The organism is Caulobacter ginsengisoli, assembly GCF_030814835.1.
Classification (GTDB): domain Bacteria; phylum Pseudomonadota; class Alphaproteobacteria; order Caulobacterales; family Caulobacteraceae; genus Caulobacter; species Caulobacter ginsengisoli.
In genome coordinates, this window is sequence record NZ_JAUSVS010000001.1 from 921,806 (window position 1) to 975,882 (window position 54,077).

The following is a 54,077-nucleotide window of genomic DNA, read 5'->3' on the forward strand; positions in this document are numbered from 1 at the left end:
GACCGGCACCTTCATCGTCACCATCGAGTCGCACCAGAAGCCGCGCGGCGCCCAGCCCTGGAAGATCCGCACTTTCGACGAGACCGGCTTCCTCTCCCTGATCTGGTTCAAGGGCCATGGCGAGCATCTGGAGCGCAGCAACCCGGTCGGCGCGCGGCGGGCGGTCAGCGGCAAGGTCGAGCGGTTCAACCATATCGAATGGCAGATGGCCCATCCCGACTACATCCTGGATGCGGCCCGGGTCGGTGAAATCCCTCGCATCGAGACCGTCTATCCGGCCACGGCGGGCCTGGCCTCGCGCACCATCCGCAAGCTGGCCCTGGAGGCCCTCAGCCGTGCCCCCGACCTGCCCGAATGGCAGGACCCCGCCTGGCTGGCCCGCGAGCAGTGGCCGTCCTGGCGCCAGGCCATGGAGGCGCTGCACAACCCGGTCTCCGACGCCGACCTGTCGCCCCTGGCCCGGCCAAGGCGGCGGCTGGCCTATGACGAACTGCTGGCCCACCAGCTGGCCCTGGCCCAGCGCAAGGCGGCGCGGCGCTCGACGCCCGGGCCGATCATCCCGGCGGGCGTGCTGGCCGACAAGGTCCAGGCCGCCCTGCCCTACAGGCTCACCGGCGCCCAGATCCGCAGCCTGGCGGAGGTGCGCGGCGATCTGCTCAGCGGCGAGCGGATGAGCCGGCTGCTGCAGGGGGACGTGGGCGCCGGCAAGACGGTGGTGGCCATGCTGGCCATGGCCGATGTCGCCGAGGCCGGCTTCCAGAGCGTGCTGATGGCCCCGACCGAGATCCTGGCCCGCCAGCACTACGAGACCATCGCCCAACCCCTGGCCGACCAGGGCATCCGGGTGATCATGCTCACGGGCCGCGACAAGGGCGGCCCCCGGGCCGAGAAGCTGGTCGCCCTGGCCGATGGCAGCGCGGCCGTGGCGGTCGGCACCCATGCGCTGTTCCAGGATGACGTCGAGTTCCACCGCCTGGCCCTGGCGGTGGTCGACGAGCAACACCGCTTCGGGGTCTCCGAGCGCAAGCGGCTGCAGGACAAGGGCGAGGGTGTGCACCTGATGGCCATGTCGGCCACCCCGATCCCCCGCACCCTGGAACTGACGGTGTTCGGCGATCTCGACGTCTCCCGCATCGACGAAAAGCCGCCGGGCCGCACGCCGGTCGCCACCCGGGCGGTCCCGATGCCGCGCCTGCCCGAGATCGTCGAGCGGCTGCGCCAGGCGGTGAAGGCCGGGGCGCAGGCCTTCTGGATCTGCCCGATGATCACCGACAATGAGATGGCCGACCTCGCCGCCGCCGAGAAACGGCTGGGCGAGCTGCGCCGGGCCCTCGGCCCCGCCGCCGTCGGCATGGTGCACGGCAAGCTGGGCGCCTCGGAAAAGGACGCGGTGATGGCCGAGTTCGCCGAGGGCCGCCTGCCGGTGCTGGTCGCCACCACCGTGGTCGAGGTCGGGGTCAATGTGCCCAACGCCACCATCATGGTCATCGAGCAGGCCGAGCGGTTCGGCCTGGCCCAGCTGCACCAGCTGCGCGGCCGGGTCGGCCGGGGGCGGCGGGAGAGCGCCTGCGTGCTGCTCTACGACCCGCCGCTCAGCAAGATCGCCGAGCAGCGGCTGGACATCCTGCGCCGCACCGACGACGGCTTCGTCATCGCCGAGAAGGACCTGGAACTGCGCGGCGGCGGCGATCCGCTGGGCCTGCGCCAGAGCGGCTTTCCAGACTATCGGCTGGTCGATCCGGCGGCGCACCGCGACCTGATCGCCGTGGCCGCCGACGACGCGCGGCTAGTCCTGGCCAGGGACCCCCATCTGAAGAGCCCGCGCGGCAAGGCGCTGACCGTCCTGCAGGAATTGTTCGACTGGCGGCCGGCGGGTTTGACTGACGCGGGGTGAGGGTCCTCAATCCCGTCCCATGAGCGATGAACTGCAGTCCGCCCTCACCGCCCTCGCCCCGCGACTCGCCGAAGGCGGGACCACGGTCAGCGATCTGCGCCGCCTCTCCGGCGGGGCCAGTCAGGAGTTGTGGTCCTTCGAGGTCGACGGCGCGGCGGGCCAGCGCCGGCTGATCCTGCGCCGCAAGCCGCCAGGCAATCCGGGCAGCGGCAACGCCATTGGCCTGCCCAACGAGGCCTTCCTGATCCAAAAGGCCGACCAGCAGGGCGCGCCCGTCCCGCCCATCGTTCATGTCTGCCAACCCGAAGACGGCATCGGCGAGGCCTATGTCATGGGCGCGGTCGAGGGCGAGACCCTGGGCCGGCGGATCGTCCGCGACGAGGCCTTCGCCAGCGTGCGGCCAAAGCTGGCCGGCCAGTGCGGCCGCATCCTGGCCCAGATCCACGCCATTCCGCGCGAGGGCCTGCCCGACCTGCCGGTCTCCGACGCCCTGACCGAGATCGGCAAATACGAGGAGGTCTACCGAACGGTCGGCGCCCGTCGGCCGATCTTCGAGGCGGCGTTCCGCTGGCTGAAGGACCGCGCGCCGGCGCCGGTCGAACCCGTCCTGCTGCACGGGGATTTCCGCAATGGAAACATCATGTTCCAGCCGGAAGTTGGCGTCGCCGCCGTGCTCGACTGGGAGCTGGCCCATTTCGGCGACCCGGCCGCGGACCTGGCCTGGCTCTGCGTCAACGCCTGGCGGTTCGGGGGCGCCAAGCCGGTCGGCGGGTTCGGCGACTATGCCGACCTACTGGACGGCTATCACCAGGGCGGCGGGCGCGAGGTTCCGCTCGAGCGGCTGCTCTACTGGCAGACCCTGGGCTCGATGAAATGGGGCGTCATGTGCATGACCATGTACGCCTCCTTCGCCTCGGGCGCCGACCCCTCGGTCGAGCGGGCGATGATCGGCCGGCGGACCAGCGAGAACGAGATCGACCTGGTCAAACTCCTGGAAGAGGCCAACGCATGATCACCCATCCGACCGCCCTGGAGCTGATCGACGCGGTGATCGGCTTCATCGAGCAGCGCGCCGCCCCACAGCTCAAGGACCGCGACGCCTTCCACGCCCGGGTGGCGGTCAACGCGCTCGCCGCCGTGCGCCGCGAGATCGAGTTCGGCCCGGCCGCCGAGGCGGCCGCGGTCGAGCGGCTGAAGGCCATCCTCGGCCGCGACGGTGACTTCATCGAACTGAATGAGGCGCTGGCCGCCGGCATACAGGACGGCAGCATCGACGCGGCCGATCCGGCGGTGGCGGCCCACCTCAAGGCCTCGATCATCGACCAGGTGCGGATCGACCAGCCCAACTATTCGGGCCTGAAGGCGCTGACGGGCTGATGCTGGAGCCGTTTGGGCCGGAAATCTGGATTTCGGCCGGCCCCGAGGCCGACGTCGCCGGCTTCCGTTACCCGACCCGCATGGCCGTCATCCGGCTTTCCGGCGGCAGCCTGATGATCTGGTCGCCCGTCGCCCTGACCGAACCGCTGAAAGCCGCCGTGGAGGCCCTGGGAACGGTGCGCCACATCGTGCCGCCCAATTCGCTGCACCACCTGCATGTCGCCGATTGGCAGGCGGTCTACCCCAAGGCCACAACCTACGCCCCGCCAGGCCTCCGGAAGAAGCGGCCCGACCTCGCCTTCCAGGCCGATCTCGCCGAGGGCCTGCACCCCTGGGCCGGAGAGGTCGATCAGGTCGTCTTCGAGGGCAACGCCATCACGGCGGAAGTCGTGTTCTTCCACCGCGCGAGCCAGACAGCGATCTTCACCGACCTGCTGCAGCAGTTCCCGCGCGGCTGGTTCACCGGCTGGCGCGCCCTGGTCGCGAAGCTGGACCACATGACTGACCCTGAACCCGCCGTGCCGCAGAAGTTCCGACTGGCCTTCATCGGTCGGCGCCAAGCTCGAGCGGCCCTGCAGGCCATATTGACCTGGCCGGCCGAGAAGGTCCTGATGGCGCATGGCCAACCGATCCAGCACGACGGACAGGACTTCATCAGGCGGGCGTTTCGCTGGCTTTAGCCTGCTGCTCCTGGGCGCCTGCGCCACCACGGCCGCCGCCATCCCGCTGGAGCGCTTCACCGCCAAGCCCGACTTCCCCTGCGCGGTGAGCGTGGAATTCACCAGCGCCTGCTGCGGCATCAACCGCGCCGCCTATGACGCCATCACCGTCCAGGCCCCCAAGCTGCGCGGCGTGATCCGGGCTGGCATCTGGACCTGGGGCCGTGAGGGCGAACAGACCCTGTGCCTGGTCACCAGCCACGGCGACGACGCCTTCGCGGCGCTGACGGCGCGGAAATATCCGACGACCAACGGCGCCAGCACCTGGGTGGTCCGGGGCGAAAAGCGGGTGAAGCTCGAGCCCTAAGCGACTGGCTATTCTGGCATTTTCCGAAGTTTCCTGAGCGGCGAGAAGATCAGGATCATCTGTCCGGCAATGATCCCCAGGGCGCCGACCCACATGGTCGGACGGATGCCGAAATGCTCGGCCGCCACCCCGCCGACGATAGCGCCCACGACCGCCATGGCTCCGGTCGCCACGTGGAAGACGGCGCCCGTGCGGCCCAGCGCCTCCCGCGGAAAGACGGTCTGCCTTAGCGTGCTGGCCGGGACCATGGCCGCTACGGCGAAGGCGTCGCCGAACCACTGGCCGATCATCAGCACGATCGTGCCGCCCAGCACACTGGCCGGGGCCAGCGGGATGAGCACGGCCGAGACCGCCGAGATCGTGCCCATGACCAGGATGGCCGGCCCCGGCCCCAGCCGCGCCACCGACATCCGGGCCAGCAGCGCGCCGGAGAGGGCCCCTACCCCGCCGACCGCGATGGTCACGCCCATCAGGCTGGTGGAGAGGCCCAGGGTCTTGATGCCGAACAGCATGTAGAGGCTGGCGAAGAACGAACCGAAGAAGGTCTGCACGACGGTCATGATCAGCATGGGACGGATCAGCGGCTGGGCCATGACCGCCTCGAAGCCGAACTTAAGGTCGGCCAGCCAGTGCTGATCGCGCTGGCGCGGAATCGGCGGCGGCTCGACCTGGCGGATCGTCCCCAGCGACAGGGCCGAGACCACATAGGTGGCGGCGTCGACCAGGATGGCGATGGGCGGGGTGAAGATCTGGAACAGCACCCCGGCCAGGGCCGGCCCGCCGATCTCGGCCGTCGATTCGGTGACGGCCAGCTTGGCGTTGCCTTCCAGCAGGTCGGGCTTGCCGATCAGGCTGGGCAGATAGGCGTGGTCGGCGATGTCGAAGAGCACGCTGGCGGCGCCGATCAGGGCGGCCACGCCATAGAGCTGCGGCATGGTCAGCCAGTGCGTCCAGGCCGCCAGCGGCACGGTCATCAGCAGGGCGGCCCGGAACAGGTCCGCGCCGATCAGGATCGGCCGGCGGCGGGCGCTGTCGACCCAGCCCCCGCCGAAGATGCCGACGATCAGGCCGGGACCACGGCTGAGGGCCGCCAGCAGGCCCAGCTGAGCCGGCGTGGCGTCGAGCGTGAGGATGGCGGCGAGCGGAATACCCTCGCGGGTGATACGCGCACCAAAGGATGAGATGGCCTGGGCCGCCCATAGTTTCAGAAAGTCGGCATGACGCCAAAGGTTGGGCATCGAGTGTCCATAAGCATGAGGAATCGCGCGGGCGCGCGTCTGGCGCGCTCCGATGAGGTCGAAGGTCGATCAGCGAACTGAGACCCTAAGCGGTTGTGGTGACCTGCATGGCGTGACTCCCCCGAACTCTACTGCCGAGGCGCGGGCAGCATGGCCTTTGAACCCCGGCCTTGCAAGACCGCGATCCGGGCCAGGGCGTCGGCCTCGATGTCCGCATAGAAGAGGTTGTAGGGCGCGACCTTCAGCCGGTCGGCCCAGCCGCCGCTGCGCTTGAACACCGTCGACTTGGGCCGGGTCACGCGCAGGATGCCGTCCTTGCACCAGGCCGTGACCTCGCGCTTGAGCAGCGGCGGGCGCACGCCCCATTCCAGGCCGGTGGCGTTGACCGCCCCCAGCGCCTCGCGCGGCTGGCTGTGCTCACCACCCTGGCCGCCGGTCAGCGGGTTGACGCAGAGGGCGGGACTGTCGTCGAGGGTCTCCAGCTCGTTGGTCGGGGTCCAGACCAGGGACCGCGACAGGCGGTCGGGCGCATCGATGTCGCCGTCGCGCAGGCTGTTCCAGGCCAGCACGCAGCCGGTCTGCTGGCGGCTCAGGCAGGCCGGGATGGCGACGCCCGGGGCATAGGAGGCGGCGGGGACCACGGTCTCGATCAGATAGGCGCCGGCGAAACGGGCCCGCAGCCTGGGATCGGTGGCCACCTCGTCGCGCAACAGGCGTGCGGCCAGCAGCCCGCCCTGCTCGACCCCGACGATGACGAACGGCCGCTCGCCCCCGTCATGGGCCAGCCAGTAGCGGAAGGCGGCCAGCACGTCGCCATAGGCGAAGGCGCGGGCCTGGCGGGCGTCCTCGCGCAGGGTCAGCTGGCTGTAGAGGCTGGCCTGGCGATAGCGCGGCGCGAAAATGCGCCCGACCCGCACGAAGGGCCCGGCATAGTTGGGCAGCATGACCCGCTCCAGCAGCCGGCTGGACTTGCCGTCCCGGAACGGCGCGTTCCAGTGCTCGCCGCCGTCATAGGTGGTGGGGTGGATGAAGAAGACGTCGGCCGGCGGGTCCTCGGCGCTCGGCTGGGCGGGTCTGGCCGGCAGCAGGGCCCAGGCCTTGGCCTCGGCATAGTTGGGCGCGCGCGGCGGCCGGTAGGCCTGGAACGGAACCTTGGGATCCAGCGAGGTGCGCAGGATGTCGACCCGGAACACGATGGCCGCCACCACCAGCATCAGCAGGGTCACCGTCCCGGCGATGTAGAACCACAGCCGCGCGCCTCGGAGAGGGCCGGTGTCGGGCGTCGTGGTGTCAGGCGGCGTGTTGGCCATGAGCGATGGGTAGCAGACCCGCCCCCAACCCTTAAAGCCCCTCCGCCTAAGCCCCCTCGCGCCCGACGATGGCCACCGAGCAGACGTTGGTGCTGGGCGAGCCGCCGAGGTTGTGGGTCATGCCGAACACCGGGTCCTTGAGCTGCCGCTCGCCAGCCCGGCCCTGCAGCTGCAGATACATCTCGTAGAGCATGCGCAGGCCCGAGGCGCCGATCGGGTGGCCAAAGCATTTCAGCCCGCCGTCGATCTGGCAGGGCACCCCGCCGTCGGCGTCGTAGAAGCCGTCCATAACGTCGCGCCAGCCCTGGCCCTCGGGGCTGATGAACAGGTCCTCCATGGTCACCAGCTCGGTGATCGAGAAGCAGTCATGCACCTCCATCATGCTGATCTGCTCGCGCGGCCGCTCGATCCCGGCCTCGCGATAGGCCTTGCCGGCGGCGATGCGGGCGGTGTGGAAGTAGCTGCCATCCCACTGATTATACTGGCTTTCATAGCCGTTGGAGACCGACAGCTGCAGGGCCTTGACCGTCACCAGGTCGCGCTTGCCCAGGGCCCGGGCGATCTCGGGCGTGGTGACGATGGCCGCCGCCGCCCCGTCCGACACGCCGCAGCAGTCGAACAGACCCAGCGGGTCGGCGATCATCGGGGCGTTCAGCGCCTGCTCCTCGGTGATCGGCTTGCGCAGGTGGGCCTTGGCGTTCTTGGCGCCGTTGGCGTGGCTCTTGACCGAGACATGGGCGATGGCCCGCTTCAGCTCGTCCCAGGAGACCCCGTGCTTGGCGCGGTAGGCGCTGGCCAGTTGGGCGAAGTTGCCGGGGGCCGAGCCGTTGGGCGCGACCTGTGGGGCCAGGGTGCCGGGCTGGCCGGTCGGCAGGCCGCCGTAGCCGGTGTCCTTCAGCTTCTCCATGCCGACGGCGAGCGCGATGTCGGCGGCGCCGGCGGCCACGGCGTAGACCGCGCCGCGGAAGGCTTCCGAGCCCGAGGCGCAGAAGTTCTCCACCCGCGTCACGGCGATGTTGGGCAGGCGCAGGGCCATGGCCAGGGGCGTGCCGCCCTTCCCGGCCCCGATCTCGTCGATATGGGTCGAGAACCAGGCCGCATCGAGCTGGCTCTGCTCGATGCCGGCGTCGGTCATGGCCTCTAGATAGGCCTCGACCATCAGGTCCTCGGGGCCGGCGTCCCAGCGCTCCCCGAATTTCGAGCAGCCCATGCCCAGAATGGCGACCTTGTCGCGGATGCCAGCAGCCATGTCGGTTTCTCCTGCTATTCGGCGGCCAGCGCTTGGGCGTTGGCGGTGCGGTCGGGGACGGCCTTCCAGAAGTAGCGGCGGAAACCGCGCTTCTCGTCGACCTCTTTCAGGCGGAAGGCCATGCGCACGGCCATGCCGGTCTCGACATCGCCCTGCTCGACATCGGTGATGTCCATGAATATGCGGCCGCCGCCTTCGAAAACCACGGTGCCGTAATGGTTTGGCGGCGACATCGAATAGGTCAGGAAGTCGGCCGACCAGGTCAGGATGGTCGCGGTGCGGTCGGCGAACTTGTAGGGATCCTGGGTGTCGACGGCGGGATTGTTCGGCGCCACCGAGATGCGGGTGCGGGGATACTGCACCACGCCGGTCTCGCGGCAACGGCCGCCGACCAGGCCCAGGATCTGATCGCTGTTGCGGTAGAGGGTGGTCAGGGCGGTCTTGTTGTCCTTCTCCGCCCGCATGCCCTTCTCCCATTCGACAAGGCCGTTGAAGAACAGGAATTTCAGATAGTTGGTCTCTTCTTTTCGATCGGCCAGAGAGCCGGTCACGCCCCGCGCCGGCCTGGCGGCGGCGACGCCCTCCCCGACCTTCAACAACATGGCCTCTGCGCCCTGGCCGAACTGGGCGACCAGGATCAGATCGCCCGGCTTGGCCTGTTCCAGCGTGTGGGCCAGCATGACCAGGGCGTGGGCGCAGCCGGTTTCCCCTAGCGTTGAGGCAAGGTTGTCGCGCACCGCCTCGGCCGGGATGCCGGCGCCCTTGGCCAGGGTGGCGGCCATACCGGCGAAGGTCGAGGGGAAGCAGAAGTGGGTGACGGCCGAGGCCTCGACCTTGGCGGTCGCCAGCGCCTTGGCGATGACCGGCGGGACCAGCTTGGCGATACCCTCGTCACGGATCCAGCGTTCTTCCCAAGAATAATCAAACTCTTGGTCGGCAGACCTGAAGTGGTCGACGAAATCGTCGGTGACCACGCCATAACCCAGAACCTCGGCCGCACCGCCATCCGGCGTGATCAGGAAGGCTGCTGCCCCGTCACCGAAATCGAGCTCCTGCGCCGAGGCGGCTCTCGCCCGGCGGTGGTCGGCGGCGATCACCAGCGACTGGGCTGCCCCGCCCCCGGCGACCGCGATCCAGGCCTGGGCGAGCGCGGTCAGGCCGCAGCGTTGCGAGCCGGTGACGTCGGTGGCGCTGAGCTGTTTCTCCAGGGTCAGGGCGGCGGCCACCACCCCGGCGTTCAGCCGGTCGGCGAACGGCGCGGTGGTGGAGGCGAAATACAGGGAATCGATGGCGGAGCGGTCATCGCCCGGCCCCAGCGCGTCGCGGCCCGCCTCGACCGCCATGGTCAGCGCGTCCTCGTCCCAGTTGGCCATGGACCGCTCGCCCTTGGCCTTGCCCATCAGGTTCGGCGCCACCCAGGCGTTGGCGGTGGCGGCGGCCTTGCGGCTCAGACGCAGGCGCGGGGCATAGGCGCCCCAGGCGGCGATCCCGACCATCGGTTGGCTCCGTCGTTTCCTCTTGAGCCGAGTTTGGCGCCGGGGATGAGGCCGGGCAACGCTGTCGCAACGGAAGCACTTGACGAACCGGGCCACATGAGAATAACCATTTGGTTATGGAACTACTCGGTTATGGAAATCCGGCGCGGCTCGACGCCACCTTCGCGGCCCTGGCCGACCCGACACGCCGGGCCATCCTGGCGCGGCTGGCGCAGGGCGAGGCCTCGGTAACGGAGCTGGCGCGGCCGTTCGCCATGAGCCAACCGGCCATCTCCAAGCATCTGAAGGTGCTGGAACGCGCCGGCCTGGTGTCGCGCGGCAAGGACCAGCAGCGCCGTCCGGTGCGGGTGCAGGCCCAGCCCCTGGCCGAGGCCAACGCCTGGATCGAGGACTACCGCCGCATCCTGGAGGCCAACTACCGGCGGCTGGACAGTCTGCTGGCCGAACTGCAGGCCAAGCCATGAGCGTCGAGGCCGTCATGAGCGATCTGCGCGCCCTGGCCACCGAGGCGACACGGCGGGGCATGGGCCGGTTCGGCATCGTCGAGCCGACGGCGCTGGGCGTGACCATGGCCGACCTGCAGAAACTGGCCAAGCGCCTCGGCCGCGACCACAGCCTGGCGCAGGCGCTCTGGGATACGGACATCTACGAAGCCCGCATGCTGGCCTCGCTGGTCGACGACCCCGCCCAGGTGACCCTAGCGCAGATGGACCGCTGGCGGGCCGATTTCGGAAGTTGGGCGATCTGCGACACCGTCTGTTTCAAGCTATTCGACCAGGCCCCTGACGCCTGGGGCCGGGTGGCGCCCTGGTGCGGGCTGAACGACGAGTTCGGCCGGCGCGCCGGCTTTGCCCTGATGGCCTCGATGGCCCTGCACGGACGCCCTGGCGACTACATCGAAGGCCTGGCCCTGATCGAGCGCCACGCCACCGACGACCGCAATTTCGTGAAGAAGGCCGTGAACTGGGCCCTGCGCGCCATCGGCGGCAGGCGGGATCCGGCGCTGAAGGCCGCCGCCCTGGAGTCCGCCGAACGGCTGGCGGCCTCCAGCGACAAGACCGCGCGCTGGGTCGGCAAGGACGCCCTGCGGCAATTCACCAAACCCAAGAGGAAAATCGCATGAAGCCCTCCGACGGCCTGACCATCACCACCCCCAGCGACCGCGAAATCGTCACGGTCCGGGCCCTGGCGGCCCCGCGCGCCCTGGTCTTCGACTGCATGATCCGGCCGGAATTCCTGACGCGCTGGATGCTGGGACCGGACGGCTGGACCATGCCGGTCTGCGAGTTCGAGCCGCGGGTCGGCGGGCGGTTCCGCTATGTCTGGCGCAACGCCGACGGCGGCGAGATGGGCATGGGCGGCGTCATTCGCGAGTTCGAGCCGCCGAAGCGCATCGTCAACACCCAGCTGTTCGATGGCGATGAGACCGGGGGCGAGAGCATCGTCACCCTGACGCTGACCGAGGCGGGCGGCGTCACCCTGTTGACGACCAGCGTGCTCTATCCCTCCCGCGAAACCCGCGACGCCATGCTGCAGTCAGGCATGGCCGACGGCATGGAGGCCGGCTACCGGCGGATGGACGCCTTGCTGGCGGAGATGGGCCGATGATCGTGCGCATCCTCCGGAGCACCGGCGCTGTCCTGGCGGGCTTCGTCGCGGTGGTGGTGCTGTCGATGGCCACCGACGCCGTCCTGCACGCCGTCAAATACTATCCGCCGGAGAGCGAGGGGATGTGGGACCCGGTGCAGAACGCCGTCGCCCTCGCCTATCGCAGCCTGTTCACCGTCGTCGGCGGCTGGCTCACCGCCCGCCTCGCGCCGACCGCGCCGATGATCCACGCCGGTGTTCTCTCGGTGCTGGGTCTGGCCGGCGGGTTGGCGGGGGTGATCGTCACCTGGAACATGAACCTGGGCCCGCACTGGTATCCGATCGGCCTGGCGGTCGGCGCCGTCCCGCTGACCCTGCTGGGCGGCTGGCTGCGGATGCGCGGCAAGGCTTGAATTCCTGAGCGACCCGCGTCACGGACAGGCCTTTCCCAGGGGAGGCCTGTCCGATGACCTTGAAACTCTACGGTGTCTTGAAGTCGCGGGCCTCGCGCGTGGTCTGGATGCTGAACGAGCTGGGCCAGTCTTTCGAGCACGTCCCGGTCATCCAGGCCTATCGCCTGGCCGACCCCGCCGCGCCGGACGCGCGCTTCAACACCGCCTCCCGCGCCTTCCGCGCCATCAACCCCAACGGCCTGATCCCTTCGCTGGAGGACGATGGCCTGGTGCTGCACGAGTCGCTGGCCATCACCCTGTATCTCGCCCGCAAGTTCGGCGGCCCGATCACAGCCCAGAGCCTCGCCGAGGACGGCCAGATCCTGCAGTGGACCCTGTGGGCGGCGGCGACCTGCGAGCTGCACTGCACGCCCATCGTCATGCATTTGCAGAAATCGTCCGACCTTGAGCCGGTACGTCCCTCGATCGAGGCCCTGCGCGGACCGTTCGACGTGCTGGAGGCGGCGCTGGCCGAGAGCGGCGGCTGGCTGGTCGGCGGGCGGTTCACGGTGGCCGACCTCAATCTGGCCGAGGTGTTGCGCTACGCCCAGCCGGCGCGGGAACTGTTCGACGACCATCCGCGCGTCGACGCCTGGATCGAGGCCTGCCAGGCCCGGCCGGCCTTCCAGGCCATGTGGGCGGCGCGGGAAACCGAGACCGTTTGACGTTGCGGGCTTTACTGCCGCTACGGCGCCCGTGTTGATACCGCCCCAACTCGACCGCCAAGACTTCTGACTGAAAGGCTTTTGCCATGACCGACGCCCTGATCATCGACGCCGTCCGCACCCCCCGCGGGATCGGCAAGCGGGGCAAAGGCGCCCTGGCCGAGATCCACCCCCAGCAGCTGGGCGCCACGGTGCTCAAGGCCCTGGCCGAGCGCAACAACCTCAACACCGCCGATGTCGACGACATCATCTGGGGCACCTCCAGCCAGCGCGGCCAGCAGGCCGGGGACCTGGGCCGGATGTCGGCTCTGGACGCCGGCTATAACGTCAAGGCCAGCGGCGTGACCCTGGACCGCTTCTGCGGCTCGGGCATCACCACGGTGAACCTGGCGGCCGCCTCGATCATGTCGGGCATGGAAGATCTGGTCATCGCCGGCGGCACCGAGATGATGTCGATGCCCAACCGTCGGACGCCCGAAGACGGCGCGCCGATCATGGACAACGGCAACCTGCGCCTGCGCGCCAACCATCCCCAGACCCACCAGGGCATCTGCGCCGACGCCATCGCCACCCTGGAAGGCATCAGCCGCGAGGACCTGGACGCCCTGGCCCTGGAAAGCCAGAAACGCGCCGCCGTCGCCATCGCCGAAGGCCGCTTCGACAAGAGCGTGGTGCCGGTCTATTTCGAGGACGGCACCCTGGCCCTCGACCACGAGGAGTTCCCCCGCCCGCAGACCACCGCCGAGGGCCTGGCCGCGCTGAAACCCAGCTTCGAGGCCCTGGCCGACGTGCCGCTGGACAATACGGGCGTGACCTTCCGCAGCCTGGTCCAGCAGAAGTATCCCGACCTGGACATCAAGTTCGTCCACCATGCCGGCAACAGCTCGGGCGTCGTCGACGGCTCGGCCGCCATCCTGTTGGCCTCGCCGAAATACGCCAAGGAGCATGGTCTGAAGGCCCGCGCCCGCATCGTGGCCATGGCCAACATGGGCGACAGCCCCACCCTGATGCTCAACGCCCCGGTCCCCGCCGCCAGGAAGGTGCTGGAAAAGGCCGGCCTGACGGTCGACGACATCGACCTGTGGGAAATCAACGAGGCCTTCGCTGTCGTCGCCGAGAAGTTCATCCGCGACCTGAAGCTGGACCGCAACAAGGTCAATGTGAACGGCGGCGCCATGGCCCTGGGCCACCCGATCGGCGCGACCGGCGCCATGCTGGTCGGCACCGCCCTGGACGAGCTGGAGCGCCGCGGCCTCAAGCGCGCCCTGATCACCATGTGCGCCGGCGGCGGCATGGCCCCGGCGATCATCATCGAGCGGGTCTGAGGACTCAAAAGGGGGGGATACGGTTATGCGAAAACTCTGGACGACACTCTGCGCTCTGATCATGGCCTTGACCGCGGGGACGGCCTTCGCCGCCCCGGCGGTCTCGGAGCCGCCGAAACCCACGCCGGATCAGCCCCTGGTCTGCATCTATCGGGTCGTCGGCATGGGCCTGCCGTTCTACCCCCTGACGCTCGACGTGGATAACACCGTCGTCGCGCGGCTCATGCCCAGGCAGTACACCTGCTTCCTGGCGTCGGCGGGCGACCATGAACTGGGGCAGCGTTGGCCGGATTTCGTCGATATGAACCCTCGCCAGGCGGCGTCCACGCATTGGGAGGGGGGCCAGACCTACTACTACTGCTTCCAGGCCGGCGGCGGGGCGGTGTGCGGCAAGCCCGGCGCCAAGGTCGCCAGGCTGGTGGCCTCCGACAAGGGCGCAGCCGCCATTCAGAAGTACAAATACGTTCCGGCGGGCGGCAATCCCTAGCCGCTGATACTGCACTCCGCCCCCTCGCTGTCGAGAATGCGGGCCAGGGTCGAGCCGTGCTGTTGCATCGGCTCGGCCGTGAAGGTGAGACCCAGCTCCTCGCGGCGCGCATAGACGTCGGCGAGGTTCGAGACTCCAAAACCCAGTTGGCAGCCGCCGGCTGGGTTTTTCTCCGAGGCCGCGTGAAGGGCCAGGGTGGTGTCGCCCGTGGCGAACTCGGTCCAGAACGGCGACTGGAACTTCAGCGGCAGGCCCAGGGTGTCGCGGTGAAAGGCGACGGCCCGGTCCATGTCGGCGACGTATTTGATCACATAGGTCAGGCGGGCCTGCATGGGTCCCTCCGCTAACTTCCCGATGGCGGCATGAGATAGTCGAGCTCGGCCTGTTCGAACTGCAGGTTCGAGCGGGCGGCGACGTCGGCGTTGATCTTGCGGGCGATCAGGGCGGTGGCCGGGGCAAGGATCGAGAAGTGGCTGGCCCGGGGAACGACGTAGAAATGGGCCAGCGGATTGGTGTTGGCGCGCTTCATCTCCAGCAGATCGAAGGTGTTGCCCTGGCGGTCCCCCTCGAAGACGAAGGTGGGGCTGCGGATCGAGCCCAGCCAGCGGACCGGCGAGCGCAGCGCCACCTCCTGCGGATCGCGGAGGTCGACGCCGAGGAACTCGCCGTACTGCCGATCGAACTGGCCGATGGGTCCAAAGGCGAACACCGCCCGGAACCGGTCGCTGCATTCGGCGGTCAGCAAGGCGAACGTGCCGCCGGTCGAGTGGCCGCCCAGATAGATGCGGGCCGGATCGACATAGTCCTGCCGCGCCAGCCAGGCGGCGGCGGCCAGGATGTCGTCGACCTCGCCATAGCCGCCCTCGCGATGGCCGGGGTTCCGGTTGCCGCCCCGCAGCGAGGGAAACATCATCACGATGCCGGCCTCGCGGAAGGCCCGGGCGGTCTGGTCGTTGCGGGCCGGACGCGGCCCCCAGACATCGCCGATGCTGTTGGCGTCGCCGCCGGTGATCCAGATGATGGCGGGGTGACGACGGCCATCGCCGGGCGAGGGCGTGACGTAGGCGGCCAAATCTCCCACGGCCGAAGGATAGCTGGTCATCCTGAACAGCCTCGCCGGCGGCTTGTCGGCCGGGTCGCCGCCCGCCTCACCGACCACACTGGTCGGATGCGCCGCCCTGGCCTGCGCCAGCGTCTCCGCCGAGGCGGGCGCACAGACCCATAGAACCGCCAGAACGGCGACGAAAACCCTGATCATGGATGCCCCCATCCAGAAACTGCCGAAGCGTAGCAGCACGGCTCTCGCCCCGAAACTCAGCGTCCCTCACGACTATGGAAAATTCGGGCCACGATGACCTCGTCCGTCGTCACCCTATAGCGAATGACGTAGGCCGCGCCGCTAAACGGGACGACCAACTCACGAACGCCTGGAAGCGGAGAGGGACGCCCCCGCTCAGACAGTTCAGAAAGAGATTCAATCGCTTGTGAAATGGACAACGCCGCTCGCGCTGCGGCGTGGGGAGCCTTATCGACCAAGAAGTCCTCCAGTCGAAGAAGGTCCAGTTGAGCGGCGGTCAGGATTCTGACTCTGCGGATCAAGACCGACCGGCCAGCCGGGCTTCGATACGCGCACGAAATTCCGCCAGCACCTCATTGGCGGGTCGGGCTTCGCCGGTGCGGTCAAACTCCTCGAGTCGTTCCGCCACGATCGCCCAGCCTTCGGCGTCGGCAAGACCGTCGGCCAGGATTTCTGCCCCCTTGGTTTCCATCGAAACACCGGCCTCCGCCGCCGCTCGCTGGAGCTTGCGCACAGTTTCCGCGTCAAGTTTCAGGGTGATCTCACCGTCGGCCATGCACCGAGACTAGCTCACAACCAGAAGCATCGAAAGCGCCCTATCGATAGGGATCACTCGTCGCCAGATACCCCTTCACATAGTCGTCGATGCCGTCCTCGAGCGTCGTGAACTGGCCCGGATAGCCGGCCTCACGCAGGCGATCCATCTTCGCTTGCGTGAAATACTGGTACTTCTCCCGAAGCGCCGGGGGCATGTCCATGTAATCGATCAGCGGGTCGCGCCCGGCCGACTGGAACAGGGTCTCGGCCATTTCGCGGAAGCTGCGGGCCTGCCCCGAGCCCAGGTTGAAGATGCCGTTGACCCCCTCGTTCTGGTGCAGCCACTGCACCACCTCGGCGACATCGCGGACATAGACGAAGTCGCGCAGCTGGCCGCCGTCGGCGTAGTCGGCGTTGTGCGACTTGAAGAGCTGGACGGCGTGGCCGGTGCGGACCTTGGGCCAGATCTGGGCGGCCACCGACTTCATCGACGCCTTGTGGTGCTCGTTGGGGCCGTAGACGTTGAAGAACTTCAGGCCCACCCACTGCGGCGGGGCGTAGTCGCGGGCGGCCTGGCGGGCGGCGAAGATGTCGAACAGGGCCTTGGACCAGCCGTAGGTGTTCAGCGGTCGCAGCGCGGTCAGGTGTTCCAGGCTGTTGTCGTCATCGAAGCCCAGGGCGCCGTCGCCATAGGTGGCCGCCGAGCTGGCATAGACCAAGCGGCGCTGGCGGTCAGCGCACCAGCGGAACAGGTCGCGCGACAGGCAGAAGTTGGTCTGGATGATCTTGTCGGCGTCGGGCTCGGTGGTCGAGGAGATGGCGCCCATATGGACGACCAGCTCGATCTCGCGCCAGCGCTTCTCCAGCCAGTCGAACATCTCTTCCGGCGGCACGAAGTCGCCGATCGGGTGCTTGGCGATGTTGCGCCATTTGCCCAGTTCCGCCTCGTGCAGGCGGTCGCAGACCACCAGGTCGAGCGAGGGATCCTCGGCCAGCTTTGCCACGATGTTCGAGCCGATGAAGCCGGCCCCGCCGGTGACGAAGATGATGCGGCGGGTCATGACTTCTCCTGGAACCGGGCAATGGCGGCGCTGGTCGAATAGCCCTCGACGATGGGGGCCAGGCGGACCTCGCCGCCCCAGCCCTGGACCTCTTCGTGACCCACCACGCCCTCGATGCTGTAGTCGGCGCCCTTGACCAGCACGTCCGGCCGGGCCGCCTCGATCAGGGATATGGGGGTGTCCTCGCCGAAAGGCACCACCAGATCGACATGGGCCATGCCGGCCAGGACCAGGGCGCGGGATTCCAGGTCGTTGACCGGCCGGCCCTCCCCTTTCAGCCGCCGCACCGACGGGTCGCTGTTCAGGCCCACGATCAGCCGGTCGCACCAGGCGCGGGCCTGGGCCAGATAGGCGACGTGGCCCTTGTGCAGGATGTCGAAACAGCCGTTGGTGAAGCCGACCTTCAGGCCCCTGGCCCGCCAGCCGGCGACGGTCTCGACCATCTCCTGGGGGGTGGCGATCTTGCGCTCGGCCGGGGTCAGATGGGCGGCCAGCTCGGCCTCGATCAGATCCTTGGGCGAGGCGGTGGCGGTGCCGGCCTTGCCGACCACCACGCCGCTGGCCAGCAGGGCGAATTCGATGGCCTGGTCGGCCTCCACGCCAGCGGCCAGGGCCAGGCCCAGCGCCGCCAGGGCCGTGTCGCCGGCCCCGGAGACGTCGAACACCTCGCGGGCCGCGCCGGGGAAATGCCGCACGCTCTGGCCGCGCACGGCCAGGCTCATGCCCTTGGCGGCCCGGGTGACCAGCACCGCCTTACAGCGCGAAAGGTCCAGGGCGCGGCTCAGGGCGGCCTCGACCTCGGCGTCGGTCTCGGTGGGCAGCTCGGTGGCGGCGGCCAGTTCCTTGGCGTTGGGCTTGACGATGTCGGCGGCGCCATAGCGGGCGAAGCTGCGGGCCTTGGAATCGACGATCAGGGCCGCCTTGTTGACCCGGGCCGCCTCCAGACAGGCCGCGACCACGCCTTGCGTGACGCAGCCCTTGCCGTAGTCGGAGAGCAGGATGGCGCCGGCCCCCTCGGCGGCGTAGCGGACGGAAGCGATCAGCTTGGCCTCGGCTTCCTTGGACGGCGACCGGATGTCCTCCGAATCGACCCGCAGCAGCTGCTGGCCGGAAGCGACATAGCGGGTCTTCACCGTGGTCGGCCGGCCGCGCTCGGCGATCAGGTGCCCTTCCATATTGGCCTCGGCGCCCAGCATGCCCAGGGCCTCGTTGGCGGCGGCGTCGTCGCCGATCAGCCCGGCCAGGGCCGCCAGCCCGCCCAGGGCGGCGACATTGCGGGCCACATTGCCCGCCGCGCCCAGCATGGCCTGCTCGCGGCCGCGGGCCAGGACGGGAATCGGCGCTTCTGGCGAGGTGCGCGTGACCTCGCCATAGACGAAGCGGTCGACCATCACGTCTCCCACGCAGGCCACGCGCACCCCGGCGACGGCGGTCAGAAGCGACTGGAGTTGGCTAAGGTCCATGCGGGGGTTCTAGCGGTTTGCGGGGGCGGAACAAGATTCACGCTGGGGGAAGCTTCGCCTGGCCCCTGACTGATCCAGCTGACGCCAGGCCGCGTAAGGCCTTGCGTGAACCCGCCCGACACCCTCGCCGCCCCGGTCATCGCCTGGTTTCGCCAGGATTTGCGGCTGGCGGACAATCCCGCGCTCGCGGCTGCCGTCGAAAGCGGCCGCCCCATCATTCCGCTCTACATCCTGGACGAGACGCCCGGGATCCGGCCGATGGGCGCTGCCTCGCTGTGGTGGCTGGACAAGTCGTTGCGGGCGCTTGGCGAGGACCTCGCCCGGGCCGGCGCGCCGCTGATCCTGCGCCGGGGCGCCGCCGAAACGGTGCTGGACAACCTCATCGCCGAGACGGGCGCCGGCCATATGGTCTGGAACAGGCTCTACGACGCCGGCTCCATGGCCCGCGACCGGGCGATCAAAGCCCGGCTTTCAGCGCGCGGCCTGACGGTCCAGAGCTTCAACAGCGCCCTGCTCAACGAGCCCTGGATGGTGCAGACCGAGGCCGGAGACTTCTACAAGGTCTTCACGCCCTACTGGCGGGCGGCGCGGGATCAGGTCGAGGACCGCCCCGCCCTGCCCCCGCCCAGCCGGTTGACGGGCTGCAATCCGCGGTCCGAGCGCCTCGAGGACTGGGGCCTTCACCCGCGCAACCCGGACTGGTCAGTCGGGTTTACGGCCTGGACGCCGGGAGAGGCCGGCGCCCACGCCGCCCTGAAACGCTTTCTGGGCAAGGCTCTGCGGGGCTATGCCAGCGGCCGGGACCGTCCGGGCCTGGCGAGCGTGTCGCGGCTCTCGCCCCATCTGCATTTCGGCGAGATCGGGCCGCTGCAGATCTGGCGGGCAGTGCAGGCCAGGGTCGCCGCCGGCGACAGCCTGGACGGCGCGGCCAAGTTCCTGAGCGAGATCGGCTGGCGTGAGTTCAACCACCATCTGCTGTTCCACAATCCGGACCTGGCCCGGCGGAACTTCCGTCCAGAGTTCGACGCCATAGCCTGGCGGGACCACCCCGAGGACCTGGACGCCTGGCGCCAGGGCCGGACGGGCTATCCGCTGGTCGATGCCGGCATGCGCGAGCTGCGGGCGACCGGCTACATGCACAACCGCGCCCGGATGGTCGCCGCCTCGTTCCTGGTCAAGGACCTGATGATCGACTGGCGGGTCGGCGAGGCCTGGTTCTGGGACACGCTGGTCGACGCGGACCTGGCCCAGAACGCGGCGAACTGGCAGTGGGTGGCCGGCTCGGGCGCCGACGCCTCGCCCTATTTCCGGGTGTTCAATCCCATCCGCCAGGGCGAGCGGTTCGATCCGTGCGGCAACTATATCCGTCGCTGGATTCCGGAGCTGGCGGGCCTCTCCAACGCCGTGCTGCACGCCCCCTGGACCGCCAGGCCCGACCAGCTGTCCGCCGCCGGCGTGGTCCTGGGCCAGACCTACCCCCGCCCCATCCTTGACCATGCCGCCGCCCGCGACCGGGCGCTGGCCGCCTATGCCGCCCTCGGGGCCGCGTGAAAGGACCTGCCATGAAGATCGCCGTCATCGGAGGAGGCATCGCGGGCCTGGGCGCCGCCTATGCCCTGAAGGACCAGCACCAGGTCGTCCTCTACGAGAAGGACAGCCGGCTGGGCGGCCACGCCAACACCGTCACGGTCGACTATGACGGCGCCGCCATCGACGTCGACACCGGCTTCATCGTCTACAATCACGACAACTATCCCAACCTGGTCGGCCTGTTCGACAGCCTGGGCGTGGCGACCCGCCAGACCGATATGAGCTTCGCCTGCGCCGGCGGCGGGCTGGAATGGTCGTCCAACTTCCCGGGCGGGGTGTTCGCCCAGAAGCGCAACCTGTTCAACCCGACCTTCCTGCGCATGCTCAGCGACATCGGCCGCTTCAACGCCCACGCGCAGTCCGACCTGATCAAGGCCGATTTCCAGGACCTGACCCTGGCCGGCTATCTGAAGGTGCGCGGCTTCACCAATCACTTCCGCGACCGCTACCTGCTGCCGATGGGCGCGGCCATCTGGTCGACCACCGAGGGCCGGATCGGCGACTTCCCGGCCGAGAGTTTCCTGCGCTTCTTCTCCAACCACGGCCTGCTGGCCTTCAGCCAGCCCAAATGGCGCACGGTGATCGGCGGCAGCCGGCGCTATGTGAAACGGATCGGCGACGTGCTGGGCGATCGCGCCCGCATCGGGACCGGCGTCCGCTCGGTCACGCGCCTGCGCAGCGGCAAGATCGAGGTCACAGATCGGGCCGGTCAGGCCGAGCTGTTCGACAAGGTCATCTTCGCCTCGCACCCCGACCAGACGCTGCGGATGCTGCGCGACACCGATCCCGAGGAGCGGGCCTTCCTGGGCGCCATCCGCTACAGCGCCAACCGCGCCGTCCTGCACCGCGACCCGGCCCTGATGCCCAGGCGCCGGGCGGCCTGGGGCAGCTGGAACTATGTGACCGGCGGGAGCGCGCCCTATGTCACCTACTGGATGAACCAGCTGCAGGGCCTGGACCCCGCCCGGCCGCTGTTCGTCAGCCTGAACGGCCCCGAGCCCGACCCGGCCCTGACCTTCGCCAACTTCGACTATGACCACCCGCAGTTCGACACCGCCGCCCTGGCCGCCCAGCGGCAGTTCCAGCGTATTCAGGGCCGGGGCGGGGTGTTCCATGCCGGCGCCTGGCTGGGCTACGGCTTCCACGAGGACGGCCTGACCTCCGGGGTCAAGGCGGCCCTGGCCCTGGGCGGCGACGTCCCCTGGCGGTTTGTCGACCACCGGATTGGCGGCGTGCCCAGGCCCCTGCCCCTTCCGGCGCAGATGGCGGCCGCCGGATGATCCCCGCCCTCTATGTCGGCAGCACGACCCACCACCGGTTCGAGCCCCGGCCGCACCGCTTCCGCTACGCCATCTTCCAGCTGCTGGTCGATGTCGACGACCCTGGCGCCGGCCTGCCGGGCCTGATGCGGCTGGGGCGGTTCGGCCTGTTCTCCTTCACCCCCGCCGACCACGGCGACCGCAGCGGCGCGCCCCTGCGGGCCTGGGTCGAGGCGCGACTGGCCGAGGCGGGGGTGACCGCCAGCGCCGTCCGCATCCGCCTGCTGGCCTTCCCCCGCGTGCTGGGCTTCGTCTTCAACCCGCTGTCGCTGTTCTTCGTGGAAGACACGGACGGGCGGCTGGAGGCGGTGATCTACGAGGTCAACAACACCTTCGGCCAGACCCACGCCTATGTCGTCCCGGCCGCCGGCGCCGGTCGCCAGCGGCAGGCGGCGGCCAAGCGGCTGTATGTCTCGCCCTTCTACGGGGTCGAGGGCGAGTACCGCTTCACGGTGACGCCGCCGGACGAGGGCTTCCACCTGACCATCGTCAAGGCCGTGAATGGCCGGACCGACTTCACGGCCGCGCAGACGGCCCAGAGAGTCCCGTTAAGCAACCCGGTCCTCCTGAAGCTGTTTTTCTCCATGCCGCTGATGACCCTCAAGGTCGTGGCGGCGATCCACTGGGAGGCCCTGCGCCTCCTCATCAAGGGCGCGCCTTTCGGGGCGCGGCCGCCAGGACCCGATGTGGGCGCCAGCCTTGGACAGGCTCTTGTCCGCTCTGCGGAAAATACGCATGTTTAACGTACAGACTTCTGAGCGAGCGTGGAGGACGGAGATGACCGTCACACAATCTCAGCAGACACTGACCGGCGTGGCGTGGGACGCACCCCTTGCCTCGGCCCCCGCGGCCTTCCGAGCCGCCGTCCGGCTTTGCCACGACAACTGGCTCTATGGATCCCTGACCTGGGTGCTGCCCGATGGGTCGGAGATTGTCTGCAGCGGCCGCGAGCCTGGGCCGCGGGGCCGGCTGGTCGTCCACGACTACCGCTTCATCCGGCGCGCTTTCGCTGGCGGCGACATCGGGTTCGCCGAGGGTTTCATGGCCGGGGAATGGGATACGCCCGACCTGGCCGAACTGCTGGGCTGCTTCTCGATCAATTTCGACCGCCTGCACGCCCTGGTCAGCGGCAATCCGATGGTCAAGGCCTACAACTTCATCGTCCACCTGCTGCGGCGCAACGACCGCGAGGGCTCGAGGAAGAACATCCACGCTCACTATGACCTGGGCAATGCCTTCTACAGCCGCTGGCTGGACCGCACGATGACCTACAGCGCCGCCCGCTTCGAGCGGCCGGACGAGCCGCTCGACGAAGCCCAGCGGCGCAAGTACGAGGCCCTGGCCCGGATGATGGCCCTGGCCCCCGACCAGAAGGTGCTGGAGATCGGCTGCGGCTGGGGCGGCTTCGCCGAATACGCCGCCAAGGAGGTGGGGGCCCAGGTCACCGGGATCACCATTTCCAGGGAACAGTATGATTTTGCTCGGAAACGGCTGTTCGAGCAGGGGCTGGCGGAAAAGGCCGATATCCGACTGGTCGACTATCGCGATGTCGAGGGCCAGTTCGACCGGGTCGCCTCGATCGAGATGTTCGAGGCGGTCGGCGAGCAGTACTGGCCGACCTATTTCGACAAGGTGCGGCAGGTGCTGGCGCCCGGTGGCCGGGCGGGCCTGCAGATCATCACCATCCAGGACGAGCTGTTCGCCGCCTACCGCAAGCGGGCCGACTTCATCCAGAAATACATCTTCCCGGGCGGCATGCTGCCCAGCGAGCGGCGGCTGCGCCAGGAGGTCGAGCGGGCGGGCCTCGCCTGGCAGGAGGTCGCGCGGTTCGGCCAGAACTATGCCGACACCCTGGCCGAATGGGGCCGGCGGTTCGAGGGCGCCTGGGACGATATCCGCAAGCTGGGCTTCGACGAGCGGTTCCACAGGCTGTGGCGGTTCTATCTGGGCTACTGCGAGGCAGGCTTCCGCACGAAGCGGACCGATGTCATTCAGCTGGGACTGACGCGAGTCTAGACCCCTTTGGGGTCTAGATTCAAAAGTTAGAGCGCGTTCGAGCGGCGAAACCGCAACACTTTCGCCTAACGCGCTCTTGTAGAAATTCTGCGCTTGCACGGCGGGCCCCGCGCACGATCTAGAGGGCGTTGAGAAACAGCCCCGAGGGCCGCATGGACGTCCGCCACAGTGTCATCGAGGCCATCGGCAACACGCCGCTCATCCGCCTGAAAGCGGCCAGCGAAGCGACCGGGTGTGAGATTCTCGGCAAGGCCGAGTTCATGAACCCGGGCCAGTCGGTCAAGGACCGGGCGGCCCTGGGCATCATCCGCGACGCCGAGGCCCGCGGCGCGCTCAGGCCCGGCGGGCGGATCGTCGAGGGCACGGCGGGCAATACCGGCATCGGCCTGGCCATGGTCGGCTCGGCCCTGGGCTACAAGACCACCATCGTCATTCCCCGCACCCAGAGCCAGGAGAAGAAGGACGCCATCCGCCTGGCCGGGGCCGAACTGGTCGAGGTCGACGCGGTCCCCTATTCCAACCCCGACAACTATGTCCGCGTCTCCGGTCGCTTGGCAGAGGAGCTCAATGCCAGGGAGCCGAACGGCGCGGTCTGGGCCAACCAGTTCGACAATGTCGCCAACCGCCGGGCGCACGAGACCACCACCGGCCCGGAGATCTGGGAACAGACGGGCGGCAAGGTCGACGGCTTCATCTGCGCCATCGGCTCGGGCGGCACCCTGGCCGGGGTGTCGGCGGCGCTGCGGGCCAAGAAGCCCGGTGTGAAGATCGGCCTCGCCGACCCCTACGGCGCCTCGATGTGGAACTGGTTCGTGCACGGCGAACTGAAATCGGAAGGCACATCAGTCACCGAAGGCATCGGCCAGGCCCGGATCACCGCCAATATCGAGGGCCTGGAAGTCGACCACGCCTGGCGGATCGATGACGCCGAGATGGTCCAGACCATCTTCGACCTGACCCTGCATGAGGGGCTGTGCCTGGGCGGCTCCAGCGGTATCAACGTCGCCGGCGCCGTGAAGCTGGCCAAGGAATTGGGTCCCGGCCACACCATCGTGACGGTTCTTTGCGACTACGGTTCGCGCTATCAAAGCAAGCTCTTCAATCCCGCCTTCCTGCGGGAGCACAACCTGCCGGTTCCCGACTGGCTCTAGGGACACTTTCATGACCGACGATCCGATGGTTTCCACCGCCTGGCTGAACGAGCGGCTCGGCGCCCCGGACGTCAAGATCGTCGACGCCAGCCTGTTCCTGCCGGGCGACCCGCGCGACCCCAGGGCCGAGTTCGCCCTGGTCCATATCCCCGGCGCGATGTTCTTCGACATCGACGAGATCTCCGACACCGACAGCCCCCTGCCCCACATGCTGCCCTCGCCGGCCAAGTTCGCCTCGCGGATGAAGGCCATGGGCATCGGCGATGGTTCGCGGATCGTGGTCTATGACAGCCAGGGGCTGTTCTCGGCCGCCAGGGTCTGGTGGATGTTCCGGGCCATGGGTCACCTGGACGTGGTGGTGCTGGACGGCGGCCTGCCCAAATGGATCGCCGAGGGCCGGCCGGTCGACGCCGGGACGCGGCCCCGCCAGGAACGCCACTTCACCGTCCGCTACTCCAACGACCTGGTCCGCGACATCGGCCAGGTTCGCCGCGCCCTGGAGAGCGGCCGCGAGCAGCTGGTCGACGCCCGCCCCGCCGCCCGCTTCACCGGCGAGGCGCCCGAGCCGCGTCCGGGCCTGCGCGGCGGCCATATGCCGGGCGCCAGGAGCGTGCCGGCCGGCAGCCTGCTGGCGCCCGACGGAACTCTGAAAACCTCAGCGCAGCTATCGGAAATCTTTGAGAAAGCCGGTGTCGATCTCAACCGGCCGATCGTCACCACCTGCGGCTCCGGCGTCACGGCCGCCATCGTCGCCCTGGCCCTGGCGCGGCTGGGCCAGCCTAGGGCGGCGGTCTATGACGGCTCCTGGGCCGAATGGGGCGGGCGGGACGATACGCCGGTGGTGACCGGCGCGGCTTGAAACTCAGCGCATGGGCGGGGCGTAGAGCAGTCCCGAAGGATCGGCGTTCCACAGGGCGTTCTGGCCGCGCTCCAGCTTCAGGGCCGAGCGGCCCCCGACGTTGCGCTCGAAGATCTCGCCATAGTTTCCGACCTGGCGGATGGCGTTGAACGCCCAGTCGTCGCTGAGGCCCAGCATGGCGCCGAACCCCGGCTCGGCGCCCAGCAGCCGGCGGATCTCCGGCCGCGTCGCCTCGCGGCGCTGCTGCTCGGCGGTCTTGGCGGTGACCCCCAGCTCCTCGCCCAGGATCAGGGCGTTGAGCGTCCAGCGGACGATGTCGGTCCAGCCAGGATCGCCCTGCCGCACGACCGGGCCCATCGGCTCCTTGGAAATCACATCGGACAGCAGGGCCTGGCCGCCGGGGTTGCTGAGCACCGAACGGGTCGAGGCCAGGGCCGAGATGTCGGCGCTGAGGGCGTCGCAGGCGTCCTGTTCGTAGAGGCTGCGGGCCTTGTCCTCGCTGGCGGCCAGGACGGGCGTGTAGGAAAGGCCGCGGCTGGCGAAGAAGTCGCGCAGGTTCAGTTCCGAGGTGGTGCCCGACTGCACGCAGATCCGCGCCCCGCCCAGCTCGGTGGCGCTCTGCAGGTTCAGCGAGCGCGGGGCCATGAAGCCCTGGCCGTCGTAGTAGCTGATCCCGGCGAAATCGACGCCCTGGCCGGCGTCGCGGCTGAAGGTCCAGGTGGTGTTGCGGGCCAGGACGTCGATCTGGCCGGCCTTCAGGGCGGTGATGCGCGCCGCGTTGCTGAGCGGCACGAAGGTGACCTTGCTGGCGTCGCCCAGCACCGCCGCGGCCAGGGCCCGGCAGAAGTCGACATCGAACCCGCGCCAGGCGCCGCGATTGTCCGGGAAGGCGAACCCGGCCAGGCCTGGATTGATCCCACAGCGTAGCGAGCCCCGGGCCCGGACGGCGGCCAGGGTGCGGCTGGCCGGCGCGGCCGAGCGGGCGTCGTCGGTCACCGGCTTGGCGTCGGGCTTGCCGGCCGCCGTGGTTGGCGCATTCGAGGGTCCGCAAGCCACCACCGCAAGGAGGCTGAGAAGCGTCAAAAACGTCGGCAGACGCTGCACGAGGCCAAGGCTCCTTGATCGACGGGGTGGGACCGCCCTAAGTGCGGGGACTGCAATTTCGCTCCGAACGGCGCAGGGCCGCAACCCGCATGGACGAGAAAACCCGACTGATTCACGCCCGCCGCCGGCCCGGCCCGCTGGCCCGCACGGTCGGTCCGCCGATTCAGCGTGGCTCGACCGTCCTGCTGCCCAACGCCGCGGCCCTGTATGGCGAGGCCCTGGGCTATGGCCGGGCCGGTCTGGAGGCCCAGTTCGCCCTGATGGACGCCCTGAACGAGCTGGAGGGCGGGATTGGCGCGCAGCTCTATCCGTCGGGCCTGGCCGCCGTAACCGGAGCCATGCTGGCGGTGCTGAAGGCCGGCGATCACCTGCTGGTGGCCGACAGCGTCTATCGGCCCACCCGGCAGTTCTGCGAGCGGTTCCTGGGCCGCTATGGTGTGGAGGTCGACTTCTACGACCCGCTTCTGGGCGCCGAGGCGCTGATGGCGCTGACCAGGCCCAACAGCCGGCTGGTCGTCCTGGAATCGCCCGGCTCGCTGACCTTCGACATGCAGGACGCCCCGGCCATCGCCCGGGCCGCCCGGGCCAGAGGCGTGCTGACCCTGATGGACAACACCTGGGGGGCCGGCCTGCTGTTCAAGCCGCTGGCCCACGGGATCGACATCTCGGTCCAGGCCCTGACCAAATATGTCTGCGGCCATTCCGACCTGTTCATGGGCTGCGCCATCGCCGCCGATCCGAAGATCGCCGCCCTGCTGAAGGATGGCGTCCACCAGCTGGGCTGGTCGGTCGCCGCCGAGGCCGCCTACGAGACCCTCAAGGGCCTGCGCACCCTGGCGGTGCGGCTGGATCGGCACGGCCAGTCGGGGCTGGCGGTCGCCCGCTGGCTGGCGCAGCAGCCCGAAGTCACCGAGGTGCTGCACCCCGCCCTGCCCGGCGCGCGCGGCCACGACCTGTGGGCCCGCGACTACAGCGGCGCCTGCGGCCTCTTCGGCCTGACCCTGCAGCCCGCGCCCAAGGCCGCCGTCGACGCCTTCCTGGACGCTCTGAAGCTGTTTGGCCTTGGCTTTTCCTGGGGCGGGTTCGAGAGCCTGGCGATCGGCAGCGACCACCAGATGGGCATCCGGCAGTTCGCGCCCAGCCTGGCCGGTCCGCTGATCCGTCTGCATATCGGGCTGGAAGCCGTTCCGGACCTGATCGCCGACCTGCGCGGCGGGTTGGACGCCTTCGCCGCGGCCCGCTGAAAGTTTTTCAAGAATCTTTGCAACCGATCCTGGAACCGGGCGTTACCGCGCAGATGCCACAAGCGTGCTCAGGTCCAGAGACCTCCACGATCCATCCCGTGGAAGGTTTGGCGCGCCCGCAAATCCTCGTCGTCGACGACAACGAACTGGTGGCCGAAGTCGCCGCCGCCCTGCTCGACGCCCTCGGCTACGACACCCGCATCGCCACCGGCCCGGCCGAAGCGATGGACCTCTATGAGGAAGGCCATTTCACCGCCGTCCTCAGCGACATCGTCATGCCCGGCGGCATCTCCGGCGTACAGCTGGCCAGGCGCCTGCGCATCCGCCAGCCCGACCTGCCCATCCTGCTGTCGACCGGCTACAGCGAGGCCCTGGCCTATGAGGTCATGGACTTCCCGGTCCTGCACAAGCCCTACCGCCTGGCCGACCTGGAAAGCGCGCTCGGCCGGCTGTTCGGCTCGCCGCTTAGCTAGCGCGTTTCCCCCCGGGTTTAAATCGGGGCGGTTCCCACCCCTTCCCGAGAGTCCTGGCGAAGGCCAGGACCCAAGCGGGGTCGGCCACCCTGTCCGCGCCTTTTCAGGACCCTCAGCTTGGACCCTGGCCTTCGCCAGGGAGCCCGGGGATGGGGGAGCAGGCCGTGACCCATCACGGGCGGGAAAGGCTCTAGCGGCCCAGACTAGCGAAAAGCGTCCGCCAGGGCGCGGATCCACACCGGCAGGTTCTGCTTCAGATCCATGGGCGTGGCTCCATGGCGCACAATCACCATGTCCAGGTCCGGGACCACCACGGTGAACTGGCCGTCGTAACCGTTGGCCGAGAATGAGCCGGGTCCGGCGATGCCCAGCCACCAGTGGGCGCCGTAGGGATCGTCCAGGCCGTCGGGGTTTTGCGGGGTCGGGGTGCGGGCATAGTCGACCCAGCCTTCCGGCAGCAGCCGCCTCCCCTCCCAGACCCCGTCCCTCAGATAGAGCAGGCCGAAGCGGGCGAAGTCGCGCGGGGTGGCGAAGCAGAAGGACGAGCCGATAAAGGTCCCGGCCTCGTCGAACCTGGGCAGCGGACTGGTCATGCCCAGCGGCTCGAACAGCCGAGCGCGCATGAAGGCCTCGAAATCGGCCCCCGACGCCCCCAGCGCCCGGGCGGCGCAGCGGCTGGCGATGTTGCTGGTCCCGCTGGAATAGGACCAGAAGCTGTTCGGTGCGTGCTCGAGCGGGAAGGCGGCGGCGAACCCGGCCACGTCATCCTTGCCCTTGCCGAACAGCATCTCGATGACGTCCGAGCCTTGGTCGGGCAGGTAGATCTCGGTGAATTTCAGTCCGCTGGACATGCGCAGCAGCTGGTCCAGCGTGATGGCCCCGCGCGGATCGCCCGCGCCGCGCCATTCGGGCACGTCGGCCGGAGCGTGGATGTCGAGCTTGCCGTCGCCAACCAGGAGGCCGACCAGGGCCTGGGTGATGCTCTTGGCCTTGGACCAGCTGTGGCAGGTGTCGTCGGGGCCCCTCCCCTGGCCATAGCGCTCAAAGATCAGCCTGCCGCCCTGGATGATGACCACAGCCTGGGTCTCGCCGAGATGGGCGGCCGCCTCGGGGCCGAACGCCTGGTCGAGCAGCGGCGCCAGGTCGACCCCGGCCGGCAGATCGCCAAGCGGCCAGCCTTGGGTGGGCCAGGGTGTGGCGGCGGGTTGGGCAGGCAGAGGGGCGAGGGTCATGGCGCCCAGTGTTCAACGCCGCTCGGCCCGCGTCCAGTGCTGGGCCTTTGCAGATCGCCACAACAACTCTAGCCTGCCCCTGGAAGGGGAGGCAGCCCATGAGCGAAGTTACCATGCCCGGCGTCTATGTGCAGGAACTGCCGTCGGGGATTGGGCCGGTCGTCCCGGCCCCCACCAACATCACCGCCTTTGTCGGCCGCACCCAGACTGGCGCGGCCGGGTCCGCCGCCACGGTTACCGGCATCGCCGACTATTTCAGCCAGCTCGGCCCCGTCTCGGCCGACCTGCCCCTGAGCCTGGCGGTGCGAGACTATTTCAACAACGGCGGAGGGGTTGCCATCGTCCTGTCCGTAGGCAGCCCAACCGCGCCGCTGTCCGACGCCGAATGGCTGGCGGCGGTCAACGGGCTGGGCGCCGCGCCTCAGTTCAACATCCTGGCCCTTTCGCCGGACGTTCCGGGCGAGGACGTCCCGTCCACGGTCACCATGGCGGCGGTGGCCCAGTGCGCGGCGCTCGGCGCCACGGCCATCCTGGGGCCGCTGGCGTCCTGGCAGGTGGCCTTCGAGGCCCAAACCCTGGATACCATCTCGGTGGACAACCTGGGTCCCCTGCCCCTCTCCAGCCGGCAGGCGGCCGCGGTCTATTTTCCCAACCTGCTGGTTCCCGATCCCCAGACCACCCAGCCCATCGCGGCCTCGCCGGTCGGGGCGGTGGCCGGCGTCTGGGTGTCGACCACTGTCGAGAACGGTGTCTGGGTGGCGCCGGCGGGGGTCAACCACGGCCTGATCGGCGCCGACGGCCTGACCGCCGCCCTCACCGACGCCAACGACCTGACCCTGACCGGCGCCGGCGTCAACGCCCTGCGCTCGATGGTGAACTACGGACTGGTGATCTGGGGCGCCAAGACCCTGACCGGCGTCGCCGGCAGCATGGATCCCTGGCGCTATATCCAGATCCGCCGCACCCTCATCTATATCGAGCAAAGCCTGAAGGGCAGCTTGAACTGGGTCGCCTTCCAGCCGAACAACGCCCGGCTTTGGCCCATCATTACCCAGGTGGTCAGCCAGTTCCTCACCACGATATGGCAGAGCGGCGGGATGTTCGGCGGGACCCAGGCCGAAGCCTTTTCCGTCATCTGCGACGCCTCGAACAACACCCCCGCCGACATGGCCGCCGGCGTCGTGAACGTCCAGATCCAGGTGGCGCTGCTGGCGCCGGCTGAATTCCAGGTGATCCAGCTGCAATTCGAAGCCGCGGCGACCTAACGGGCGCGAGCGCCTGGCGACCCCGGCAGGACTTGAACCTGCAACCGTCCGCTTAGAAGGCGGATGCTCTATCCGGTTGAGCTACGGGGTCTAACCTTAGTGGGTCCAGGGGATGCGGCGGCCGGTGGCGAAGTTGTCGGCATAGGCCTTGATGATCCGCTTGGGCTCCTTGGTCTCGAAGACCTGGAAGGCGATGCCGTGCTTCTGGGCGTAGGCGACGGCTTCCTCGCGGGTTTCGAAATTCAGGCGGACCTGGCCGTTCATGTCGGTGGACTGGGTCCAGCCGGTCAGCGGGTCGTTGCGTCTGGCCGAGGCCGGTTCGAATTCCAGCAGCCAGTCGTTGGTCTTGGCCTTGCCAGACTGCATGGCGGTCTTGGCGGGGCGGTAGATGCGGGCCAGCATGGCGTTCACTTCCGGGCGGCGAGTCTGTAGCGTGTCTTCAGTTGGTGCATAGCTTGGCGGCCCGGCAGGGTCCAGCCGCAAGCCGGCGGGGGTCAAAGTCATGAAGTCGCGGACGCTATTGCTGACGGTCGCCATCCTGTTGCTGGGCGCCCAGGCCCTGGCGGCCGATTCCAAGGGGCCCCTGGTCACCGACCCTGACTGGGACCGCCGCCCTTTGGGCGACGATGTCGCCAAATACTATCCAGACAAGGCCATGACCAATGGCATAAGCGGCAAGGCGATCATCGCCTGCCGTATCGCGGTCACCGGCTATCTCGAGAACTGCCGCATCATGGACGAGGCGCCGGCCGGCCAGGACTTCGGCGTCGCCAGCGTCCGGATGGCGGAAAAGCGCCTCTTCCACATGAAGCCGATGAGCCTGATGGGCAGGCCCGTGGGAGGACAGGTCGTCTTCGTGCCCGTCGTCTGGCTGGCGCCCGACTCCAGCGGCTATCCCCGCACCGACTTCAGACCGGGCGACAACGCCCTTCTGCTGACGCCCGATCCAGCCGGCTCGATCCGCTGTCCGACCGCCGCCGCGCCGGGCCAGATGTGCAAGCCGCATACGGTCAGCTGGACCGAGCAGCCGATGTTCCTGGAGATCAAGGCCCAGCAGGCGGCTGGCGGCGCTCTGGAGGGTCTCAGCCAACTCAACTGCCAGATCCAGCCGGACCTGCGGCTTAAGGACTGCAAGATCGCGGGGGTGACGACGCCAGCGGCCGTGGCGGCCGCGACGGCCATCGCCGATGGCCTGTTGGCGCCGGCAAAAGCCGAGGATGGGACCGCGACGGTCGGCGCCCGCATCGTTGTGACACTGAACTGGACCCGCCTGATCCAGAAGATGGCCGCCTATGACAAGGTGACCGACGGGCTATAGGTCCGGATGGTCGGGGCGAGAGGATTCGAACCTCCGACCCTCTGCTCCCAAAGCAGATGCGCTACCAGGCTGCGCCACACCCCGTTGATCCGGTGTATCAGGCGCGGGTGTTTGCCACGCCCGCGCTCTCGACGCTAGAGGTCGATCTTGCGGTGCATGGTCTTGAAGATGCCTGAGGCCCGCATGACCTGTTTCTCGCCCACCCGGATGCGGCCTTCGACGAAGACCATGTCCTTGGTCTTGCGGGTGACATGGGCGTCGCCGAACACCCACTCCCCGGCCCTGGCCATCGACAGATAGTCAAGCGACAGGTGGATGGTCACCGAGGCGCCGCCGGTGGCGCGGTGCACGGCCCTGGCCAGCAGGCCGTCCATGAAGGTGGCCAGCATGCCGCCATGGACGATGCCCATGCCGTTGCAGTGGCGCTTCAGCCCAAAGAAGGCGTGCTCGAAGCCGCCGTCCTCGTTGAAGCGATGGAAGAAGGGGCCGTTGTGGGTGGTGTAGGGGCCGCGCGCCGAGGATTCGAAGCCCGCCGGCGGCTCGGGAACCCGCTCGTTCTCGCTCACTTGGGAGCGCCGCCCGGCAGCGTCGAGAAATGCACCCGGTCGCCGGGCGCCAGGCCCAGGGCGGCGGCGCGGCCGGCGCCCAGCTCCAGGACGCCGCGGATCACGCCGTTCGAGGCGGTGAGTTCATCGGACATCGGGGTGACATCGTGGGCGATGGAGAGGATGCGGCCGTCCGGGGCAATGAACACCATGTCCAGCGAGATCAGGGTGTTGTGCATCCAGAAGGTCACGGCGCGGGGCGGGCTGAAGTCGAACATCATGCCCCGGTCGGCGGCGATGGACGGGCGGCACATCAGTCCCAGGTTCCGCAGAGGCTCGGTGTCGGCCAACTCGACCTTCACCGCCACCACGCCCTTGGCGGTGTCGATGGTTAGGTCATGCAGCGCCGGATTGGCCGGAACCACAAAGCCGTCGCAGTTTTGCGGGACGGGAGGCGCATCGGAATTGGCCGGGCCCGCGCAGGCGGCCAACAACACCGCCACGGTCGCCACAAGGCTCCAGCGCGAAACCATACGTCACTCCAGAAACTAGGACTCCGGCGTCAGGACGCGGAAATCTCGGCCACTACCAGACCCTTGGGTCCCTGACCGAAACGGACCATCACCGTCTCGCCGGGCTGCAGGTCATCCAGACCGCTGCGGCGCAGAGTCTCGATGTGGACGAAAATATCGCCTGGCTCGCCGTCGCGCACCACGAAACCGTAGCCCTTGGTGCGATTGAACCATTTGACCGTGCAGCGCTCCAGCGGCCCCTCGGCCCGAAGCGCGGGCGCCGGACGCCGGGGCGCTTCGCGGAAGCTGTCACGGGGCGCGCCGAAGCCGCCGCCGTCGCGGCGTTCGCGGCGGAAGCCGTCGCCGGCGCCGCCACCGTCGAACCGTCTCTGCGGCCGTTCCAGGGGGGCCAGCGCGGTGCTCTCGTCGAACTCGACCACCTCGGCCACCTGCCAGCCCTTGGGCCGGCGCACGACGTCGCAGGTGATGCTCGAGCCTTCCGGCGCCGACTCACGGCCGGCATTGCGCAAGGACGTCACGTGAAGCAGCACGTCCTTCAGTCCGGTCTGACCGGGATCGTCGGGCACGATGAAGCCGTAACCCTTGCCCGCGTCGAACCACTTAACCTTGCCGTTGATCCGCACGCTCTCGTCGTGGGACCCGGCCTCCTCGAAATCGTAACCAGACATTCCGCCCCTCAGCGCCGCCCCAAAGTCCCTATGGGCGGTCCATTCAGTATACCACTGTTCTCGCAGGAGGAGAGCCGTCAACCCGGGAATTCGCTTTAGAGAGGGGAAATCCCCGCAAACCGCGACAATTCGCCGCAGATGGAATGGCACGCCCTAGGGGAGTCGAACCCCTCTTACCAGATTGAAAATCTGGGGTCCTAACCGATAGACGAAGGGCGCACGGCAGGGAGCCGGGTCTATAGCCGCGTTGCTTTTGGCGTGCAAGCCTTGCGGGACGGGTTTTTGGCGGCTTTTAGCCCGGACCCTGACCGTTTCAGATGAAGTCATCTGAAACGGCAAGAAGGGTCCTGTTTTCAGAGTGTAGAGCACGTCGGGCGGCAGAACCGGTGTCCACTTCTGCCTGACGTGCTCTACGTGACCATACGGGGGTCGGCGCCGTCCTCGATCTCGAATTGGACGCCCTCCCGCCCCTGCCAGTCGTCGGGTTTCAGCCGGCCGACCAGATGCATGGACGCGGGGCTGGCCAGCAGCCGGCGGCCCAGGTCCGTCTCCTCCGCCCGCCAGGCCATGGCCTTGAGGCGCTGGCCGGAATTGTCGATCAGGGTGCAGCGGATATGGCCGCCCTTCACCGGCGTGGCCCGCTCGATTCGGGCCCCGGCGATGGCGAACATCGGCTCGGGATTGCCCGGTCCGAACGGGGCCAGGCGCTGGAAGTCCTGCCACAGAGCCCGGTCGGCGCCCGTGCCGATCAGGGCGTCGATCTCGACGGCGTCCGCGGCCGCCGCCTCGTCCATCTCGCCAGCCAGCCGCGCGTTGAGGAAATCGCGCAGCTCCGGGACCGCCGAGGGCCGGATGGTCAGGCCCGCCGCCATGGCGTGGCCGCCGCCGGCCAGCAGCAGGCCCTCGTCGAAGGCGGCCTGCACCGCGGCGCCCAGATTGACCCCCGGCTGCGAGCGGCCCGAGCCCTTGCCGATATCGCCGGCCCGGTCGACGCCGATCACCACCACCGGCTTGCGATAACGCTCGCGCAGCCGGCCGGCGACGATGCCGACCACGCCGGGGTGCCAGTCATCACCGGAGACGACGATGGCGGCGGCGTTGGGATCCAGATTGCTGTCCCGCTCGATGGCGACCACGGCCTCGTCGATGACCTGCCGCTCGACCTCCTTGCGGGAGGCATTGAGACTGTCGAGCTGTTGGGCCAGGTCGGCGGCCTCGTCCGGATCGTCGGTGGCCAGCAGCCGCGCGCCCAGGTCCGAGCGGCCGATCCGGCCCGCCGCATTGATTCGCGGGCCCAGCACCCAGCCGACATGGAAGACGCCCGCCGGGCCAGAGGCGCCGGCGACGTCCATCAGCGCCTTGAGGCCGGGGTTCTTCCAGCCGCTCATGACCCTTAGGCCCTGGCTGGCCAGGGCGCGGTTGAAGCCGTGCAGCGAGGTGACGTCGCAGATGGCCCCCATGGCGGCCAGGTCCAGCCACTGGCGCAGGTCCGGTTCGGGCCGCTCGGCGAACAGCCCGCGCTTGCGGGCCTCGCGGTTGAGGGCGGCCAGCAGCACGAAGGTCACCCCGGCGGCGGCCAGATGCCCCTGCCCCGAGGTGTCGTCCGGCCGGTTGGGGTTGACCAGGGCGGCGGCCGGGGGTGGCTCGCCGCGCATCAGGTGGTGGTCGATGACCACGACGTCGAGGCCGATCTTCGCCGCTTCGTGGAGTGCGTCATGGGCGGCCGCCCCGCAGTCGACAGTGACCACCAGCTCGGCCCCCGACTCGCGGATATGGCGGAAGGCGGCGGGGCTGGGCCCATAGCCTTCGGTGACACGGTCGGGGACATAGACCGGGATCTCCTGGCCCATGGCCCGGAACCAGCGGACGATCTGGGCGGCGCTGGAGGCCCCGTCGACATCGTAGTCGGCGAAAACGGTCATCGGCCGGCCAGCCTGCAGAGCGTCCACTAAAATGGACGCCGCCTTGTCCATGTCCGCGAAACTGGACGGATCGGGGAACTGGGCCTTGAGGGTCGGGGTCAGGTAGTCGGCCACCTGCTCGATGGTGACGCCCCGGCTGGCCACGGCCCGGGCCAGCGGCTCGGACAGGCCGTGTCGGGTCTGATGGTAGCGGGTCGTGTTGTCGTCGGCCGGCCGTTGCCGCCAGGCCCGGCCGGTCAGCGAGCGGGAAACGCCTAGAAACGTGTCGTCAGACATGGCCAAAAGCCCTTCCCCCGCTGGCGGGGGAAGTGGCCCGACAGCGAAGCTGGAGGGTCGTTGGGGGTCCTTGCGGCGCTGGCCTAGTCTGCGGGGGCTGCCGGAAGGCCCCCCATCGACCTTCGATGCTGCGCATCTCAGGCCACTTCCCCCGCCAGCGGGGGAAGGGCTGGAATTCGAACATCAAACCGGCCGCTTCATCCGCACTTCGCGCACCGTGCGGGTCGAGGAGTTCATCACCAGCGAATGGGTGTGGACGAAGCCGCCCTCCAGGCGCACGCCATCCAACAGGGCGCCCTTGGTCACGCCGGTGGCGGCGAAGATGGCGTCGGCCCGGACGATTTCGTTCAGAGTGTATTTCTTGTCCAGATCGGTGATGCCGATGCGGGCGGCCCGGGCGCGCTCGTCGTTGTTGCGGAACACCAGCCGGCCCTGGAACTGGCCGCCGACGCATTTCAGCGCCGCGCAGGCCAGGACGCCCTCGGGGGCGCCGCCCTGGCCGACATAGAGGTCGACGCCGGTCGAGGGATCGGCGGTGTTCATCACCCCGGCCACGTCGCCGTCGGTGATCAGATAGACCCGGGCGCCCGCGTCGCGCAGGCTGGCGATGATCTCGGCATGGCGCGGGCGATCCAGCACGCAGACGGTGATCTCGCTGACCGGCACGCCCTTGGCGGCGGCCATGGCCTTGGCGTTGTCGGCCGGCGACTTGTCGAGATCGATGATCCCGTCCTTGAAGCCAGGCCCGCAGGCGATCTTGTCCATATAGGTGTCGGGGGCGTTCAGCAGGGTCCCGGCCGGGGCCCAGGCCATCACCGCCAGGGCGTTGGCCATGGCCTTGGCGGTCAGGGTCGTGCCTTCCAGCGGGTCCAGGGCAATGTCGACCCGGGGGCCGCCCTTGCCGACCTTCTCGCCGATATAGAGCATCGGGGCTTCGTCCCGCTCGCCCTCGCCGATGACGATCTCGCCATCGATGTCGAGGTCGTTGAGGGCATTGCGCATGGCGTCGACGGCGGCCTGGTCGGCGGCCTTCTCGTCGCCGCGGCCGACCATGGCCCAGGAAGCGATGGCGGCGGCTTCCGTGACGCGGACAGCGTCCAGCACCAGGCCGCGGTCAAGAACGTCTGAACTCATGTAAGGCGTCTCCCGGTCCCACAAGTGGGGACCGTCCCCATCTATTCTTCAAGGATTCTCAGATGCGCGCGATGCGCAACAGGCGGGGACGCTCTAGCACAGCAGGAAGTTTTTCGATGCGGTTTATCGCATCGGTCAGCACCGATTCCGCCGTCGCATGGGTGGTCAGCACAATCGGCACCCCGCCGGCGTCCTCGACGGGCTTTTGCAGGAAGCTGTCGATGGAGACGCCGCACTCGGCCAGGGTCTCGGAAACCGCCGCGATGACGCCGGCCTGGTCGCGGACCAGCAGGCGCAGATAGGCCTTGCCGACCCGGCGCGTGGGGGCCACGGCCACGAAGGGCCGAAGCTTGCCGGCCGGGGCCTGGAAGACCGGGCGACTGGCCCCGGTCATCACGTCGGCGATATCGGCGGCGACGGCGGCGGCGGTCGGGCCCGAGCCCGCGCCCGGGCCCTGGATGAAGATGCGGCCGATGCGCCTGCCCTCGATGAAGAGGGCGTTCAGCGCCCCCCGCGTCTCGGCCAGCGGATGGCCCAGCGGCACCAGCGAGGGGTGAACGCGGACGGCCACGCCCTCTTCGGAGCGGTCGGCCGAGGCGATCAGGCGGATGCGATAGCCCAGGTCCTTGGCCAGCTTGATGTCGAGCAGCTCGATCTGGCTGATCCCCTCGATCTCGGCCGCCGCGAAGGTCGGGGCGCAGCCGAAGGCCAGGGCCGCCAGGATCGAGACCTTGTGGGCGGCGTCGAAGCCGCCGACATCCATGGTCGGGTCGGCCTCGGCATAGCCCATGCGCTGGGCGTCGCCGAGCACGTCGGCGAAGGAACGGCCCGAGGCCTCCATCTCCGAGAGGATGTAGTTGCAGGTGCCGTTGAGGATGCCCGCGACGCTGGCCACGTCGTCGCCGACCATGGCCTCACGCAGCATCTTCACCGCCGGGGTGCCGCCCATGACGGCCGCCTCGAACAGCAGCGGCACGCCGGCCGCTTCGGCGAGGGCCGCCAGTTCGGCGCCGTGCTCGGCGATCAGGGCCTTGTTGGCGGTGACCACCGGCTTGCCGGCCTTCAGCGCCGCCTCGACCGCGGCCTTGGCCGGGCCGTCCGAGCCGCCGACCAGCTCGACGAAGACGTCGGTCTCGGGGCTGAGCGCCAGCTGCACCGCATCGTCGAACCAGGCGTAGCCTGAGATATCGACCGGGCGCGGCCGGGATTTTGAGCGGGCCGAGACGCCGGTGATCACGGCCTTGCCGCCGGCGGGGGCGAAGTCCGGGCGTTCGCTCAGGAACTGCAGCAGCCCCGAGCCGACGGTGCCCAGGCCCGCGACGCCAAGGCGCCAGGTTTTCTGGGTCATGTCAGGCCCCTAGCTTGTTGTGGGCGCGGCCGAGGATCTCGTCCGCGTTGGTGAGGAAGCGTTTGACGTTGCGGGCCGCCTGCCGGATGCGGTGCTCGTTCTCGACCAGTCCGATACGCACATAGCCCTCGCCATATTCGCCAAAGCCCAGGCCCGGCGCCACCGCCACCCCGGCCTCTTCGACCAGCAGGCGCGAGAACAGCATCGACCCCGCTTCCCGATACGGCTCGGGGATCGGCGCCCAGGCGAACATCGAGGCCGGCGGGCTGGGAATGTCCCACCCTGCCCGCTTCATGGACGAGACCAGCACGTCCCTGCGCGATTTATAGATGGCCCGGATCTCGTCGACACAGTCCTGCGGCCCGTTCAGCGCCGCCGAGGCCGCGACCTGGATGGGCAGGAAGGCGCCGTAGTCGAGATAGGACTTCACCCGCGCCAGGGCCGCGCAGATCCGCTCGTTGCCCACCACCATGCCGCAGCGCCAGCCGGCCATGGCGTAGGTCTTGGACAGCGAATTGACCTCGACGGCGATGTCCTTGGCGCCCTCGACCTGCAGGACCGAGGGGGGCGGGTTGTCGTCGAAATAGATCTCGGAATAGGCGATGTCGGAGATGACCAGCAGCTCGTGCTTCTTCGCCAGCCGAATGGCTTCCTTGTAGAAGTCGAGGTCCACCCACTGCGCCGTCGGGTTGGACGGATAGCTGAGGATCAGCACGCTGGGCGGCGGGGCGGAATGGCGCACCGCGCGGTCGACGCCGGCCAGATATTCCTCGGGCGAGAGGGCGGGCACATGGCGGATCACCCCGCCAGCCATGATGAAGCCGAAGGCGTGGATCGGATAAGCGGGGTTGGGGCAGATGACCACGTCGCCGGGGGCGGTCAGGGCCTGGGCCAGGTTGGCGAACCCCTCCTTCGACCCCAGGGTGGCGATGACCTCGCGGTCGGGGTCCAGCTTCACGCCAAAGCGGCGGTCGTAGTAGCCGGCCATGGCCCGGCGCAGGCCGATGATGCCCTTGGAGGCGGAATAGCGGCCGGCCTTGGGGTCGCGGGCGGTCTCGACCAGTTTCTCGACGATATGCTTAGGGGTCGGCATGTCCGGGTTGCCCATGCCGAAGTCGATGATGTCGATCCCCTGGGCGCGCAGCCGCGCCTTGATCTTGTTGACCTCTTCGAAAACGTAAGGCGGCAGGCGCCGGATGCGGTGGAACTCGGGGGTCATGAAGGGCTCTTTGCGCCATCCTTGGCGCGCCTGGAGCGGAAGTCGCGCATGGATAGCCTCACGCGGAGGCCCGGCCAAGCGGGTTGCTGGAAGATTATGCCCCCGACTGACGCCTAGTGCGGCCGCGGGGGCGGGCTAGCCTTGGCGCGAAGAGCTCGGGCATAGGCTTCGGAGCTGGCCACTTCCGCGTCGGTGGGCGCGTTGACCGTGCCGACCTTGGCTTCGGTCATGGCCTGGGCGGCGAAGGCGTCGGTTTCAGACAGGGTCCAGGTCGAGGGCGCGGTGGCGGCGATCAGCGCCTCGGCGGTCTGCTGCTGGCCGGTGACGTCGGCCTTGTACTGATCGGCCGTCTTCAGGTCGGTCGGCGCCTCGGGAATGCTGGCGAAGGTCGGATAGTCGCCCGGCGCGTTCAGCACGTCGGCCACGGCGGCCGCCGCCGGCGACTTCTGGTCGATGGGCGGGGCGGCGAAGGTCTCGTCCACGGTCGGCAGGCCCGCGCAGGCGCAGAGCAGCAGGCCGGCGCCGGCGATCAGGGCCAGGCGGGAAGCGGTTTTGAAAGTTCGCGTTTCGCCGTTCATTTCAACCCTGGTCTTATGCGATGATTGCGGCGAACAAAAGAGCGCGCGCGAATGCCGCCGAAAGCAGAGGAAGCAGCCATGGCCGACTCCAAGTCCGGTAAACCGGCCAAAAAGGGCAAATCCGCCGCCAAGTCCTCTGGCAAAACCGCCAAGCCCAAAGCCGCGCCGAAGCCCGAGCCCGCCGCGGCCCCGCAGCCCAAGCCTCAGGCGCAGGCCGCCCCGCCGCCGATGCCCGACCCCGCCGCCTTCCTCAGCAGCGAGCAGCGGGCCAATCTCGAAAAGCTGTCGACCAACCTGGCCCGGGCCGCCTTCACCGCCCAGGGCGCCATAGCCGAAGCCGCCCTGCGCCAGGCCGAGAGCCCGGCGGCGCTCAACTCCGACCCCTTCCACGTCGCCCCGGCCCTGACCCAGGTGATGAGCGGCCTGGCCGCCCAGCCCGACCGGGTCATGCGGGCGCAAGCGGACCTGTTCTCCCGCTATCTGGACCTGTGGCAGTCCACCGCCCGCCGCATGGCCGGCGAGGAAACCACGCCGGTGGTCGAGCCCTCCAAGGGCGACAAGCGCTTCAACGATCCCGACTGGGGCGCCCACCCCATGTTCGACGTGATGAAGCAGTCGTACCTCTTGACCTCCAACTGGCTGAACGACCTGGTCGCCGAGGTCGAGGGCGTTGATCCCATCGAAAAGCGCCGGGTCGAGTTCTTCACCCGCATGCTGACCGACGCCATCTCACCGTCGAACTTCCTGATGTCCAACCCCGTCGCCCTCAAGCAGGCGATGGAGTCCAAGGGCGAATCCCTGCTCCAGGGCATGGAGAACTTCGCCGCCGATCTGCAGCGCGGCGGCGGCCAGCTGGCCATCAGCCAGACCGACATGGCCAAGTTCAAGGTCGGGGAAAACGTCGCCACCGCGCCCGGCAAGGTGGTCTACCAGAACGATATCCTGCAGCTCCTGCAGTTCGATCCGACGACCGATGAGGTGCACGAGATCCCGCTGCTGATCTTCACGCCGTGGATCAACAAGTTCTACATCATCGATCTTCGCCCGGACAATTCGATGGTCCGCTGGCTGACCAGCCAGGGCTTCACCGTCTTCGTGACCTCCTGGGTCAACCCGACCGAGGATCTGGCCGCCAAGACCTTCGAGGACTACCTCAAGGAGGGCATCTACGACGCCTCGGCCCAGGCGATGAAGCAGGCCGGCACGGACCGGGTGAACGCCGTCGGCTACTGCATCGGCGGCACGCTGCTCAGCTGCGCCCTGGCCCACATGGCCGCCAAGGGCGACAAGCGGATCAATTCGGCCACCTTCTTCGCCGCCCAGCAGGATTTCACCGAGGCGGGCGACCTGAAGCTGTTCGTCGACGACGCCTGGCTGGCCGATATCGAAAAGCAGATGGACAACGCCGGCGGCTTCCTGCCCAGCAAGTCGATGGCCGACACCTTCAACATGCTGCGCGGCAACGACCTGATCTGGTCGTTCTTCGTCAACAACTACCTGATGGGCAAGGAGCCCAAGCCCTTCGACCTGCTGTTCTGGAACAGCGACCAGACCCGCATGCCCAAGGCGCTGCACCTCTTCTATCTGCGCCACTTCTACAAGGACAACGAGCTGGGGCTGGGCAAGCTGGTGCTCGACGGCGAGACGCTGGATCTGGGCAAGGTGAAGACCCCGATCTACGTCCAGTCCAGCAAGGACGACCACATCGCCCCCCTGCGCAGCGTCTTCCGCGGCGCCAAGCTGTTCGGCGGCCCGACCACCTTCACCATGGCGGGCTCTGGCCACATCGCCGGGGTGATCAACCACCCGGACGCCAGGAAATACCAGCACTGGACCAATGACGCCCTGCCCGCCTCTATCGAGGAATGGCAGGCGGGCGCGGTCGAACACCCGGGGTCGTGGTGGCCACACTGGGGAGCGTGGCTGGCCGAGCGGTCGGGGAAGATGGTCCCGGCGCGAGACCCGACCAAGGGGCCGCTGAAGGCGATCGAGGATGCGCCGGGAAGTTTTGTGAAGGTGCGGTCCTAGAGCGGCGGCGCCAGAATGTCAGCCGAGGCTAGGTACCGAAGCGGGATTCATACTGGCCGGACACCCGCAACTTCAGACCAGTGTTCTGGGGGACGAAAATGAGCAAGGCCGGTTTGGTTTGCTCGGCGACCATGGGATTGGTTTTCGCCTTTGCGGCGTCGGAGGCATCAGCGGCGGTCACCCCACAGCAGGCAGCCCGCATGGACGGTGTGGCCCGCTATGCTGTGGTTCAGTCCTTCTGCGTGAAGATTGGTTTTCAGGTCGATGAGTCGGCCGCCAGTGCCGCCTACGATGCCTTGGTAAACGACCCGCGTTTCGTCGGCATGACGCGCGCCGAGCTGGATGCCACGTTCGATTCAAGTATCCAGCGGGTGGGTGCCGTCTTCAGCCGCGACAGCAAAGCAGCGGCCTCGAAGGCTGGAAGCCTCGACGCACGGCCAGTCATCGAAGCGTTTTTCAGGCGTATCGACGCTGTGTGCTTGGAAGCCAGCACCGACCCTGTGTTTTCACGGGCCTTCAAAGCAGCGTCCCCTGAGGTCCGCGGCGCGACTCGCACCGCCCTTGTGGGCGACCTAATGGCAAAAGGCGGGCAGGCGAGTTGGCAGACGCCTGTCATGCGAGCGCGAGCCGATCTGTTATACATTACCGGAGCCTGTAGCGCGCGGCTCCCTCGCCAGGACGTAGAGAGATACAGCGCACTGGTAGATAAGGCGGCAACTGAAAAAGAGCGCGCCTATTACAGCGACTCATTGCGCGATGGCCTAGACGCCGCAAGCGAACTGGGTTTCGACGACGGGCAGTGCCGCCGTCTGACTGCGACCTATTCCGCCGCCGTGACTTTTTGAAGGGCTGTACTCCGCCTCACGCACCCCACTCCTTCAGAGCGGCCGCGCCAGCGTCGGCCGTTCCCAGGTGATCTCCTGGCCCGGCGGGTCGACGCCGATATCGATGGCGCCCATGCGACGATAGAAGTCCGCCGCCTCCGGGTTCGATTTGATAATGACCGTCTCAGCGGACAGCAGGCCCGCCCGTTCCAACATGTGCTCGAACAGCCGCCGTCCCACGCCCCGGCCTTGGAAGGCGTCGGCGGTGAAGAAGAGGTCCAGTTCCTGGTCCCGACCGTGCGGGATCAGCTGGTAGAATCCGGCCGCCTCGCCGTTTTCCTCCAGCAGCCAGATTTCGTGACCCATCTCAGGCACGACCCAGCCGGCGGAGAACCGTTCGATCATCGCCCTGGCGGCGGGACGGTCATAGCCGTTGCTGGTGGCCATCATCTGGCGGAGCACAACGGTATCGGCGGGCGTTGCTGGGCGGAAAGTCATGTCCGAAGCCGTGGAAGATTGAGCACCGACCTAACCACACCCCGCATCCCCAGCGAAAGCTGGGGCCCATGAGTGAGGCTCCGCCCGCACGGGCTTTGCGGTCCATCTGCCCTCATGGGCCCCAGCTTTCGCTGGGGATGCGGAGGTTGAGAGGTGGAGGGCTACAGCCCCGCCTGCTCGTTCAGCCCCAGCATCAGGTTGAGGTTCTGCACTGCCGCCCCCGAGGCGCCCTTGCCCAGGTTGTCGAGCTGGGCGACCAGGCGGGCCTGGTTGGAGTTGTCCGAGCCGAACACGAAGAGGCGCATGCGGTTGGTGCCGTTGAGGTCTTCCGGGCCCAGGGTCTTCAGCTCGCGGCATTCGGCCAGGCTGGCGACCTCGACGAAATGTTCGTGCTGGTAGTGGTCGACCAGGACGGCGTGGAGTTCCTCCAGCGAAGTGGCCGGCAGCAGGCCCATCTGTAGCGGCACCTCGACCAGCATGCCCTGCCGGTAGCGGCCGACGGCCGGCATGAACAGTGGCCGGTTCAACAGGCCCGAATAGGCCTGCATCTCGGGCACATGCTTGTGCGAAAGACCCAGGCCGTAGAGCCGATAGGGAACCTCGGTGTAGTCGGGTGAAGCCTTGTCCTCGAACTCGGCGATCATCGGATTGCCGCCCCCGCTGTAGCCGGAGACGGCGCTGACCGCGATCGGATAGTCCTCGGACAGCAGGCCGGCGGTCACCAGCGGCCGGATCAGGGCGATGGCGCCAGTCGGGTAGCAGCCGGGGTTGCTGACCCGCTTGGAATTGGCGATCTCAACTCGCTGGCCCGGGTCCAGCTCCGGAAAGCCATAGGCCCAGCCCTCGGCCGTGCGGTGGGCGGTCGAGGCGTCGATGATCCTGGTCTCGGGGTTGGTGACCAGTTCGACCGCCTCGATGGCGGCGGCGTCGGGCAGGCAGAGGATCACCGCGTCGGCGGCGTTCATCAGCGGCGCGCGCACCGCCGGGTCCTTGCGATGGGCCGGATCGATATGCAGCAGCTCCAGATCCTGGCGGTCGGCAAGACGCTCGCGGATCTGCAGACCCGTCGTACCAGCCTCGCCGTCGATGAACACCTTGTGGGCCATGTCTGTACCCTCCCAGCCATGATTGGCAGCCAAAGAAAAAGGGCGCTTCGGTTTCCCGAAGCGCCCTCTGTAACGCGAGAAATGGCTCTCGCGACTAGCGCTTCGAGAACTGGAAGCTACGGCGGGCCTTGGCCTTGCCGTACTTCTTACGCTCGACGACGCGGCTGTCGCGGGTCAGGAAGCCGTGCGGCTTCAGCACGCCGCGCAGGCCGGGCTCGTAATAGGTCAGGGCCTTGGAGATGCCGTGACGCACCGCGCCGGCCTGGCCCGAGAGGCCCGAACCCTGCACGGAGACGACCACGTCGAACTGGCCGAGCCGGTCGGCGATTTCCAGCGGCTGGGCGATCATCATCCGCAGCACGGGGCGAGCGAAATAGACTTCCTGGTCGCGGCCGTTGACGGTGATCACGCCCTTGCCGGGCTTGATCCAGACGCGGGCGATGGCGTTCTTGCGCTTGCCGGTGGCATAGGCGCGGCCCAGGGCGTCGACCTTGCGCTCGGCGGGGGCGACTTCGGGATTGGAAGACAGGCTCTGCAGAGCCTCGAGACCTTCGGCCATGCTCAGACGCTCCGGGTGTTCTTGGCGTTCTTTTCAGCGAACGCGATGGTTTCGGGGTTCTGGGCGGCGTGCGGATGCTCGGCGCCGGCATAGATCTTCAGGTGGGTCATCTGCTTGCGCGCCAGGGGGCTTTCCTTGGGCAGCATGCGCTCGACGGCCTTTTCCAGCACCCGCTCGGGGAAACGCCCGGTCAGTTGCTTGCCAGCGGTGATCTGCTTGATGCCGCCGGGGTGGCCGGTGTGGCGGTAATAGATCTTCTGCTCGAGCTTGCGGCCCGTGAACTTCACCTTGTCGGCGTTGACGATGACGACATGGTCGCCGCAGTCGACGTGCGGGGTGTAATCAGCGCGATGCTTGCCGCGCAGGCGCATGGCGACGAACGTGGCGAGACGGCCGACAACGACGTTCTCGGCATCGATCACGATCCAGGCCTTCTCGACCTCGGCGGGCTTCAGAGAAGCCGTGGTCTTCATCATGGGAACAGATCCGGTTAGAGCGACGGCCTAACGGGGCCATCGACGTGAGGGGCGGCTGATACTGGCGCGCCGTCACATTGTCAACCGCGAGATGGGCTCAAGGCGTTATTTCACAACGGTTTTCTCGATACGGTATCATGATACCACATCGATCTAGAGTCGCCGGACCCGCCAGGCGAAGCCGGTGGCCAGGGCCAGCACGATGAGCGCCATGATCTGGTGCGGCATGGCCAGCCACAGGGGCGTGACGGCCAACAGGGTGGCGATGCCCAGCAGGGCCTGCACCGTCACCCCTGCCCCCACCGCCAGGGCCAGACTGCGCGCCTGCGGGGCGAGGTAGCGCGAGCCCCAGCCGCGCCAGGCCAGGGTCAGGCCGGCGGCCAGCAGCAGATAGGCGCCGAGGCGATGGTGCAGCTGCACCGAGGCGGCGTTGTGGGCGATGGTGGCCCAGAAGGTCTTGCCGGCGTAGTCGGCCGGCCAGAGGTCGCCGTTCATCAGCGGCCAGTCGTTGTAGACCTGTCCGGCATGGTTGCCGGCCACCAGGGCGCCCAGCAGGCACTGCAGCAACACCCCGCCCAGGAAGACCAGCGACCAGACCCGCCAGCGGGTCGGCTGGCTCTGCCGCGCCTTGCCGCTCAGGGCTTCCAGGCCGGTCCAGATCAGCAGGATGAAGAGGATGAAGGCCAGGCCCAGATGGATCGCCAGCCGCTCGGGCGCGACATAGACGCGGTGAACCAGGCCGCTGGCCACCATCCACCAGCCGACCAGCCCCTGCAGACCGCCCATGGCGAAGAGGCCCACGCACGGCAGGATCAGCCGGCGCGGGATCATCCGGCGGACCAGGAAGAAGATGAAGGGGACGGCGAAGGCGACGCCGACGAGGCGACCCAGCAGGCGATGGGTCCATTCCCACCAGTAGATGCCCTTGAAAGCCTCCAGGGTCATGGTCGGATTGACCAGGGCGAACTGCGGGATCTGGCGATAGCGCGAGAACTCGACCTGCCAGTCGTGGTCCGACATCGGCGGCAGGGCGCCGCTGATCGGCCGCCATTCGGTGATCGAGAGGCCCGAGCCGGTCAGCCGGGTCGCCCCGCCCACGACCACCATGGCCATGACCAGCAGCGCGACACCGAACAGCCACAGGGCGACGGCGTTCGAACGGTCCGAACGAAGAAACGAGGTCATTGACGCGACAAGCCGTCCCTTGGAGGCCTAAGTTGGGCGCTCGGGGTTTAGATAGACAGCAAGCCAAGGTCCAGCGCCATGCCGCTTCCCAGCCTGTTCGGGGTGGTCCTGATCGGCCTGATAGCCGGGACGCTGGCCCGCTGGCTGCTGGGCGCGCGCCTGGGCCTGTTCGTCACCCTGGCGGTGGGCGTGGCCGGCGCCATCCTGGGGGCCATGGTGACCGACTGGCTGTCCCTGCCCGTCGCGGGTTTGCTGGTCATGCTGGGCGCGGCCGTGGTCGGGGCAGTGGCGCTGCTCTCGGTGCTGACCCTGGTCAGGCGCTGAACGGAACCAACCCCGGGGCGGGGAATTCAAACGCCACGGGTTTAGGGAGCTGAAACCATGATGCAAATCCTCATCTTCATTCTGATCGGCATCTTCGTCGGCTGGGTCGCCAGCCTGGCGATGAACCGCCACCACGGCCTGATCGTCAACCTGGTCATCGGCGTGGTCGGCAGCCTGATCGGCCACTACCTGTTTTCGGCGTTGAAAATCTCGCTTCCCCTGCCAGCCCTTTGGGCGGACCTGTTGGTCTCGATCATCGGGGCCATCATCCTGCTGTTCATCCTCGGCCTTTTCCGCCGCCGGGCATAAGCCCAACCCCCTTGCCTTAGGGCGCGTCCTGGCCGAAGCACGCCTTCGGAAACCGGAGACGCGCCCATGGGCCCTCGCCTGCGCAAACTGATCGGCGGACTGGCGATGCTGGTCTTCCTGGCCGCGTACGTCGTCCTGGCCGTGACCCTGGTCGACTACCTGCCCCGCTGGGGCTGGCTGAAGGGCCTCTATTTCATCGTCGTTGGGATCGGCTGGGGCGTTCCGCTGATTCCCCTGCTGACCTGGATGGACAAGGGGAAGTGGCGGTGAAGGCAGAAGCGAGAATGGTCGGAGCGACAGGATTCGAACCTGCGACCCCTTGACCCCCAGTCAAGTGCGCTACCAGGCTGCGCCACGCTCCGACATTTCTCGCGGCAGACCGCGAACGGCCTGCTGTGGGGGAGCGCCCTTATAGGGGGCGTCCCCAGACCCGGCAATGGCGAAAACGACGCGTCCTAGGGTCGGCGCAAAAGACCGTCCAGCCGGGCCTTGATAGCCTCCAGATCGGCCAGCGTATCGCTCAGCCGCCCGCGGGCGGCCTCGTCCATCCCCGTATCGGCTGCGGTCTCGACTTCCGGCCAATCCCGCTCGTCCGTCGAGGGCGCGGCCCCGGTTCCCGCGGCGGCCAGGCGGCGGACGCCCTGTTCCTTGTGCAGCTTCTGCACGCCCTTGATGGTGTAGCCCTCGTCGTGCAGCAGGGCGCGGACCCCGCGCAGTACGGCGATGTCCTGGGGCCGGTAGAAACGCCGGCCGCCGGCCCGCTTCATCGGGCGGATGAAGGAGAATCGGGTCTCCCAGAAACGCAGGACGTGCTGGGGCACTCCCAGTTCGTCGGCCGCTTCCGAAATGGTGCGGAAGGCATTGGGGCCCTTCGCCACCGGGGGACCTCGACTAGTCGCCCAGGGCGCGGTCGATACGCGCCTTCATCACCTGCGAGGCGCGGAAACCGATCACCCGGCGCGGCTCGATCTCGGCCGGTTCGCCGGTCTTGGGATTGCGGCCCATGCGGGCGCGCTTGGCGCGGACCTGGAAGACGCCAAAGCCCGACAGCTTGACCGTCGCGCCATCCTCCAGCGCCTCGGCCACCAGGTCGAGGGTGCGCTCGACGAGGCCGGCGCAGTCCTGCCTGGTCAGTCCGACTTCCTCATGGACGGCCTCGGTCAGGTCCGCCCGGGTCAGGGTCGCGCCCTTCATGCTGTCTCCCCCAGCTTGGTCCGTTAAGCCTGCATGGCGCGATTATCGCGTCAAGTCAAAGGGTTCCGGTCGGCTCCGGAATCGTCGCCTAAAGGCGGATGACGCAGGCGCCCCAGGTCAGCCCGCCGCCCATGGCCTCGAGCAGCAGCAGGTCGCCCTTCTTGACCCGCCCGTCGCTCACCCCCTCGGCCCAGGCCAGGGGGATCGAGGCGGCCGAGGTGTTGGCGTGCTCGCCGACGGTCTGGATGACCTTGTGCTCGTCGATGCCCAGGCGGTTGGCGACCCCGGCCAGGATGCGCTGGTTGGCCTGGTGGGGAATGAACCAGTCGATGTCCGAAACCTCGACCCCCGCCGCCTTGGCCGCCGAAACGACCGCCTCGGAGATGTTGACCACCGCGTGGCGGAACACCTGGTTGCCCTGCATACGCAGCTTGCCGACCGTCCCTGTGGTCGAGGGGCCGCCATCGACATAGAGCAGGTCCTGCTTGGTCCCGTCGCAACGCAGGGCGAAGCCCAGCAGGCCGCGGTCGTGAACCGTCCCCTCCCCTTCGCCCGGCTCCAGGATCACCGCTCCGGCCCCGTCGCCGAACAGCACGCAGGTGCCCCGGTCGCTCCAGTCCATCAGCCGGGTCATGGTCTCGGCCCCGATGACCAGGCAGCATTTCGAATGGCCCCGCGCCACGAAGCCGTCGGCCACGGTCAGGGCATAGACGAAACCCGAGCAGACCGCCTGGACGTCGAAGGCGATGCCGACCGGGCAGCCCAGCTTGCGCTGCACGATGGCGGCGGTGGCCGGAAAGGTCAGGTCGGCGGTGGTGGTGGCGACAATGATCAGGTCGACGTCGGCCGGGGTCCTGCCGGCGGCGGCCAGGGCCTTCTTCGCCGCCTCGACCGCCAGGTCGGATACGGCCTGGTCCTCGGACGCGCGGTGGCGGCGGTGAATACCGGTCCGCTCCACGATCCAGTCGTGGCTGGTATCGACGATCTTGGCCAGATCCTCGTTCGTCACCACGGTTTCGGGCAGGAAGGCCCCGACGCCGGTCACCACGCTACGCAGCACTGGGCCTACTCCACTTTATCGTCCGGCGCCGCCGGCGGGGCGGTTTCGGACGTCACGGCGGTCAGCCGTTTGATGTTGCGGTCTATCTCGGCCGTGAAGTCGCTGCGCGCAAGGTCAACGGCGACGCGGATGGCGCTGGCATAGCTGCGGGCGTCGGCCCCGCCGTGACTTTTCACCACGATGCCGTTCAGGCCCAGCAGCGGTCCGCCGTTGGCGCCGCCCGGATCCAGCTTCTTGCGCATGGCCCCCAGCGACCCGGCGCTCAGCAGCGCCCCCAGCATCGACAGCGGATTGGCGGTGAAGGCGGCGCGCAGCTCGTTGGCGAAGAACCGCGCCAGTCCCTCGGCGGTCTTCAGGGCGATGTTGCCGGTGAAGCCGTCGGTGACGATGACATCGACCGTGCCCTTGGCGATGTCGGTGCCCTCGACGAAGCCGTAATAGTCGAGGTCCAGGGTGGTGGCTCGCAGCAGGGCATGGGCGCCGCGCACCTCGTCATGGCCCTTCTGGTCTTCCGAGCCGACATTGAGGATGCCGACGCTGGGCCGGGCCGACTTGTAGACGGCGTGGTGGAAGGCCGCGCCCATGATGGCGAACTCGACCAGCTGCTCGGCGTCGCTCTCGACGTTGGCGCCGACATCGAGGACGGCGGTGATTCCCTTGGCGGTCGGCCAGCCGGCGACGATGGCCGGGCGGTGGATGCCCGGGGCCATGCGCAGCACCAGCATGGCGATGGCCATCAGGGCGCCGGTATTGCCGGCCGAGACGCAGGCGCCGGCCTCGCCGGTCTTCACCGACTCCGCGGCGTTCCACAGGCTGGAGCCCTTGCCGCGGCGCATGGCCTGGGCGGGCTTCTCGTCCATGGCGATGAACTTGTCGGTGTGGCGGACCTCGCAGAGCGGGCGCAGCACGGCATGCTTGGCCAGTTCGGCCTCGATCAGCTTCTCATCGCCATGCAGCAGGAAGCGGACCTCAGTTCCGTATTGGCGCGCCGCGAGGGCCGCGCCGGCGACGGTCACGGACGGGCCGTGATCGCCGCCCATGGCGTCGATCGAAAGTGTCAGGCTTTCAGGCAAGATGGCCAGCGCTCCGTGGCGGACGGCCAGGCTCGGCCGCGCGGCCGGACGATACCGCCGGATGAGCCGGATGCAAGTAGCTCGCCGAAAGCAAGGCTGGCCTCGCAAACCTGTATTCAGTTGGAATCATCGGCCTTCAACTTCCGGAGTATGGCGAAGGGCGATGCCGGGGTTTCCTCCGGCGGCGGTTCGAACACCGCCCCGGGTTTGCGGGGGAACGGGTCCAGTTCCAAGGCCAGGTGCTCGACGACATAGCCGGCCAGGTCGATGCGGTCGCTCTCCAGCACGTCGGGCGGATCGTCGCCCTCCAGATCGACCTCGATCTCGTCGCCGATCGTCTCAGTGGGGGCGTTGGGGCTGCCGGCCGGGACCATGCGGACAAAGACCTGCCCCTCGACCCGCTCGGGGAAGTCCTCGGCGCTGACGCTGCAGGTCTGGGTCACCTCGGCGACGAAGGCGCCGGTCAGCTCGGCGCCGTCCAGCCAGGCCTTGAGGGCGAGGTCGGCGGTGAGCGATTCGATCGAGACCAGGCCAAGCTGCCGGGCGACAGCCTTGCGGGCCGCGGCGTCGGCCTCCAACCGAATCTTGGTCGGCGCGCGCTGGATCTCGCCCAGGCGAATCTCGTGCGTCCAGCTCACGGCGCGGGCGCCCAGGCGACCTGGCCGGCCAGCAGGGCGTCGTCCGGCTGGGCTTCCAGGGCCTGACGGGCGGCCAGCACGTAGTCGGCCATGACCTCGACCTGGGCGTCCTCGACGCCCTCCAGCAGGGTGCGGCTAACCAGCGCGGTCAGGGAGGTCCGGTCCGGCAGACCGTCGAAGGCCTGCTCGTAGGACCGGCCCCGGCCGTAGAAGGCCTCGCCCAGGGTCTTCATCCGCTTGGGCACCGCCAGATCGCCGACGCCCAGCTCGCGGAAGGCGTCGTCCAGGCCGCGCAGATAGGCGTTGAACAGCGCCTGGCTGGTCTCCGCCGCCGCCTCACCGCCGCCGCGCAGGCGTTCGACCAGCAGAATAACGTGCAGCGTATAGAGCTCGAAACGGCCCTCCCGGGTGTCCGGGACGCGGCCGGCGGCATAGAGGCTGGGGCTGCGCGCCTGGCTCACCGCGGCCTGGTAGAGGGCCGCGCCGGCGGCCTTGGCGGGCCTGGGCTTGAGCAGCCGGTCGAGTATCATAGGGTTCGCCTCGATTTCGCCGTGGGCGGCGCTTAGTGCTTGGGGCGTTGAACTAAGCCGCCGAGGGCGCTAGGTCAAAGCCTGCGCTCGCTCGCGCGCCCCGTTCGGAGACGTCATGTTTCGCAAGTTCGCCTTCGCCGCCGCCGCCGCCAGCCTGATGGCGACCGGCGCCTGCATGCCGATCACCACCTATTCGGGCTTCCAGGCCGTCGAGGCCAGCCCCGCCGATGTGAAGATCGGCGAGGACTCCAAGTCCTCGGTGCTGAACAAGCTGGGTTCGCCCTCGGCGACCTCGACCTTCGATCCCAACATCTGGTTCTATATGAGCCAGATCACCGACCAGGTGGCCTTCTACCAGCCGCGCGTCGCCCGCCGCGAGATCTATGCGGTGTCCTTCGACAAGGACAGCGAAGCGGTGGTGTCGGTGAACAAGTACACGCTGAAGGACGGCAAGATCATCGCCTATAACGACCGCGAAACCCCGACCCGCGGCCGCGAGATGACCATCCTCGAACAGCTGCTCGGCAACGTCGGCCAGGGCGGCCTGCTGCCCAACAGCGACGACGAGGGCGTCCCGGGCCAGCGCCCGAGCGACCGGCGCTAGAATCACCGCTCATCCCCGCGCAAGCGGGGACCCAGGCTTCCTCTGTTTCGCCCAAACAAAAACGCCCCGGAGATCGCTCTCCGGGGCGTCTTCTTTTGTCTCGATCGGATCGTTTAGCCGATGACGCCCTTGGCCAGGACGGCCAGCAGCAGCAGCGCCACGATGTTGGTGATCTTGATCATCGGGTTCACCGCCGGGCCGGCGGTGTCCTTGTAGGGGTCGCCGACGGTGTCGCCGGTGACGGCGGCCTTGTGGGCTTCGGAGCCCTTGCCGCCGTGGTGACCTTCTTCGATCAGCTTCTTGGCGTTGTCCCAGGCGCCGCCGCCCGAGGTCATCGAGATGGCGACGAAGAGGCCCGTGACGATCACGCCCATCAGCATGGCGCCCAGGGAAGCGAAGGCGTCGACCTTGCCGGCGATGGCCTTGATCACGAAGAACAGGACGATCGGCGAGACCACCGGCAGCAGCGAGGGGATGATCATCTCGCGGATGGCGGCCTTGGTCAGGATGTCCACGGCCTTGCCGTATTCCGGCTTGACCTCATAGGTCATGATGCCGGGGTTCTCCTTGAACTGGCGACGGACCTCGGCGACCACGGCCTCAGCGGCGCGGCCCACGGCGGTCATCGACATGCCGCCGAACAGGAAGGGCAGCAGCCCCCCGAACAGCAGGCCGACCACGACATAGGGGTTGGACAGGTCGAAGCTGACCGCGCCCATGCCGTCGAAGAACGAGCCCGGCTCGGCGTTGGCCGAGAAGAACTTCAGGTCTTCGGTATAGGCGGCGAACAGCACCAGGGCGCCCAGGCCCGCCGAACCGATGGCGTAGCCCTTGGTGACGGCCTTGGTGGTGTTGCCCACGGCGTCCAGGGCGTCGGTGGAGACGCGGACTTCCGGCGGCAGGCCGGCCATCTCGGCGATACCGCCGGCGTTGTCGGTGACGGGGCCGAAGGCGTCCAGGGCGACGATGAAGCCGGCCAGGGACAGCATGGTGGCGGTGGCGATGGCGATGCCGAACAGGCCCGCCAGGTTATAGGTGACGATGATGCCGACGATGATGGTCAGGGCCGGCAGGGCGGTGGATTCCAGGGACATGGCCAGGCCCTGGATGACGTTGGTGCCGTGGCCGGAGACCGAGGCCTTGGCCACCGACTTCACCGGGCGGAAGCCCGTGCCGGTGTAGTATTCGGTGATGACCACGATGGCGGCGGTGACGGCCAGGCCGACCATGCCGCACCAGAACAGGGTATCGGCGCCAAAGGTCTGGAGGCCGACCGTGACGTCGGACTTGACCAGTTCATGGGTGACCCACCAGACCGCGCCAATGGACAGCACGCCGGTGACGATCAGGCCCTGGTAGAGGGCGCCCATGATGTTCTGCTTCTTGCCCAGACGCACGGCGAAGGTGCCGA

The 54,077-nt window shown here is 68.4% G+C and carries 61 protein-coding genes and 4 tRNA genes (2 of these 65 running past the window's edge); 28 read left to right on the forward strand and 37 right to left on the reverse strand.

All coding sequences use genetic code 11. The features are described 5' to 3' along the window. The 5 genes in view from recG to QO010_RS04635 are tightly spaced (at most 19 nt apart) and all read left to right on the forward strand, a layout consistent with a single transcriptional unit that may run on beyond the window. On the forward strand, window positions 1-1,894 hold the 3' portion of the coding sequence (gene recG / locus QO010_RS04615) for an ATP-dependent DNA helicase RecG (RefSeq protein WP_307346564.1). It extends 182 nt beyond the left edge of the window; only the last 1,894 of its 2,076 coding nucleotides appear in the window; its start codon lies off the left edge, out of view; it ends in the stop codon at window positions 1,892-1,894. Window positions 1,895-1,913: 19 nt separating this feature from the next. Beyond that, window positions 1,914-2,906, forward strand: coding sequence for a phosphotransferase family protein (locus tag QO010_RS04620; protein ID WP_307346566.1), 993 nt, complete (start codon window positions 1,914-1,916; stop codon window positions 2,904-2,906). Then, complete coding sequence (locus tag QO010_RS04625) at window positions 2,903-3,271, forward strand: DUF6285 domain-containing protein (RefSeq protein WP_307346568.1); 369 nt, start codon at window positions 2,903-2,905, stop codon at window positions 3,269-3,271. Before QO010_RS04620 ends, QO010_RS04625 begins: the two co-directional genes overlap by 4 nt. Continuing rightward, window positions 3,271-3,951 (forward strand): DUF4336 domain-containing protein, encoded by a 681-nt coding sequence (locus QO010_RS04630; RefSeq protein ID WP_307346571.1) that lies wholly within the window; start codon window positions 3,271-3,273, stop codon window positions 3,949-3,951. The genes QO010_RS04625 and QO010_RS04630 overlap by 1 nt, the downstream gene beginning before the upstream one ends. Continuing rightward, a complete protein-coding gene (locus QO010_RS04635) occupies window positions 3,890-4,297 on the forward strand; it encodes a hypothetical protein (RefSeq protein WP_307346573.1) in 408 nt (135 codons plus the stop codon). Before QO010_RS04630 ends, QO010_RS04635 begins: the two co-directional genes overlap by 62 nt. Before the next feature lie 8 nt (window positions 4,298-4,305). Here the strand turns inward: QO010_RS04635 and QO010_RS04640 are convergent, their stop codons facing one another. The 4 genes from QO010_RS04640 to QO010_RS04655 all read right to left on the reverse strand — a co-directional run bounded on the left by QO010_RS04640 (window position 4,306) and on the right by QO010_RS04655 (window position 9,590). Next, window positions 4,306-5,535, reverse strand: coding sequence for an MFS transporter (locus QO010_RS04640; RefSeq protein WP_307346576.1), 1,230 nt, complete (start codon window positions 5,533-5,535; stop codon window positions 4,306-4,308). A gap of 128 nt (window positions 5,536-5,663) precedes the next feature. After that, window positions 5,664-6,845, reverse strand: a complete 1,182-nt coding sequence (locus QO010_RS04645) for a DUF3089 domain-containing protein (RefSeq protein ID WP_307346579.1) — start codon at window positions 6,843-6,845, stop codon at window positions 5,664-5,666. A 46-nt stretch (window positions 6,846-6,891) separates the two neighbouring features. Further along, window positions 6,892-8,094 carry an acetyl-CoA acetyltransferase gene (locus QO010_RS04650; protein WP_307346582.1) on the reverse strand — a complete coding sequence of 401 codons (1,203 nt, stop codon included), beginning with the start codon at window positions 8,092-8,094 and terminating at the stop codon, window positions 6,892-6,894. A 14-nt stretch (window positions 8,095-8,108) separates the two neighbouring features. Continuing rightward, on the reverse strand, window positions 8,109-9,590 hold the full coding sequence (locus QO010_RS04655) for a 3-oxoacyl-[acyl-carrier-protein] synthase III C-terminal domain-containing protein (protein WP_307346584.1): 1,482 nt from the start codon (window positions 9,588-9,590) through the stop codon (window positions 8,109-8,111). Between the two features lie 116 nt (window positions 9,591-9,706). Here QO010_RS04655 and QO010_RS04660 point away from each other — a divergent pair, with 116 nt between their 5' ends. The 7 genes from QO010_RS04660 (at window position 9,707) to QO010_RS04690 (ending at window position 14,106) form a co-directional block, all read left to right on the forward strand. After that, window positions 9,707-10,054, forward strand: coding sequence for an ArsR/SmtB family transcription factor (locus QO010_RS04660; RefSeq protein ID WP_307346588.1), 348 nt, complete (start codon window positions 9,707-9,709; stop codon window positions 10,052-10,054). Continuing rightward, window positions 10,051-10,713, forward strand: a complete 663-nt coding sequence (locus QO010_RS04665; protein WP_307346591.1) for a DNA alkylation repair protein — start codon at window positions 10,051-10,053, stop codon at window positions 10,711-10,713. The genes QO010_RS04660 and QO010_RS04665 overlap by 4 nt, the downstream gene beginning before the upstream one ends. After that, window positions 10,710-11,198, forward strand: a complete 489-nt coding sequence (locus tag QO010_RS04670) for an SRPBCC family protein (protein ID WP_307346594.1) — start codon at window positions 10,710-10,712, stop codon at window positions 11,196-11,198. The genes QO010_RS04665 and QO010_RS04670 overlap by 4 nt, the downstream gene beginning before the upstream one ends. Beyond that, window positions 11,195-11,590, forward strand: coding sequence for a hypothetical protein (locus tag QO010_RS04675; RefSeq protein ID WP_307346596.1), 396 nt, complete (start codon window positions 11,195-11,197; stop codon window positions 11,588-11,590). Before QO010_RS04670 ends, QO010_RS04675 begins: the two co-directional genes overlap by 4 nt. A 53-nt stretch (window positions 11,591-11,643) precedes the next feature. Continuing rightward, window positions 11,644-12,294, forward strand: a complete 651-nt coding sequence (locus tag QO010_RS04680) for a glutathione S-transferase family protein (RefSeq protein ID WP_307346599.1) — start codon at window positions 11,644-11,646, stop codon at window positions 12,292-12,294. 86 nt (window positions 12,295-12,380) lie between these two features. Continuing rightward, a complete protein-coding gene (locus QO010_RS04685; RefSeq protein ID WP_307346601.1) occupies window positions 12,381-13,619 on the forward strand; it encodes an acetyl-CoA C-acetyltransferase in 1,239 nt (412 codons plus the stop codon). A gap of 61 nt (window positions 13,620-13,680) precedes the next feature. Continuing rightward, window positions 13,681-14,106 carry a hypothetical protein gene (locus QO010_RS04690; protein ID WP_307346603.1) on the forward strand — a complete coding sequence of 142 codons (426 nt, stop codon included), beginning with the start codon at window positions 13,681-13,683 and terminating at the stop codon, window positions 14,104-14,106. On the opposite strand, the gene QO010_RS04695 is transcribed toward QO010_RS04690, so the two are convergent. The 6 genes from QO010_RS04695 to rfaE2 are packed head-to-tail and all read right to left on the reverse strand — an operon-like array spanning window position 14,103 to window position 18,464. Beyond that, entirely contained in the window at window positions 14,103-14,438 is a 336-nt protein-coding gene (locus tag QO010_RS04695) for a VOC family protein (RefSeq protein WP_307346605.1), read from the reverse strand. The two genes, QO010_RS04690 and QO010_RS04695, sit on opposite strands and share 4 nt — an antisense overlap. Before the next feature lie 11 nt (window positions 14,439-14,449). Then, window positions 14,450-15,364, reverse strand: coding sequence for an alpha/beta hydrolase family protein (locus tag QO010_RS04700; RefSeq protein WP_307346608.1), 915 nt, complete (start codon window positions 15,362-15,364; stop codon window positions 14,450-14,452). Between the two features lie 56 nt (window positions 15,365-15,420). Beyond that, complete coding sequence (locus QO010_RS23975) at window positions 15,421-15,705, reverse strand: type II toxin-antitoxin system RelE/ParE family toxin (protein WP_370873709.1); 285 nt, start codon at window positions 15,703-15,705, stop codon at window positions 15,421-15,423. Beyond that, window positions 15,702-15,959 carry a hypothetical protein gene (locus tag QO010_RS04705; RefSeq protein WP_307346610.1) on the reverse strand — a complete coding sequence of 86 codons (258 nt, stop codon included), beginning with the start codon at window positions 15,957-15,959 and terminating at the stop codon, window positions 15,702-15,704. Before QO010_RS04705 ends, QO010_RS23975 begins: the two co-directional genes overlap by 4 nt. 40 nt (window positions 15,960-15,999) lie before the next feature. Further along, entirely contained in the window at window positions 16,000-17,001 is a 1,002-nt protein-coding gene (gene rfaD / locus QO010_RS04710; RefSeq protein WP_307346612.1) for an ADP-glyceromanno-heptose 6-epimerase, read from the reverse strand. Next, on the reverse strand, window positions 16,998-18,464 hold the full coding sequence (gene rfaE2, locus QO010_RS04715) for a D-glycero-beta-D-manno-heptose 1-phosphate adenylyltransferase (protein WP_307346615.1): 1,467 nt from the start codon (window positions 18,462-18,464) through the stop codon (window positions 16,998-17,000). Before rfaE2 ends, rfaD begins: the two co-directional genes overlap by 4 nt. A 105-nt stretch (window positions 18,465-18,569) precedes the next feature. On the opposite strand from rfaE2, the gene QO010_RS04720 reads away from it, so the two are divergent. The 6 genes from QO010_RS04720 (at window position 18,570) to sseA (ending at window position 25,399) form a co-directional block, all read left to right on the forward strand. Next, complete coding sequence (locus tag QO010_RS04720; protein WP_307346617.1) at window positions 18,570-20,015, forward strand: cryptochrome/photolyase family protein; 1,446 nt, start codon at window positions 18,570-18,572, stop codon at window positions 20,013-20,015. 11 nt (window positions 20,016-20,026) lie between these two features. Further along, complete coding sequence (locus tag QO010_RS04725; protein ID WP_307346619.1) at window positions 20,027-21,334, forward strand: NAD(P)/FAD-dependent oxidoreductase; 1,308 nt, start codon at window positions 20,027-20,029, stop codon at window positions 21,332-21,334. Next, window positions 21,331-22,116: a DUF1365 domain-containing protein gene (locus QO010_RS04730; RefSeq protein WP_307346622.1), complete on the forward strand. Its 786-nt coding sequence runs from the start codon at window positions 21,331-21,333 to the stop codon at window positions 22,114-22,116. Before QO010_RS04725 ends, QO010_RS04730 begins: the two co-directional genes overlap by 4 nt. A gap of 34 nt (window positions 22,117-22,150) precedes the next feature. Continuing rightward, the gene (locus QO010_RS04735) at window positions 22,151-23,389 is read left to right on the forward strand and encodes a class I SAM-dependent methyltransferase (RefSeq protein WP_307346624.1); all 1,239 of its coding nucleotides are present in this window, start codon (window positions 22,151-22,153) and stop codon (window positions 23,387-23,389) included. A gap of 152 nt (window positions 23,390-23,541) precedes the next feature. Continuing rightward, complete coding sequence (locus QO010_RS04740; protein ID WP_307347071.1) at window positions 23,542-24,540, forward strand: cysteine synthase A; 999 nt, start codon at window positions 23,542-23,544, stop codon at window positions 24,538-24,540. A 10-nt stretch (window positions 24,541-24,550) separates the two neighbouring features. Beyond that, a complete protein-coding gene (gene sseA / locus QO010_RS04745) occupies window positions 24,551-25,399 on the forward strand; it encodes a 3-mercaptopyruvate sulfurtransferase (protein WP_307346626.1) in 849 nt (282 codons plus the stop codon). A gap of 3 nt (window positions 25,400-25,402) precedes the next feature. On the opposite strand, the gene QO010_RS04750 is transcribed toward sseA, so the two are convergent. Then, entirely contained in the window at window positions 25,403-26,503 is a 1,101-nt protein-coding gene (locus QO010_RS04750) for an amino acid ABC transporter substrate-binding protein (RefSeq protein WP_307346629.1), read from the reverse strand. Between the two features lie 89 nt (window positions 26,504-26,592). Here QO010_RS04750 and metC point away from each other — a divergent pair, with 89 nt between their 5' ends. After that, the gene (gene metC / locus QO010_RS04755; protein WP_307346631.1) at window positions 26,593-27,747 is read left to right on the forward strand and encodes a cystathionine beta-lyase; all 1,155 of its coding nucleotides are present in this window, start codon (window positions 26,593-26,595) and stop codon (window positions 27,745-27,747) included. Window positions 27,748-27,854: 107 nt separating this feature from the next. Then, a complete protein-coding gene (locus QO010_RS04760) occupies window positions 27,855-28,220 on the forward strand; it encodes a response regulator (RefSeq protein ID WP_307346634.1) in 366 nt (121 codons plus the stop codon). Window positions 28,221-28,423: 203 nt separating this feature from the next. On the opposite strand, the gene QO010_RS04765 is transcribed toward QO010_RS04760, so the two are convergent. Beyond that, complete coding sequence (locus QO010_RS04765; protein WP_307346636.1) at window positions 28,424-29,452, reverse strand: serine hydrolase domain-containing protein; 1,029 nt, start codon at window positions 29,450-29,452, stop codon at window positions 28,424-28,426. Between the two features lie 98 nt (window positions 29,453-29,550). On the opposite strand from QO010_RS04765, the gene QO010_RS04770 reads away from it, so the two are divergent. Then, window positions 29,551-30,717 (forward strand): phage tail sheath family protein, encoded by a 1,167-nt coding sequence (locus tag QO010_RS04770; protein ID WP_307346639.1) that lies wholly within the window; start codon window positions 29,551-29,553, stop codon window positions 30,715-30,717. A gap of 14 nt (window positions 30,718-30,731) precedes the next feature. Here QO010_RS04770 and QO010_RS04775 read toward each other — a convergent pair. After that, window positions 30,732-30,808, reverse strand: a tRNA-Arg gene (locus tag QO010_RS04775). Between the two features lie 5 nt (window positions 30,809-30,813). Next, a complete protein-coding gene (locus tag QO010_RS04780; protein WP_307347073.1) occupies window positions 30,814-31,119 on the reverse strand; it encodes an ETC complex I subunit in 306 nt (101 codons plus the stop codon). Window positions 31,120-31,219: 100 nt separating this feature from the next. Here QO010_RS04780 and QO010_RS04785 point away from each other — a divergent pair, with 100 nt between their 5' ends. Then, window positions 31,220-32,035 carry an energy transducer TonB gene (locus QO010_RS04785; protein WP_307346641.1) on the forward strand — a complete coding sequence of 272 codons (816 nt, stop codon included), beginning with the start codon at window positions 31,220-31,222 and terminating at the stop codon, window positions 32,033-32,035. 7 nt (window positions 32,036-32,042) lie between these two features. On the opposite strand, the gene QO010_RS04790 is transcribed toward QO010_RS04785, so the two are convergent. From QO010_RS04790 to QO010_RS04835, 10 genes are all read right to left on the reverse strand, one after another. Continuing rightward, window positions 32,043-32,119 (reverse strand) — tRNA-Pro (locus QO010_RS04790). Between the two features lie 50 nt (window positions 32,120-32,169). After that, the gene (locus QO010_RS04795) at window positions 32,170-32,601 is read right to left on the reverse strand and encodes a PaaI family thioesterase (RefSeq protein ID WP_307346644.1); all 432 of its coding nucleotides are present in this window, start codon (window positions 32,599-32,601) and stop codon (window positions 32,170-32,172) included. After that, complete coding sequence (locus tag QO010_RS04800; protein WP_307346647.1) at window positions 32,598-33,113, reverse strand: DUF192 domain-containing protein; 516 nt, start codon at window positions 33,111-33,113, stop codon at window positions 32,598-32,600. Before QO010_RS04800 ends, QO010_RS04795 begins: the two co-directional genes overlap by 4 nt. Window positions 33,114-33,142: 29 nt before the next feature. Then, window positions 33,143-33,781, reverse strand: coding sequence for a cold-shock protein (locus QO010_RS04805; RefSeq protein WP_307346649.1), 639 nt, complete (start codon window positions 33,779-33,781; stop codon window positions 33,143-33,145). A 144-nt stretch (window positions 33,782-33,925) separates the two neighbouring features. Continuing rightward, window positions 33,926-34,000, reverse strand: a tRNA-Glu gene (locus QO010_RS04810). A 191-nt stretch (window positions 34,001-34,191) separates the two neighbouring features. Beyond that, window positions 34,192-35,979: a single-stranded-DNA-specific exonuclease RecJ gene (recJ, locus tag QO010_RS04815; RefSeq protein ID WP_307346652.1), complete on the reverse strand. Its 1,788-nt coding sequence runs from the start codon at window positions 35,977-35,979 to the stop codon at window positions 34,192-34,194. Between the two features lie 183 nt (window positions 35,980-36,162). After that, window positions 36,163-37,113 (reverse strand): class II fructose-bisphosphatase, encoded by a 951-nt coding sequence (gene glpX / locus QO010_RS04820; protein ID WP_307346655.1) that lies wholly within the window; start codon window positions 37,111-37,113, stop codon window positions 36,163-36,165. Window positions 37,114-37,171: 58 nt separating this feature from the next. Next, window positions 37,172-38,461 carry a homoserine dehydrogenase gene (locus QO010_RS04825; RefSeq protein ID WP_307346658.1) on the reverse strand — a complete coding sequence of 430 codons (1,290 nt, stop codon included), beginning with the start codon at window positions 38,459-38,461 and terminating at the stop codon, window positions 37,172-37,174. Between the two features lies 1 nt (window position 38,462). After that, window positions 38,463-39,680, reverse strand: coding sequence for an LL-diaminopimelate aminotransferase (locus tag QO010_RS04830; protein WP_307346661.1), 1,218 nt, complete (start codon window positions 39,678-39,680; stop codon window positions 38,463-38,465). 113 nt (window positions 39,681-39,793) lie between these two features. Next, window positions 39,794-40,258 carry a hypothetical protein gene (locus QO010_RS04835; RefSeq protein WP_307346664.1) on the reverse strand — a complete coding sequence of 155 codons (465 nt, stop codon included), beginning with the start codon at window positions 40,256-40,258 and terminating at the stop codon, window positions 39,794-39,796. A gap of 228 nt (window positions 40,259-40,486) precedes the next feature. Between QO010_RS04835 and phaC the strand changes: the two genes are divergently transcribed. Together phaC and QO010_RS04845 are read left to right on the forward strand one after the other, a co-directional pair. After that, a complete protein-coding gene (gene phaC, locus QO010_RS04840; RefSeq protein ID WP_370873721.1) occupies window positions 40,487-42,286 on the forward strand; it encodes a class I poly(R)-hydroxyalkanoic acid synthase in 1,800 nt (599 codons plus the stop codon). A 98-nt stretch (window positions 42,287-42,384) separates the two neighbouring features. Continuing rightward, a complete protein-coding gene (locus tag QO010_RS04845; protein WP_307346670.1) occupies window positions 42,385-43,131 on the forward strand; it encodes a hypothetical protein in 747 nt (248 codons plus the stop codon). 33 nt (window positions 43,132-43,164) lie between these two features. On the opposite strand, the gene QO010_RS04850 is transcribed toward QO010_RS04845, so the two are convergent. The 5 genes from QO010_RS04850 to QO010_RS04870 form a co-directional block, all read right to left on the reverse strand. Further along, a complete protein-coding gene (locus tag QO010_RS04850) occupies window positions 43,165-43,572 on the reverse strand; it encodes a GNAT family N-acetyltransferase (protein ID WP_307346672.1) in 408 nt (135 codons plus the stop codon). Window positions 43,573-43,769: 197 nt separating this feature from the next. Further along, a complete protein-coding gene (gene argC / locus QO010_RS04855; RefSeq protein WP_307346675.1) occupies window positions 43,770-44,714 on the reverse strand; it encodes an N-acetyl-gamma-glutamyl-phosphate reductase in 945 nt (314 codons plus the stop codon). A 94-nt stretch (window positions 44,715-44,808) separates the two neighbouring features. After that, a complete protein-coding gene (rpsI, locus tag QO010_RS04860) occupies window positions 44,809-45,273 on the reverse strand; it encodes a 30S ribosomal protein S9 (protein WP_370873710.1) in 465 nt (154 codons plus the stop codon). A 2-nt stretch (window positions 45,274-45,275) separates the two neighbouring features. After that, complete coding sequence (rplM, locus tag QO010_RS04865) at window positions 45,276-45,749, reverse strand: 50S ribosomal protein L13 (protein ID WP_307346678.1); 474 nt, start codon at window positions 45,747-45,749, stop codon at window positions 45,276-45,278. 153 nt (window positions 45,750-45,902) lie between these two features. Continuing rightward, window positions 45,903-46,934, reverse strand: coding sequence for a COX15/CtaA family protein (locus QO010_RS04870; protein ID WP_307346681.1), 1,032 nt, complete (start codon window positions 46,932-46,934; stop codon window positions 45,903-45,905). A 78-nt stretch (window positions 46,935-47,012) separates the two neighbouring features. Here QO010_RS04870 and QO010_RS04875 point away from each other — a divergent pair, with 78 nt between their 5' ends. From QO010_RS04875 to QO010_RS04885, 3 genes are all read left to right on the forward strand, one after another. Further along, window positions 47,013-47,258 carry a GlsB/YeaQ/YmgE family stress response membrane protein gene (locus tag QO010_RS04875; protein WP_307346683.1) on the forward strand — a complete coding sequence of 82 codons (246 nt, stop codon included), beginning with the start codon at window positions 47,013-47,015 and terminating at the stop codon, window positions 47,256-47,258. Window positions 47,259-47,315: 57 nt separating this feature from the next. After that, complete coding sequence (locus QO010_RS04880; RefSeq protein WP_307346685.1) at window positions 47,316-47,567, forward strand: GlsB/YeaQ/YmgE family stress response membrane protein; 252 nt, start codon at window positions 47,316-47,318, stop codon at window positions 47,565-47,567. Between the two features lie 66 nt (window positions 47,568-47,633). After that, entirely contained in the window at window positions 47,634-47,837 is a 204-nt protein-coding gene (locus QO010_RS04885; protein ID WP_307346688.1) for a DUF2842 domain-containing protein, read from the forward strand. 15 nt (window positions 47,838-47,852) lie between these two features. Here QO010_RS04885 and QO010_RS04890 read toward each other — a convergent pair. The 7 genes from QO010_RS04890 to QO010_RS04920 form a co-directional block, all read right to left on the reverse strand. Further along, a tRNA-Pro gene (locus QO010_RS04890) sits at window positions 47,853-47,929 on the reverse strand. Between the two features lie 93 nt (window positions 47,930-48,022). Further along, window positions 48,023-48,445: a MerR family transcriptional regulator gene (locus QO010_RS04895; RefSeq protein ID WP_307346691.1), complete on the reverse strand. Its 423-nt coding sequence runs from the start codon at window positions 48,443-48,445 to the stop codon at window positions 48,023-48,025. A 13-nt stretch (window positions 48,446-48,458) separates the two neighbouring features. Further along, a complete protein-coding gene (locus QO010_RS04900; protein WP_307346694.1) occupies window positions 48,459-48,761 on the reverse strand; it encodes an integration host factor subunit alpha in 303 nt (100 codons plus the stop codon). 88 nt (window positions 48,762-48,849) lie between these two features. Continuing rightward, a complete protein-coding gene (locus QO010_RS04905) occupies window positions 48,850-49,821 on the reverse strand; it encodes a beta-ketoacyl-ACP synthase III (RefSeq protein ID WP_307346697.1) in 972 nt (323 codons plus the stop codon). A gap of 5 nt (window positions 49,822-49,826) precedes the next feature. Next, window positions 49,827-50,894 carry a phosphate acyltransferase PlsX gene (gene plsX / locus QO010_RS04910; protein WP_307346700.1) on the reverse strand — a complete coding sequence of 356 codons (1,068 nt, stop codon included), beginning with the start codon at window positions 50,892-50,894 and terminating at the stop codon, window positions 49,827-49,829. Window positions 50,895-51,010: 116 nt separating this feature from the next. After that, window positions 51,011-51,532: a YceD family protein gene (locus QO010_RS04915; protein ID WP_307346703.1), complete on the reverse strand. Its 522-nt coding sequence runs from the start codon at window positions 51,530-51,532 to the stop codon at window positions 51,011-51,013. Continuing rightward, the gene (locus tag QO010_RS04920; protein ID WP_307346705.1) at window positions 51,529-52,062 is read right to left on the reverse strand and encodes a ubiquinol-cytochrome C chaperone family protein; all 534 of its coding nucleotides are present in this window, start codon (window positions 52,060-52,062) and stop codon (window positions 51,529-51,531) included. Before QO010_RS04920 ends, QO010_RS04915 begins: the two co-directional genes overlap by 4 nt. Window positions 52,063-52,177: 115 nt before the next feature. Between QO010_RS04920 and QO010_RS04925 the strand changes: the two genes are divergently transcribed. Next, on the forward strand, window positions 52,178-52,666 hold the full coding sequence (locus QO010_RS04925) for an outer membrane protein assembly factor BamE (protein WP_307346708.1): 489 nt from the start codon (window positions 52,178-52,180) through the stop codon (window positions 52,664-52,666). A 113-nt stretch (window positions 52,667-52,779) separates the two neighbouring features. Here QO010_RS04925 and QO010_RS04930 read toward each other — a convergent pair whose 3' ends face one another. Continuing rightward, window positions 52,780-54,077: the 3' portion of a sodium-translocating pyrophosphatase gene (locus QO010_RS04930; protein ID WP_307346711.1), read on the reverse strand. The gene runs 829 nt beyond the window's last position; only the last 1,298 of its 2,127 coding nucleotides appear in the window; its start codon lies off the right edge, out of view; it ends in the stop codon at window positions 52,780-52,782.

Coding starts and splice junctions, on each gene's coding strand:
- QO010_RS04620 (WP_307346566.1), top strand. CDS start 1,914: ATGAGCGATGAACTGCAGTCCGCCCTCACCGCCCTCGCCCCGCGACTC.
- QO010_RS04625 (WP_307346568.1), top strand. CDS start 2,903: ATGATCACCCATCCGACCGCCCTGGAGCTGATCGACGCGGTGATCGGC.
- QO010_RS04630 (WP_307346571.1), top strand. CDS start 3,271: ATGCTGGAGCCGTTTGGGCCGGAAATCTGGATTTCGGCCGGCCCCGAG.
- QO010_RS04635 (WP_307346573.1), top strand. CDS start 3,890: ATGGCCAACCGATCCAGCACGACGGACAGGACTTCATCAGGCGGGCGT.
- QO010_RS04640 (WP_307346576.1), bottom strand. CDS start 5,535: ATGCCCAACCTTTGGCGTCATGCCGACTTTCTGAAACTATGGGCGGCC.
- QO010_RS04645 (WP_307346579.1), bottom strand. CDS start 6,845: ATGGCCAACACGCCGCCTGACACCACGACGCCCGACACCGGCCCTCTC.
- QO010_RS04650 (WP_307346582.1), bottom strand. CDS start 8,094: ATGGCTGCTGGCATCCGCGACAAGGTCGCCATTCTGGGCATGGGCTGC.
- QO010_RS04655 (WP_307346584.1), bottom strand. CDS start 9,590: ATGGTCGGGATCGCCGCCTGGGGCGCCTATGCCCCGCGCCTGCGTCTG.
- QO010_RS04660 (WP_307346588.1), top strand. CDS start 9,707: ATGGAACTACTCGGTTATGGAAATCCGGCGCGGCTCGACGCCACCTTC.
- QO010_RS04665 (WP_307346591.1), top strand. CDS start 10,051: ATGAGCGTCGAGGCCGTCATGAGCGATCTGCGCGCCCTGGCCACCGAG.
- QO010_RS04670 (WP_307346594.1), top strand. CDS start 10,710: ATGAAGCCCTCCGACGGCCTGACCATCACCACCCCCAGCGACCGCGAA.
- QO010_RS04675 (WP_307346596.1), top strand. CDS start 11,195: ATGATCGTGCGCATCCTCCGGAGCACCGGCGCTGTCCTGGCGGGCTTC.
- QO010_RS04680 (WP_307346599.1), top strand. CDS start 11,644: ATGACCTTGAAACTCTACGGTGTCTTGAAGTCGCGGGCCTCGCGCGTG.
- QO010_RS04685 (WP_307346601.1), top strand. CDS start 12,381: ATGACCGACGCCCTGATCATCGACGCCGTCCGCACCCCCCGCGGGATC.
- QO010_RS04690 (WP_307346603.1), top strand. CDS start 13,681: ATGGCCTTGACCGCGGGGACGGCCTTCGCCGCCCCGGCGGTCTCGGAG.
- QO010_RS04695 (WP_307346605.1), bottom strand. CDS start 14,438: ATGCAGGCCCGCCTGACCTATGTGATCAAATACGTCGCCGACATGGAC.
- QO010_RS04700 (WP_307346608.1), bottom strand. CDS start 15,364: ATGATCAGGGTTTTCGTCGCCGTTCTGGCGGTTCTATGGGTCTGTGCG.
- QO010_RS04705 (WP_307346610.1), bottom strand. CDS start 15,959: ATGGCCGACGGTGAGATCACCCTGAAACTTGACGCGGAAACTGTGCGC.
- rfaD (WP_307346612.1), bottom strand. CDS start 17,001: ATGACCCGCCGCATCATCTTCGTCACCGGCGGGGCCGGCTTCATCGGC.
- rfaE2 (WP_307346615.1), bottom strand. CDS start 18,464: ATGGACCTTAGCCAACTCCAGTCGCTTCTGACCGCCGTCGCCGGGGTG.
- QO010_RS04725 (WP_307346619.1), top strand. CDS start 20,027: ATGAAGATCGCCGTCATCGGAGGAGGCATCGCGGGCCTGGGCGCCGCC.
- QO010_RS04730 (WP_307346622.1), top strand. CDS start 21,331: ATGATCCCCGCCCTCTATGTCGGCAGCACGACCCACCACCGGTTCGAG.
- QO010_RS04735 (WP_307346624.1), top strand. CDS start 22,151: ATGACCGTCACACAATCTCAGCAGACACTGACCGGCGTGGCGTGGGAC.
- QO010_RS04740 (WP_307347071.1), top strand. CDS start 23,542: ATGGACGTCCGCCACAGTGTCATCGAGGCCATCGGCAACACGCCGCTC.
- sseA (WP_307346626.1), top strand. CDS start 24,551: ATGACCGACGATCCGATGGTTTCCACCGCCTGGCTGAACGAGCGGCTC.
- metC (WP_307346631.1), top strand. CDS start 26,593: ATGGACGAGAAAACCCGACTGATTCACGCCCGCCGCCGGCCCGGCCCG.
- QO010_RS04765 (WP_307346636.1), bottom strand. CDS start 29,452: ATGACCCTCGCCCCTCTGCCTGCCCAACCCGCCGCCACACCCTGGCCC.
- QO010_RS04770 (WP_307346639.1), top strand. CDS start 29,551: ATGAGCGAAGTTACCATGCCCGGCGTCTATGTGCAGGAACTGCCGTCG.
- QO010_RS04780 (WP_307347073.1), bottom strand. CDS start 31,119: ATGCTGGCCCGCATCTACCGCCCCGCCAAGACCGCCATGCAGTCTGGC.
- QO010_RS04785 (WP_307346641.1), top strand. CDS start 31,220: ATGAAGTCGCGGACGCTATTGCTGACGGTCGCCATCCTGTTGCTGGGC.
- QO010_RS04800 (WP_307346647.1), bottom strand. CDS start 33,113: ATGGTTTCGCGCTGGAGCCTTGTGGCGACCGTGGCGGTGTTGTTGGCC.
- QO010_RS04805 (WP_307346649.1), bottom strand. CDS start 33,781: ATGTCTGGTTACGATTTCGAGGAGGCCGGGTCCCACGACGAGAGCGTG.
- recJ (WP_307346652.1), bottom strand. CDS start 35,979: ATGTCTGACGACACGTTTCTAGGCGTTTCCCGCTCGCTGACCGGCCGG.
- glpX (WP_307346655.1), bottom strand. CDS start 37,113: ATGAGTTCAGACGTTCTTGACCGCGGCCTGGTGCTGGACGCTGTCCGC.
- QO010_RS04825 (WP_307346658.1), bottom strand. CDS start 38,461: ATGACCCAGAAAACCTGGCGCCTTGGCGTCGCGGGCCTGGGCACCGTC.
- QO010_RS04830 (WP_307346661.1), bottom strand. CDS start 39,680: ATGACCCCCGAGTTCCACCGCATCCGGCGCCTGCCGCCTTACGTTTTC.
- QO010_RS04835 (WP_307346664.1), bottom strand. CDS start 40,258: ATGAACGGCGAAACGCGAACTTTCAAAACCGCTTCCCGCCTGGCCCTG.
- phaC (WP_370873721.1), top strand. CDS start 40,487: ATGCCCGACCCCGCCGCCTTCCTCAGCAGCGAGCAGCGGGCCAATCTC.
- QO010_RS04845 (WP_307346670.1), top strand. CDS start 42,385: ATGAGCAAGGCCGGTTTGGTTTGCTCGGCGACCATGGGATTGGTTTTC.
- argC (WP_307346675.1), bottom strand. CDS start 44,714: ATGGCCCACAAGGTGTTCATCGACGGCGAGGCTGGTACGACGGGTCTG.
- rpsI (WP_370873710.1), bottom strand. CDS start 45,273: ATGGCCGAAGGTCTCGAGGCTCTGCAGAGCCTGTCTTCCAATCCCGAA.
- rplM (WP_307346678.1), bottom strand. CDS start 45,749: ATGATGAAGACCACGGCTTCTCTGAAGCCCGCCGAGGTCGAGAAGGCC.
- QO010_RS04870 (WP_307346681.1), bottom strand. CDS start 46,934: ATGACCTCGTTTCTTCGTTCGGACCGTTCGAACGCCGTCGCCCTGTGG.
- QO010_RS04875 (WP_307346683.1), top strand. CDS start 47,013: ATGCCGCTTCCCAGCCTGTTCGGGGTGGTCCTGATCGGCCTGATAGCC.
- QO010_RS04880 (WP_307346685.1), top strand. CDS start 47,316: ATGATGCAAATCCTCATCTTCATTCTGATCGGCATCTTCGTCGGCTGG.
- QO010_RS04885 (WP_307346688.1), top strand. CDS start 47,634: ATGGGCCCTCGCCTGCGCAAACTGATCGGCGGACTGGCGATGCTGGTC.
- QO010_RS04900 (WP_307346694.1), bottom strand. CDS start 48,761: ATGAAGGGCGCGACCCTGACCCGGGCGGACCTGACCGAGGCCGTCCAT.
- QO010_RS04920 (WP_307346705.1), bottom strand. CDS start 52,062: ATGATACTCGACCGGCTGCTCAAGCCCAGGCCCGCCAAGGCCGCCGGC.
- QO010_RS04925 (WP_307346708.1), top strand. CDS start 52,178: ATGTTTCGCAAGTTCGCCTTCGCCGCCGCCGCCGCCAGCCTGATGGCG.